The sequence below is a fragment of the Nakamurella flava genome (assembly GCF_005298075.1).
Taxonomy (GTDB): domain Bacteria; phylum Actinomycetota; class Actinomycetes; order Mycobacteriales; family Nakamurellaceae; genus Nakamurella; species Nakamurella flava.
In genome coordinates, this window is the sequence record NZ_SZZH01000001.1 from 630743 (window position 1) to 688413 (window position 57671).

Below are 57671 nucleotides of genomic sequence, written 5' to 3' on the forward strand. Positions count from 1 at the left end.
GTCTGGACTACCTGTCCCTCGACCGCGCCGCCGGCACACTGTCCGGCGGGGAGGCCCAGCGCATCCGGCTGGCCACCCAGATCGGGTCCGGGCTGGTCGGCGTGCTCTACGTCCTCGACGAACCGTCCATCGGCCTGCACCAGCGGGACAACCACCGGCTCATCCAGACGCTGACCCGGCTGCGCGACCTGGGCAACACGCTGATCGTCGTCGAGCACGACGAGGACACCATCCGCACCGCCGACTGGGTCGTCGACATCGGGCCCGGCGCCGGCGAGCACGGCGGTCGCGTCGTGGTCTCGGGCACCGTCGCCGATCTGGAGGCCAGCGAGGAGTCGCTGACGGGCGCCTTCGTCTCCGGCCGCCGCGAGATCCCGGTGCCGCTGGTCCGCCGCAAGCCGGATCGCAAGCGGAAGCTGACCGTCGTCGGGGCTCGTGAACACAACCTGCGCGACGTGACCGTCGACTTCCCGCTGGGCACGCTGACCGCGGTGACCGGCGTGTCCGGCTCGGGCAAGTCGACCCTGGTCAACGACATCCTGCACGCGGTGCTGGCCAACCGGATCAACGGCGCCCGCATGGTGCCCGGCCGGCACACCCGGGTCACGGGCCTGGACCTCGTCGACAAGGTCGTCGGGGTGGACCAGTCGCCGATCGGCCGGACCCCTCGGTCCAACCCGGCGACCTACACCGGGGTGTTCGACCACATCCGCAAGCTGTTCGCCTCGACCACCGAGGCCAAGGTGCGCGGCTACCAGCAGGGCCGGTTCTCGTTCAACGTCAAGGGCGGCCGCTGCGAGGCCTGCGCCGGTGACGGCACCCTCAAGATCGAGATGAACTTCCTGCCCGACATCTACGTGCCCTGCGAGGTCTGCAAAGGCGCCCGGTTCAACCGGGAGACCCTCGAGGTCCACTACAAGGGCAAGAACATCGCCGAGGTCCTCGACACCACCATCGAGGAGGCAGCGGACTTCTTCGAGGCCATCGGCCCGATCCACCGGCACCTCAAGACGCTGGTCGAGGTGGGTCTCGGCTACGTACGGCTCGGACAGCCCGCGCCCACGCTGTCCGGCGGCGAGGCGCAGCGCGTCAAGCTGGCGTCCGAACTCCAGAAGCGGTCGACCGGACGGACGGTCTACGTCCTCGACGAGCCGACCACCGGCCTGCACTTCGCCGACATCGAGAAGCTGCTCGGCGTGGTCAATGGCCTCGTCGACAAGGGCAACACCGTCCTGGTCATCGAGCACAACCTCGACGTCATCAAGACCGCCGACCACGTCATCGACATGGGCCCGGAAGGCGGCTCCGGCGGCGGGACCGTCGTGGCCACCGGCACGCCCGAGCAGATCGCCGAGAACCCGGAGTCCTACACCGGCCAGTTCCTGGCCGAGATCCTCTCCGGACGGACCGCTGGACGCGGTGGGGTCACCGGCGACACTGTCGTCAAGGCCCCGGTCAACGGATCGTCCGGCGCGGCGACGGTGAACGGGACCCGGACGCCGGCGGCCCGGAAGACGCGCTCCACCGGCGCTGATCGGGCCGCTGTCACCGCCAACGGGTCGGCAGGCTCGGCCCCGTCGGTCGCGAACGGGTCGGCACCGGCCAAGGCCCGGGGCCGGGCTGCGGTCGCGACGGCCGAGCGGCCGGTCGCGCCGGCCCAGCAGGCCGCGGCAAAGGCCCGCCGCAAGGCCGCCAAGCTGCTGTAGTCGATCCCGGGCCCGAGATCTCGATCCGGCGCCTTCGCCTGTCCCGGGGGTGCCCCGGGACGGGCCGGCTGGGCCGGCCGAACCGCACCGCTCCGGCGACCGGCGCGGGTGCAGGCCCGCCACCGTCAGCTGGTCATCCGGGGTCCCAGGGCGCGGAGGTAACGGCGGGTGATGATCGCCTGCACCGCCCGTGCGGCGGGTCCGCCGAGCCGGGCGTACCAGGTCGCCGGACGGGAGAACGCGATGATGCGCAACCACACGACGCCGGCCCCGTCCTGCTCGATCAGGAAGGCCTCCTCACCGGACTCCGGATGCCCGGGGGCCGTGCCGTAGGCGAAGCCGGCTCGGCGGACGACGCCCGCCCCCGGCGTCCCCGGTTCCGTGTCGGTCGGCCGGGCCGCGGCGCGGTCGGCCGGACCGCCGCCGGCCTCGGTGGTGACGACACCGACCACCACTACCGGGGCCGACAGTCGGGCCGGGCCCGCCCCCACCCGCAACGTGACCCTGCGGCCCGGCCGTGGCGGACCGTCGACGTCGACCCGCACCCCGGCCTCGCGTTGGACCTGCCAGTCGAGGACGGCGGCGACCGCCTGCTCGAACCGTCGGTCACCCCGGCCGATCGCGACCCGCTCGTCGATGCAGTGATGGCCCGGGAGCGGGGTGGGTGGCTCCTGCAGGGTGCCGCCCGTCGGTGCGTAGGTGACCGCGCCGTCGATGTCCCGCCGCTCCGGCCGTTCCGCCGTGTCGCTGTCCATTTCCGTTCCGTACCCCGTCAGGTCCGTTCGCAGCCCGGCTCGAGCCCGTCGGCCGCCGCTCAACCCTTGCGGCCGCCCGTGCGGGTGAACATCGACCGATGGCCCCGGGGATGCGCCAAGACGGGTCGGACCATGATCGCCATGGAGGACGTGGACGCCTGCGCACGACTGGCCGACCTGATCGACGAGATCGCGGCGGCCCGACCGTCACCGCGCCAGCTGCTGGATGCGACCGGTGAACGCGCCGCCGGGATCCGGTCCGGCTTGGCCGGTCTGCTGGATCTCAAGGCCGGCGGCAGGGATCTGGTTCCGGGGGTCGGGTTCCGGGCGGAGTACGACGACGGGACGCGGGGCCAGGTCCGCCACTTCGCTGGCATCGTCGTGTCGACCGTGCGGATGGGTGGCCCGGCGACCCGGCTCGTCTCCGAACGGATCCGGAACGATCCGGCCGATTCACCCGACGGGCGACTGAGCCTGGCCGGGATCCAGTTCGCCCAGGAGGTCCTCAGCGGAGCGATCCCGGTCGCCGGGGCCGGTCAATGGGTGCGCGATCATCTGTCCGCCCGCCCGTCCCCGGCGGTCTGACAGTCACCTTTCGACCCGGGGCACCAGGCCATCGGGACTCGCCCGACGCCTGCCGGCCGCCCGACGGCGTCCGGCCGTTTGGCTCCGGTTCCCTCCGGTCTGCGACAATGCGCCCCGTGAAGACGTTCGATGCGCTGTTCGCTGAACTGACCGAGCGTGCGGCCACCCGTCCGACCGACTCCGGCACCGTCGCGGCTCTCGACGCCGGGGTGCACGCCCAGGGCAAGAAGCTGCTGGAGGAGGCCGGCGAGGTGTGGCTGGCCGCCGAGCACGAGGACGACGACAGCCTGGCGCTGGAGATCTCGCAGCTGCTCTACCGGGCCCAGGTGATCATGCTCGGCCGCGGTCTGACGCTGGAGCAGGTGTACCGACATCTGTAGCGGTGGTTCCGGAGCGCCCGCGGTCGTCGTTCCGTCGTCCGCGGGTCCGTCCCTCCGGTTCCCACACCGCTGCCCACCCCCGCACCTGCCCTCCGGCCGTCCGGCGTCCGCCCGGACCCCGCCGACCACCACGCCATCGCCGGGCCCGCGTGGACCCGGTCGACCGCGCACGCGAAGCGGCCCTGCGGGCCGCCGCCTGCCGCCACCGAGGAGAACCACTGATGCTGAAAGTCGCCGTCCCCAACAAGGGCACCCTGAGCGAGCCCGCCGCCCACATGCTGCGCGAGGCCGGCTACCGGCAGCGCTCGGAATCGCGGGACCTCACCGTCATCGACACCGTCAACGACGTCGAGTTTTTCTTCCTCCGGCCCAAGGACGTCGCCGTCTACGTGGGTTCCGGGGAGCTCGACCTCGGCATCACCGGACGGGACCTGGCCCGCGAATCCGGCGCCCCGGTGGGGGAGGTCGTCGCGCTCGGTTTCGGGCAGTCGTCCTTCCGCTACGCCGGACCGGCCGATCAGGACTGGCACGTCGCCGACCTGGGCGGCAAGCGCATCGCCACCGCCTACCCCCATCTCGTCCGGCAGGACCTCGCCGCCCACGGCCTGACCGCCGACGTCATCCGACTGGACGGCGCCGTCGAGATCTCGATCCAGCTCGGCGTGGCCGATGCCATCGCCGACGTCGTCGGCTCGGGGCGGACCCTGCGGCAGCACGGCCTGGCCGCTTTCGGGGATGTCATCTGCGCCTCCGAGGCGGTGCTCATCGGCCGTTCCCCCGACGGTGCCGACCCGCAGGTGTCGGCGGCGGCCCGGCAGCTGGCCACCCGGCTGCAGGGTGTGGTCTTCGCCCAGCAGTACCTGATGCTGGACTATGACTGCCCGGCCGAGTTGCTCGAGCGGGCGACCGCCATCACGCCCGGTCTGGAGTCGCCGACCGTGGCTCCGCTGGCCGACCCGAACTGGGTGGCCGTCCGGGCGATGGTGCGGCGCCACCAGGCGAACCCGGTGATGGACGCCCTGGCCGAGTTGGGGGCCAAGGCGGTCCTGGCCTCCGACATCCGGTCCTGCCGCCTCTGACGACGCGGGCCGCCGCCCACCGGGCCGTCGACACAGACCCGTCGGCGGTCAGTGGGGGGCGTCGGCGTCCACCGGCCCGGCCGACGGGGCCCGGGTGAACCCTGGGTAGGGCAGCAGCTGCCCGCCGAACTCCGGGCAGTGGTCCTGCTGGACGCACCACCGACACCCGGCCCCGCGTCGGGCCGGGAAGTCGCCGGTCTCGACGGCGCGGGACACGGTGCGCCACAACGCGCCCAGGCCGCGCTCGTACGCGGCGAGTTCGTCGGCGGTCGGGCTGTAACGCAGGGTCAGGCCGTCGTCGAGGTAGATCAGCCGCAGCTCGCCGGGTACCTCGCCCCGCGATCGCCACACCATCAGCGCGTAGAACTTCAGCTGCGACAATGCGCCCAGCTCGTGCTCGGGGCCCGGCGCCCGGCCGGTCTTGTAGTCGACCACCCGCAGACGCCCGTCGGGGCCCCGGTCGAGCCGATCGAGGATGCCCCGCACGGGCACCGTCGTCGGGCCATCGGCCGGGCCGCCGCCGACCAGCTCGGTGTCCACCATCCACTCGCACGCCTCCGGCTCCAGACGCCGCGGGTCCTCCAGCTCGTAGTAGCGGCGCAGCAGCCGTTGGGCGTCGGCGATCCAGGCCGCCAGGGCCGTCGGCGGGACCAGCTCGTTCAGCGCCGGGTCCTGCTCGACGAGCTGCGTCCAGGCCGGGACGACATCGGCCAGCGTGCCGGGCAGTCCGCGCTGGTCGGCCGGTCGGGCGAACAGGCGCTGCAGCACGAGGTGCACCAGGATGCCGCGGGCCGCGGCCCGCCCGGTCGGTTCGGGCAGGCGGTCGATCGCCCGGTAGCGGTAGAGCAGCGGGCAGTTCTTGAAGTCGCCGGCCCGGGACGGGGACAACGCGAGCCGCCGGCGCGGGCGCTCACCGGACGGTGTGACGTCCGTGGGGGTGACGTCGCTGCTCTGCACACTCATGTCGCGGAACGTAGTCATGGGGACCGACAGCGAGTCCCGATCGGGGGTACGCCCCCCTCGTCGCGTACCGGGGGAGCGAAGGAGGGCCAAGGCCAGCGCCCCGACCAGGAGCACGGCCACCGCGGCCAGGATCGCCAGCCCCCACCCGCCGGGTGAGGTCGCCGTCGGTGCCATGGGCCCAGCGTGCCACCCGGTGCCGACGCCGCAGGTCACGGCGTCCGTTCCGCTCAGGGACCGCACATCCTCAGCCGATACCCTGCACGGATGCCCCTGCCGCCGTCCCCCGAGCCGACCGCGTGGTCGCAGCTCGCCCGACGGTTGCCGGCCGGCTTCCAGGTGGCCCGGATCGCCGGGGTGCCGATCTTCGTCGCACCGTCCTGGGTGGCCTCGGTGGCCGTCATCGCGGTCCTCGGCGTCCCGGTCGTGCAGCAGGCGGTGCCCGGTACCTCCACGACGTCGGCCGTCACCGTCGCAATCCTGCTGGGGGTCCTCCTCGGGGTCAGCGTGCTGGCGCACGAACTGGGTCACTGCGTCGCCGCCCGCCTCGTCGGCAGCCGGGTGCTGGGTGTGCGGCTCTACCTGCTGGGCGGGGCGTCCGAGCTGGTGGGCGTGCCCCGCACCCCGCGCGACGAGGCCGTCATCGCCGGTGCCGGTCCCGTGGTCAGCGCCGCCGTCGCCGGTCTGTGCGCGATCCCCGCGGCGGCGGTGGATGCCGGTTCGGTGCAGTGGCTGCTGTGGTATCTGCTGGCGCTGGCCAACGCGGTGCTGGCCGTCTTCAACGTGCTCCCGGCGCTGCCGCTGGACGGCGGTCGCGTGGTGCGGGCGGCGGTCTGGCGGCTGTCCGGTCGGCGACCCGCCGGCACCGCGGTGGCCGTGGCCGGCGGGTTCGTCGTCGCTGGGGCCCTGGCCGCCGCGTCGGTCGTCCTGCTGCTCACCGCCGACGGTTCGGCGTTGCTCGGCGCCATCGGGCTGGGCACGGCCGCCTTCGTCGCCGTGGGGGCTGCCGGGGAGTTCCCGCGGCGGATCCGTCCGGTCGACCTGCCCGCCACCGGCGACGCGGCCGCCGCCGCCGGCATTCCGCAGCTCACCACGACCGATCGTCGGGTCGGGTCGTCGCGGTCCCCGCGGCCCGGTCGGGTTCCGGACGACTGGCTCAGCCTGGCTCGCCCCGTGGTGACCATGCCCGCCGAGTCGCCGATGCACCTGGCGGCGGGAGCCGGGACATCCGTTCTGCTGACCGGAACGGGGGGCACGTCCAGCGGGTTGCTCGACCACCGGGTCGCGGCGGAACTGGCCCGCGAACAACCCACCGCGCCGGCCGCTGCGGGCGCCGAGGCGCTCGAGCCCGATAGCGTGCTGCTCGCCGCCGATGCCGCCGGCGACGTGGCCGGCCGGATGGGCCGGTCCCGTGCGTCGATGTTCCTCGTCGTCGACGACGACGGCCGGGCCAGCGGGGTCCTGCACCGCGCCGACCTGCTGCTCCGGTCGGCGCGGGACCCGCGCTGACCGACCGGGTCCGCCCGCCCCTGTCCGACCACCCGCTCGACCACGCTCGCGTGTCACCCACCGAAACGGATTCCATGCTCAACCCCGAGTCGCCCGCCCCCGAAGCAGCCCCGCTCGACGCAGTGATGCCGACGTCACCGCCGCCCACCAACGCCGACGAGCCGGACGCGGACGCCGCCGCCCCGGTCATCGCCGGGGGCCGCACGGGCCCCTTCGTGGTGGGGGACCGGGTCCAGCTGACTGACTCGAAGGGCCGGAAGTACACGATGCACCTCGAGACGGGGGCGACGTTCCACACCCATCGCGGCGCCCTGCAGCACGATGCGCTCATCGGGCAGCCGGAGGGCTCGGTCATCACCTCCGCGGGCGGGTCGTCGTATCTCGCGTTGCGTCCGCTGCTGACCGATTACGTGTTGTCGATGCCGCGCGGTGCGGCCGTCATCTACCCGAAGGACGCCGCGCAGATCGTGCACTGGGGCGACGTGTTCCCGGGTGCCACGGTCATCGAGGCGGGCGCCGGTTCCGGAGCCCTGACCTGCTCGTTGCTCCGCGCGGTGGGTCCGACCGGTCGGGTCATCTCCTACGAGATCCGGGACGACCACGCCGAGCACGCGGTCCGCAACGTCGAACGGTTCTTCGGTGGCCGGCCGGCCAACTGGGACCTGCGGGTCGGCGATCTGGCCGATCACGCGGCGTCGGGTGACGCCGAGGTCGCTGACCGGATCGTGCTGGACATGCTCGAGCCGTGGACGATGATCCCGACGGTGCTGGAGTGCCTCCGGCCGGGTGGGGTGCTGATCGTCTACGTGGCGACCACCACCCAGCTCTCCCGGGTCGCGGAGGATCTGCGCGCCAGCACGGGCTTCACCGAGCCCGACGCCTGGGAGTCGTTGCACCGGCCGTGGCATCTCGTCGGTCTCTCCGTCCGGCCCGAGCACCGGATGATCGGCCACACCGCGTTCCTGCTGACGGCCCGTCGTCTGGCTCCGGGCGTGACCGCCCCCCGCCCCCAGCGACGACCCACCGCCTCCGGCCGCTGAGCGTCGGCCACCGTCCCGCGCGCGTCGCCCCGGGCATGACGCGCCGGTAACGATCTCGGGTCGTCCGGCGGGCGACGGGATACCTCCATCACGGGTACCGGTTCTCGACCCGACCGGCGGGTGACTGCGTCGGTGCAGGTCACGATGGGTGGCCGAACCGGTCGGCGGGTGATCGGCCGCCGCCGGCGTCGGTGGGTCCCGGCCAGCGGACCGAGACCATCGTCACGGCTCGCCGGTGGACCGGGCGTCCGGGAATGTCGGTGGCCGTAGGTACCGTGAGACTTTGCAGCACTCCGGAACGGGGAGGGCAGTCGTGGTCGACAGTCAGGGAACAGGTACGGGCGGCGGTTTCGGCGGCCCGGATGACGGCCGGCAGACGCCGGCCCAGCTGACGGCGCAGGTCCGGTCGTTGAACGACGAGATCGCGCAGTTGCGGCGGCGGTTGGCCACCATGCCGGCCGACACCCGGCCGCTGGAACGGCAGCTCACGGAGTCGGCCAATCGGATCGCGGCGTTGACCGAGCGGAACGAGAAGCTCGTGGTCACCCTGCGCGATGCGCGGGGACAGCTCCTGCAGCTCAAGGAGGAGGTCGACCGCCTGGCGCAGCCGCCGAGCGGTTACGGCGTCTTCCTCGGCGCCGGCCCGGAGGGCACCGTGGAGGTGCACACCGGTGGGCGCAAGATGCGGCTCACGGTGTCGCCGACCATCGAGGTCGACGAGCTCCGGCCCGGCCAGCAGCTGCGGCTCAACGAGGCGCTGACCGTCGTGGAGGCCGGCGAGTACGAGCTGGTCGGTGAGGTCTGCGCGCTGCGCGACGTCCTCGGCACCGATCGGGCGCTGGTCGTCGGGCACGCCGACGAGGAACGCGTCGTGCATCTGGCCGAGCCGCTGCGCCAGGCCACCCTCAAGCCGGGGGACTCCCTGCTGGTCGACAGCAAGGCCGGGTACGCCTACGAGAAGGTGCCCAAGGCCGAGGTCGAGGACCTGGTCCTGGAGGAGGTGCCGGATGTCGAGTACGGCGACATCGGCGGCCTGACCCGGCAGATCGAGCAGATCCGGGACGCGGTCGAGTTGCCGTTCCTGCACGCCGATCTGTTCCGCACCTATCAGCTGCGGCCGCCGAAGGGCGTCCTGCTGTACGGGCCGCCCGGTTGCGGCAAGACGCTGATCGCCAAGGCGGTGGCGAATTCGCTGGCCAAGAAGGTCGCGCTGTCCCGCGGGCAGGAGCACGTGACCAGTTACTTCCTCAACATCAAGGGCCCGGAGCTGCTCAACAAGTACGTCGGCGAGACCGAGCGGACCATCCGGCTGATTTTTCAGCGGGCTCGCGAGAAGGCGGCCGACGGCACCCCGGTCATCGTCTTCTTCGACGAGATGGACTCGGTCTTCCGCACGCGTGGCACCGGTGTCTCCTCGGACGTGGAGACGACGATCGTCCCCCAGCTGCTCAGCGAGATCGACGGTGTGGAGGGGCTGGAGAACGTCATCGTCATCGGTGCCTCCAACCGCGAGGACATGATCGACCCGGCCATCCTGCGGCCCGGCCGACTGGACGTGAAGATCAAGATCGAGCGTCCGGACGCCGAGTCGGCCCGGGACATCTTCACCAAGTACCTGGTGCCAGAGCTGCCCATCCACCCGGAGGATCTGGCCGAGTTCGGCGGTGATCGGTCAGGGACCGTGGCGGCGATGATCCAGCACACGGTCGAGCGGATGTACGCCGAGACCGACGACAACCGCTTCCTGGAGGTCACCTACGCCAATGGTGACAAGGAGGTCCTCTACTTCAAGGACTTCAACTCCGGCGCGATGATCCAGAACATCGTGGACCGGGCCAAGAAGTACGCGATCAAGGACCAGATCGTCACCGGCGGCACCGGCGGTGGTCTGCGGGTGTCGCAGCTGCTGGACGCGATCACCGATGAATTCGCCGAGAACGAGGACCTGCCGAACACCACGAACCCGGACGACTGGGCCCGCATCTCGGGGAAGAAGGGCGAGCGGATCGTCTACATCCGCACCCTGGTCTCCGGCAAGCAGTCCGAGGGCTCGCGGGCGATCGACACCGCGTCGAACACCGGCCAGTACCTCTAGGCCCCGGCGCTTCCCGGCGCGGGCGGTGGCGGCATCGTCGTCGCCCGCGCTGGGTACCGTCGGGCCATGCGCTCCGACTCTTCCTCCCCCCGTGCCGGTCGACCCGGCCACGCGGCCTGGGCCATCGGCACCGCCGTCCTCGGCCGTCCCGCGTACATCACCACCGGTGCGGCCGACGCCCTCCCCGGCGACCGGTCGGTCGACGCCATGCGGCAGGCGACGTTCGACGTCCTGGACGCCGCGCTGACCGCCGGGGTCGACTGGGTGGACACCGCCCGCTCGTACGGCCGGGCCGAGGAGTTCGTGGGGGACTGGTGGCGGGAACGGGCGGCCGCCGACCCGGACTGGGTGCGGTCGGCGCCCACCGTGTCCAGCAAGTGGGGTTACGCCTACGTCGGTGACTGGGATCGCGACGCGGCCGTCCACGAGGTCAAGGAACACAGTGCCGCGCAGTTCCGGCGCCAGTGGACGCTGACCGAGCGGACCCTGCCCCGGTTGGCGCTGTACCAGGTGCACTCGTTGACGACCGATTCCCCGTTGTTCGACGACGCCGAGCTGCTGGACGCCCTGGCCGGGCTGCGGGACTCCGGGGTGGCCATCGGTTTCACCACCACCGGCACCGGCCAGGCCGACACCATCCGCAAGGCCCTGGACGTCGAACGTCAGGGCGCCCGGTTGTTCTCCGCCGTGCAGTCGACGTGGAATCTGCTGGAGACCAGCGTCGGTGACGCCCTGGCGCTGGCCTCGCGGAACGAGCTCACGGTCCTGATCAAGGAGTCGCTGGCCAACGGTCGGCTGCTCAGCCGGCCGCCGCGGGCGCTGCGCGAGATCGCCGGCGATCGGGGCGTCACGCTGGACGCCGTCGCGTTGGCCGTCGTCGCCCGGCAGCCGTGGGTCGACCGGGTCCTGCTCGGATCGGCCGGGGTCGACCAGCTCACGTCCAACGTGGCGGCGGACACCGTCGAACTGGACGACTCCGACATGGACCGGCTGCTCGCCGCCCCGCAGGACCCGGCCGAGTACTGGGCCGACCGGTCGGCCCTGGCCTGGACCTGACGCGCGAACTCTCACCCTCGGGTTGAGGGTTCATCCTCGGAAGTCTCACCGTCCGCTGGATGCTGAGCCGCCCGGGCGCCGGCGGCGTCCAGCCCGGTCTCCAGTTCGTCGAGGATCCGTTCGGTCTCGACGATCAGCGCCCCGAGCAGCACCCCGCGTTCGAGATTGGCGGCCAGCAGCGCGCTGAGGTCCGCGTTGATGGCGGCGATGGTCTCCCGGGCCAGCACGATGCCGCGACGGGCGGGACCGGCCTCGACCGGCGGCAATGCCGATCGCTGCGGCCGGGTGCTTCCGGCGAGCAGGGCGTAGGCGAACGCCTCGATCGCCCCCGCGGTGGTCGCCAGCAGCGCCGAGGCCATCGGGTAGGGCGGTTGCCGACCGTCGGTGCCGGACAACCGGTCGGCGGTGTCACGCAGCGTGCGGGCCAGTACCCGCACCTGGACGTCGACGACGATCAGGGTGTCGGCCGCCTGACGCACCCGGTCCAGGGCACCGGTCCAGGCGGCCCGGTTGGGATGCAGACGCAGGGACTGGTCGGCGTCGGCCACGTCGTTCTCGGCCCGTCCGGCGGCCCGTCGCTGCTGCCGGGCGGTGGCCAGCCACCCCGACGCCTCCTCGTGCGTCCACGGGCGGGCGATGCCCGTCGACATCCGCCCCAGGACGGCGACGACGCCGTCCGCGACATCGGCCGTCGACCGTCGCGCCGGATCGACAAGGTTCGGCGGGACGATGAGCAGGTTGACGGCGACGGCGACGGCCGCACCGACCACGGTGTCCAGATACCGCTGGCCCGGATCGGCCCCGCCCCCGAGCACCAGCACGAACAGCCCGTTGATGGGGATCTGCGCCGCCGCCCCGGGGGAGAGCCGCAGGATCCGGCCGGCGAGGAATCCGACGGTGACGATGACGCCGATCGACCAGACGTGCAGGCCGACCAGACCGCCCAGCCAGATGGCCACCAGGATGCCGATCAGCACCGCGACCAGACGCTGCAGGGCGTCGCCGACGGAGGCGCGCACGGTCAGCAGGGCGATCAGGGACGCGGTGATCGGCGCCCAGATGGGGCTGGGGGAGTTGAGCCACCACAGGGCGAGCGCCCAGGCCAGCGACGCCGAGAGTCCGATCTTGAACGCCTGCACCAGTACGGTGCCGTCCAGACTCAGCAGGTCGGCCAGACCGCGGACCCCGCCTCGGCCGGTCCCGGCGACGCGGCGACGCACCGGTCCGAGGACCCGTTGCCATCCGCGGCGGGACCACCGGGTCGGGCGGGCTGCGCGGGAGTCGGGGTCGGGCACGTCTCTGATCCTGTCGTACCACCGTGCTCGGCGGCGGTTCCGGACCACGCGATCGTCGTCACCCCGGGCCACGGCCCGGCGAACCCGGCGGACCCCCGCGCCCACCACCGAACGGCCGGGACCCGTAGATTTCCCGGTATGACTGTGCGTCGCATCATGGGGACCGAAGTCGAGTACGGCATCTCGGTGCCGGGCGAACCCGGGGTGAACCCGGTGATCTCCTCCACCCAGGTCGTCCTGGCCTACGCCGCGTCCGTCGCCGCGCCGCGGGCCCGCCGCCCCCGTTGGGACTACGAGGTGGAGTCGCCCCTGCGGGACGCCCGCGGGTACGACCTGTCGGCGCTGTTCGGCGCGTCCGAGCCGGACATCGACGACATCGGCGCGGCCAATGTCATCCTCTCCAACGGCGCTCGGCTCTACGTCGACCACGCCCATCCGGAGTTCTCCTCACCCGAGGTCACCAACCCGCTGGACGGCGTGCTCTTCGACAAGGCCGGTGAGCGGGTGATGGAGGCGGCGGCCCAGCTGGCGGCGGCCGTGCCCGGGGCCAAGCCCATCCACATGTACAAGAACAACGTCGACGGCAAGGGCGCCTCCTACGGCACCCACGAGAACTACCTGTGCAAGCGGGACACCCCGTTCCCGGCCCTGATCGCCGGGCTGACGCCGTTCTTCGCGTCCCGCCAGGTGATCACCGGTGCCGGGCGGGTCGGCATCGGTCCGTCCGGCCAGACCGAGGGCTACCAGCTGGGGCAGCGGTCGGACTACATCGAGGTCGAGGTCGGGCTGGAGACCACGCTCAAGCGGGGCATCATCAACACCCGCGACGAGCCGCACGCCGACGCCGACAAGCACCGCCGGCTGCACGTCATCATCGGGGACGCCAACCTGGCCGAGACGTCCACCTACCTCAAGCTGGGCACGTCGGCGCTCGTCCTGGCGATGATCGAGGCCGGCTGGCCCATGCCGGACGTCGAGCTGGCCCAGCCCGTGGCCGCCGTGCACCACATCTCCCACGACCCGTCCCTGAAGACGGTCGTCACGCTGCACGACGGGCGCAAGTACACCGGTCTGGACATTCAGCGGGCCTACGCCGAGGCGGCCGCCGCGTTCGTCGCCGACGGTGGCGGGGCGGCTGTCGGGGCCACGCCCGGCGGCGGGGAGCCCGACGAGCGCGTCGAGGCCCAGACCCAGGACGTCGTCGACCGCTGGCTCGACGTGCTCGACCGGCTCGAGCGCGACCCGATGCTGCTGGCCGACGAGCTCGACTGGCCGGCCAAGCTGCGGTTGCTGGAGGGGTACCGCGCGCGGGACGGACTGTCCTGGGGGGCGCCGCGGCTGGCGCTCATCGACCTGCAGTACTCCGACGTCCGGATGGACAAGGGCCTGTACAACCGGCTGGTCAGCCGCGGGTCGATGAAGCGGCTGGTGGACGAGGACGCGGTGCAGCGGGCGATGACGGCTCCGCCGGAGGACACCCGGGCCTACTTCCGGGGTCGGTGCGTCGGCCAGTTCGCCGACCGGCTCGCGGCGGCCTCCTGGGACTCGGTGATCTTCGACGTCGGCCGCGAGTCGCTGGTCCGGATCCCCACCCTGGAGCCGACCCGCGGGACCCGGCACCACGTCGGCGCCCTGCTGGACGCGGCCGCGGACGCCACCGAACTGGTGGACGCGCTGACCCGCAGATAGACGGCCGGGGGACGGCACGGACCAGTGCCGTCGGAGTGTCGGACCGCCTGGGTAGGCTTCGCAGGACGATCGACGATCGGAGAGAGCATGGCGCAGGAACAGACCAAGCGTTCGGGTGGCGGGGACGGCGACGAGGACGTCGCCGGCGCGGACGGCGGTGGTCAGGAACGCCGCGAGAAGTTGGCTGCGGAGACCGACGACATCCTGGACGAGATCGACGACGTGCTCGAGTCCAACGCCGAGGACTTCGTCCGCTCGTACGTCCAGAAGGGCGGCCAGTGATCGGCGACCGTTCGGGTTTCGCCCCGTCGCAGCCCGCCGCGCCCTGGCCGGTCGCCGCGGTCCCTGCGGCCTACCTGCGCCCGGGGACCGGTTCGTTCACCGAGTTCCTGGCCGCGGCCGAGCCGCATCTGCTGCCGCAGCGGCCGATCGACCCGTACAGCGGGCCGGCGGGTTCGGGCCCGGACGTCCCCCATGCGACCACCATCGTGGCGGTGACCTGCGCCGACGGCGTGGTGATGGCCGGTGACCGGCGGGCGACGATGGGCAACATCATCGCCCAGCGGGACATCGAGAAGGTGTTCCTGGCCGACTCGCACTCGGCGATCGGCATCGCCGGTACCGCGGGTCTGGCCGTCGAGATGGTCCGGCTGTTCAAGCTGGAGCTGGAGCACTACGAGAAGATCGAGGGCGTCCGGCTGTCGCTGGACGGCAAGGCCAACCGACTGGCCACGATGATCCGCAACAACCTCGGCGCCGCCCTGCAGGGTCTGGCGGTCGTCCCGTTGTTCGCCGGGGTCGAGGACAGCTTCGGATCCCGGGGGACCGCGCCGATGCCGGCGACCGGGCCGGGCCGGATCTTCTCGTACGACGTCGCAGGCGGGAAGTACGAGGAACACGACTACTTCGCGGTCGGCTCCGGGTCGGTGTTCGCCCGCTCCGCCCTGAAGAAGCGCTACCGGCCGGGTGCCGATCTGGCCACCGCGGTGCGGTACACGGTCGAGGCGCTCTACGACGCGGCCGACGACGACAGCGCCACCGGCGGCCCGGATCTGACGCGTCGGATCTTCCCCGTCGTGGTGGCGGTGACGACCACCGGCGCGGTCCGGTGGTCCGACGAAGCCGTCGGTGCGGTGGCCGATGCCGTCGTCACCGGACGGATGCAGAACCCGGGGGGCTGAGTCCGGGGCCGCCGTCGATCCACCCGATCGCCGGCGGCCGCTCCCGCCCCCGCCCCCGCGTCGCCCGACCCCACGGCCCGCCGGATCCGACTTCCGCGACCGTGAACGCCCGAAGGAGCCCGTCCGCCGTGACGATGCCGATCTACGCCTCGCCCGAACAGTTCATGCGGGACCGGTCCGAGTACGCCCGCAAGGGCATCTCCCGGGGTCGCAGCGTCGTCGTCATGACCTACGCCGACGGCGTGCTGTTCGTCGCCGAGAACCATCAGCCGTCCCTGCACAAGGTCGGCGAGATCTACGACCGGATCGGGTTCGCGGGGGTCGGCCGGTACAACGAGTTCGAGAACCTGCGGACGGCCGGGATCCGGCTGGCCGACGTCCGCGGCTTCTCCTACGACCGGCGGGACGTGACGGGTCGCTGGTTGGCCAACGCCTACGCCCAGACCATCGGCTCGATCTTCTCCGAGCACCAGAAGCCGTTCGAGGTCGAACTGTGCGTCGCCGAGGTCGGTCCCGCACCGGCTCCCGGCGTGCCGCTGATGACCGACGACGACGGCCCCACCGGCGGGCACGACCAGCTGTACCGCATCTCCTACGACGGGTCGATCGTCGACGAACGGCGGTTCGTGGTGATGGGCGGGGCGACCGAGCCGGTCGTCTCGGCCCTGCAGTCCAGCTATGCGCCGGGTCTGCCCCTGCGCGCCGCTCTTCGGGCGGCGGTCTCCGCGCTGGGCGCGGCGGGGGAGAACGCCCCTCGGCAGCTGACCCCGGCCCAGTTGGAGGTCGCCGTCCTCGACCGGACCCTGGCCGGCCGGACCTTCCGCCGCCTCGAAGGCGGGGCGTTGTCCGCCCTGCTGACCGAGCCGGAGGTCGTGGTGACCCTGCCCGAGGGCCCTGACCCCACCGAGTCCGATCCCACCGACGCGGACGCCGCCACGGGGGATGAGACGGCCTGAGCGGACTGTCCGCCTGCCCGCGACGTTCGACCGCCATTCCCAGAAATCTGGGATCAACCGGTATCACGCGCACTCGAGCTGCCTCCTGACCCCGGGTTCGGGCAGTCCTGACGAGGGGTTCGGGAGTTCCTGAACGCCGTGCGCCACCCCACTAAGCTGCCCGGCGAAGGTCGTTCGGCATCCAGCGGCGGGTCCACGAACGGGAGGTCGACGTGTCGCAGTCGCGCCTGTCGGTCGTCGTCCTCGCCGTTGGCGGCGGGACGGCCGCTGACGCTCCGACGGTGGAGCGGAACGAGTGGGAAGGCGTGAAGCCGATGACGAGCGCTGAGGACGGCGTGACAGACCCCGCGGGAACGCTGACCGAGCTGTCTCCCGCACCGTCGCCGCGGATCGCCGGTGACGGGTCCGCTCCCGGGACGGTGGAGACACCGTCACCGCCGGAACCGGTTGTCCAGGACGACGCCGCGGCCGGTCAGACCCGCCGTCGCGACGCCGGGGACCTGGTGGTGCGGGCCGGTGCGGCCTTCCAGAGCTACCGGGAGGGCACCCCGGGCGCCATCGACGAACTGGTCCGCCTGGTCAGCCCGCTGCTGTGGCACACCGCCCGCCAGTGCGGGCTGACCGGAGCGGAGTCCGAGGACGTCGTGCAGCAGACGTTCATGCTGCTCGTGCGGCACAAGGACAGCATCAGCGATCCGCTCGCGGTCGTGCGCTGGATGACCGTCAGCCTGCGCCGGATGGCCTGGCGGGAGAAAGCCGCCGGGGCCAAACGCACCGGCGAGGAGCCCACCGATCAGGACCTGCCCCGGTCGCCGTCGGCCGAGCATGCCGCGTTGCTGACCGATCAGCAGCGCCGGTTGTGGGCACTGGTGTCGGAACTGCCCGAACGGTGTCGACGGCTGCTCGCAGTCATCGCGTTCGCCCCCAAACCCGACTACGCCCGCATCGCCACCGACCTGGGCATCCCGATCGGTTCCATCGGCCCGACCCGTGGTCGCTGCCTGGCCAAGCTGCGCGCCCGACTCGACAAAGGAGAGTGGTCATGATCGCTCCTGGTGACCGCCCTGCCGGGCCCGGCGCCCCCGTGGCGTTACCCGCCCAGTCGCACCTGGGGACGGCCGGGGATTTCGTGGCCGAACTGGAGCTCGCCGACGCCGACGAGGTCGGTGGCCTGGAACCGTTGGATCGCACCGACCTGCGTCTGCTCGGTGATCTCGCCGCCATCTACGACGCCTTCGACCCGATGCCCGAGCTGCTGCCCGACCTGATCCTCTTCGGACTGGACGGTCTCGGGGCCATGGACTCCGACATCGGCCGTGGCCCGGCATCGGACGGCCCCGACGGGCGGCTGGACGCCGAGCTCGCCCGGCTGGTCGAGTCGGAGCTCGCCGGGGTCGGACCGTCGGGAACGCGGTCGGTCGAACATGCCCGTCGGGTCACCTTCGCCAGCGACAACCTGACGGTCATGCTCGTTCTGCACCCGCACCGGGACGGCTCCGTCCGCCTGGACGGTTGGGCCGCACCGGGTGCGGGACTGCGCGCCGAGCTCCGTTCCGGCGATGCCGTGCTGTGCACCCAGTGCGACGACGCTGGACGGTTCGTCTTCGAGGCCGTTCCCGGGGGTCCCGCCCAGCTGGTCCTGCATCCCACGGAGCTGTCGGATCCGGTGCTGACCCTCCCGGTGGTCACCCCGGCCGTCCATCTCTGACGCGCGCACGCCGGCCCCGACTTCCGAGGGAGGGCGGCGGCGTTGCCCTGCCCGCGGATTGACCCGACTATCGCTCCGCGATAGAACCGACGTCGGTGGTCGAACCGGGCGGAACCCCCTGCCGTTGCGTGAGGCCGCGCCTGCCGGACGGTGGGTGGCTGAAGCCTGGAGGGTGGCGCGACCGGTGATCTGTCGACAGAACGACACGTCGACGGATCGCGGGGTGCTGCCGGACGGGTCTGCGGGAGCAAACGCTGGATCTCTCCCGACCGCCGCCCGTCGGGTGCTCGATGCGTCGGCCGGCCTGCCGGCTCGGCCACCGCGGACACGCGGCCCGTTCGCGGCCCGGCCAGCACCTGTCTCTGCGGCTCAGCGGGCCGTCGTCACCGGTTGGACCTCGGCCCGCGAGCTCATCGACATCGGACGACCGGCGACGGGACTGCGACAGGCGGAACGCACCGTCGCCCGCCTGGACCGCCTGGTGTCGGCCTCCGGCGCCGATCCCGGGTGGACGTCGGCGATGCGGGCCCGGCTGCTACTGGTGCAGGCCGACGCCCAGGTGGAGCTGGGGGAGATCGACGACGCCGAGCGACTGCTCGACGAGGCCGCCGAGCTGGCCGCCACGACGGCTCCGACCGCGTCCCCGCACGTCCGGGCGTCCCGGGCCGTACTGCTCGCCCGGACCGGCCGCACTGCACAGGCCTGGCGCGAACTGGACGCGGCCATCGCGACGAACGGGCGACCAGGAGCCGCCCTGGTGCGGATGCTGCACTGGCGGGCCCTGCTGCACCTCGGCGACGGCCGGCCGGAGGAGGCGCAGGCCGACTGCGCGCAGGCCCACCGGCTGGCCGAGGAGCTGGGCCTGATCGCTGGGGTCGCGCTGGCCGTCCACCAGCGCGGACTCGTGCACTTCGTCACCGGTGACCTGCCCCGGGCCCTGGCCGACATGAACCGGGCCGAGGAGATCGATCCCGTGGTGCGCGTGGGGTACCGCGCCCTGGATCGGGCCCGGGTCCTGGCTGCGGCCGGATTGGTGCTCGAGGCCACCGACGCGGCGGTCCGGGCCGAGCAGGCGTTCGCCGCCGAACGCGCCCGGGTCGACCTGGCCGAGGCGCTGCTGGTGCTGGCCGATCTGGATCTGCTGCGTGGGGACCCGGCCAGTGCGGTCCGTCGTTCCCAGCAGGCGGTGCGCAGCTACGCCGCCGCCCGGCATCCGCGCGGCGAGCTTTCGGCCCGGGTCAGCGAGCTGCGGGCCGAGTCCCGCCAGATCGATCTCCCCGGACCGGGCCGTACGGAGCCCGCGGCGCCGGGCGACCCGTCGGGGTCCGATCGCCGGCGTCGCGCCCGCCGGGTCGCCGCCCACGCCGACCGACTGGCCTCCGAACTGCTCGCCGCCGGTCTGACCGAGGACCATCGGACCGTCCGGCTGCTGCAGGCCGATGCCCTGCTGCACGACGACCGGCTGGACGCCGCGGCCGCCGCGATCGAGGCTGCAGGCGTGCTCGAGGGGGGTCGGCTCCGCGGGACCAACCAGACCGCCACCATCGCCACCGAGCTGCAGGCCCGGGTCGTGCGCGCCCGTCTGGACTTCGCGCGGGGACGGGTGGCGGCCGGACTGGCCGAGATCCGCCGGGGTCTGGACGATCTCGCCCGCTATCAGGCACGCTTCGGATCCCAGGACCTGCAGTCGGCCGCCGCGATGCACGGCCGGGAGCTGACCGGGCTGGGCCTGCGCGCGGCCCTGGAGACCGGGTCGCCGGCGGTGGTGCTGCAGTGGCTGGAGCGTTCGCGCGGGGCGGGGACCCGGTTGCCCGCGGTCCGGCCGAGCGCCGACCCGTTGCTCGGCCGGGAACTCGGTCAGCTGCGGACCGCGATGTACCTGGCCCACCTCGCGACCGTGCGCGGGGTGCCTGACCCGGTGCTCGACCGCCGGGTCGACGACCTGCGCCGACGGGTCCGGGCCCGGTCCTGGTCGCTCGCCGGTCCGGGTACGGTCGATCGCCCGCTGTCGCTGGCTGCCGTCCGACGGCGCCTGGCCCGGACCGATCCGCGGATCAGCATCGTCGCGCCGTTCCGGGGGCGCGGCCGGTTCCATGCCCTGGTCATCACCGCCGACTCCGCCCGCTACCTGCCGACGACGGCCGGGTTCCCCCTCGACCGGCTCCTGGCCCGCATCGTCGGTGACCTGGACGTCCTGGCCGACCGCCGGGTGCCCGAACGGCTCCGCGACGTCGCCCGGGCCTCGCTGCGGGCGGCGCTGGCGTCGGTGGCGGGAGAGATCGTCGAGCCCATCCTGCCGTTCGTGGACGACGGCCCGGTCATCGTCGCGGCCACCGGGGCCGCCGCCGTCGTGCCCTGGGCCCTACTGCCCGGACTGACCGGCCGACCGGTCAGCGTGGTGTCGTCCGTCACCGGGGCGCTGGCCGCGCTGGACCGCCGCGCGGACGATCACCGGCACGGGGTGCTGGCGGTGGCCGGACCCGACCTGCCCCACGGGCGCGCGGAGGTCGCCGCCGTCGCCGCCGCGCATCCCGGGGCCGTCGTGCTCACCGACGACCGGGCGACCGGCGCGGAGGTGCTGCGGGCCATTCCGGCCGGCGGCCTGTTGCACATCGCCGCCCACGGCCACCACGAACCCGCCAGCCCGCTCTTCTCCGGGGTGCTGCTGCACGACGGCCTGCTGTACGGGTACGACGTGGCCCCGAATCCGACCCTGCCGGCCCAGGTCGTGCTGTCCAGCTGTGACGTCGGACGGGCCGACGACCGCCCCGGCGGGGAACCGCTGGGCCTGGTGGCGGCGTTGCTGCGCAGCGGGGTGTCCACCGTGGTCGCGGGGACCGCGCGGATCTCCGATCAGGCGGCGGCGGCGACCATGGCCGCCTATCACCGACGGCTGGCCGCCGGCGACCGGCCCGCCGCGGCGCTGGCCCAGGCCGTCGCCCACGTCGCCGACACCATCGACGACCCGGCGCCGTTCACCTGCTTCGGGGCCGGTCTGTAGGACCACGACCGCGGGTGCCGGCCGGACAGGCCCGAGGGTGCCGTCGGTGAGTGGTCCGGCCGGGCGCGGGTACTGGACCGGTGGGTGACACACCGTCGGCGATCCTCGCGTGGTCCGCGGTGGAACCCGTTGTCGGAGGGGTGCACTACCGTCGTGCGCACACCGTCCACCGCCGCCGGCACCGGATCGGTGTGGGCGTGAATGCGAAGGGGTTGGCCCGCAGTGACGAAGGCAGTGTCCGGGGCGTGAGGTGCCCGGTGGGTGAGAGGGCCATCGCTCGGCGGGTGGCCGCGCCGTGATCGTCGAATGGCTGCTGCTGCTGGTCGGGCTGCTCCTGGTCGCCGGGACCGCGCTCTACGTCTCGGCCGAGTTCAGTTTCGTGACCGTGGACCGGGCCACCGTGGCCCGGGAGGCGGCCGGTGGCGACTCCGGTGCCGCCTCCCTGCAGGCCGCGCTGCGTCAGCTGTCCACGCATCTGTCCGGGGCACAGGTCGGGATCACCGTGACCACCCTGGCCCTGGGTTTCGTGATGGAACCGTCGCTGGCCCGGCTGCTGTCGGTCCCGCTGGGCTGGGTCGGCATCGGCGAGGCGGCGGCATCGTCGGTGTCCGTGGTGCTGGCGCTGGTCGTCGCCACGGTGCTGTCGATGGTGTTCGGCGAGCTGGTGCCGAAGAACATCGCCATCGCCGAACCCTTGGAGACGGCCAAGACGATCGTCCGGCCGATGCGCGTGTCGACGATGATCTTCCGGCCGCTCATCTGGTTCCTCAACGGCACGGCCAACGGGGTGCTGCGCCTCATCGGCGTCGAGCCCCAGGAGGAGCTGCGGTCGGCCCGCTCGCCGCAGGAACTGGGCTCCCTGGTCCGCCGATCGGCCGCCCAGGGCACGCTCGAGGCGCCCACCGCCGGGCTGCTGGCCCGGTCCATCGCCTTCTCCGACAAGACGGCCGACGACGTGCTGACCCCGCGGACGCAGGTGCGGTTCGTCAAGGCCGACGACGACGCCGACGCGGTGCTGCAGGCGGCGATCGACACCGGACACTCCCGGTTCCCGGTCTCGGGGCAGGACACCGATGACGTCGTCGGGTTGGTCCATCTCAAGCGGGCGGTCGCGGTGCCACCCGACGAACGGCCGGCGGTGCGGGTGTCGCAGCTGATGGTCGACGTCCCCGTCGTGCCCGGGTCCATGCCATTGGACGACCTGCTCGAACTGCTGCGCGACCAGGGCCTGCAGTTGGCCGTCGTCGCCGACGAGTACGGCGGCACGGCCGGCATCCTCACCCTGGAGGACGTGGTCGAGGAGCTGGTCGGTGAGATCACCGACGAGCACGACCGGGCCGCCGTCCGGGGGGAACGCCGCTCCGACGGCGTGTGGCTGTTGCCGGGCACCCTGCGCCCGGACGAGATCACCGAGCTGACCGGCGTCAGCCTGCCCGAGTCCGGGGCGTACGAGACCGTGGCCGGGTTGGTGCTGGCGCGGCTCGGCCGCATGCCGGTCATCAACGACTCGGTGGAGGTGGAGGCCACCATGTCGGCGTCCGCGTCGCTGGGGGTGGCCGCGGACAAGGGCGGGGTCGGCACCGAGGACGTCCCCATCCCCCCGGTCGCCGAGGAGTCCGACGACCTGCCCCGGGCCGTGACGGTCCGGCTGCTGGTCTTCCGGCTGGCCCGCCGGCGCATCGAGACGGTCCTGTTGTCCGCCGTCCGGCTGGACGATCCGGAGGCCGAGGACGCGAACAACGCCCGCGGCGCCGACGACCGGTCGGCGGCCCGTACGGCCGGCGACCCGGCGTCCGGGATCCGGCGCGGTACCGCCGCCGACCTCCCGTCCGCCGGCGGCAGCCGGAGCAGCCGATGACCACCCAATGGCTGTTGCTGCTGCTCGTGGTGTTCCTGCTGGCCGCGAGCGCCTTCTTCGTGGCCGCCGAGTTCTCCCTGATCGCCGCGCGCCGGACGGTCGTCGAGCCGATGGCCGTCACCAGCAGCCGGGCCCGGTCGGCCCTGCGGGCCATGGAACAGGTGTCGCTGATGATGGCGTGCGCCCAGTTGGGCATCACGCTCTGCGGGGTGCTGCTCGGTGCCTTGGGTGAGCCGGCCGTCGCCGCCCTGCTGGAGCCGGTGTTCCACGGCCTGGGCGTGCCGGAGGCCTGGTTGCATCCGGTGTCGCTGGTGCTGGCCCTGTTCCTGGTGGTGTCGGCGCACGTGGCCCTGGGCGAGATGGTGCCCAAGAACATCGCCATCGCCGGCCCGGAGAAGACAGCGATCGCGCTGGCCCCGGCCATGCTCGCGATCTCCACGGCCATCGGGCCGATCATCCGGGCGCTCAACGCCTTCGCCAACGCGATGGTCCGGCTCACCGGTCGGGAACCCCGGGACGAGGTGGCGTCCGCGTTCACCCGTGAGGAGGTCGCCGACCTGGTCCGGGAGTCGAGCGCGGAGGGTCTGCTCGACCCGGAGGACCGGGAGTTGATCACCTCGGCCCTGGACTTCGACGTCTCGGTCGTGGAATCGGTGATGGTCCCGGACGCGGACGTGGTGTCGGTACCCGCCGGGGCGACGGCCGCCGACATCGAGCGCGCCTGCGCCCGCACCGGGTTCTCCCGGTTCCCGGTGCAGCAACCCGACGGCTCGTTCTCCGGCTACCTGCACATCCGCGACGTCGTGGACATCCCGGCCGCCCGACGGGACGAGCCGGTCCCGACGGACCGCATCCGGGCCCTGCCGGCGGTGGCCCCGGACACCGATCTGCGGACCGCACTGGATCGCATGCGCCGGCTCGGCGCGCACATGGCCGAGGTGGCGCTGCAGGTTCCGGCCGGTTCCGGTGCGCCCGGTACCCCGGTGGCCCGACTCACGGCCGGCGGGCGGCCGGAACGCGTCGAGGGCGACGGCCAGGCGGATCGGGACGTGGACCCGGGGGGCGGCATCGGCCTGCTGATGCTGGAGGACGTCCTGGAGACCCTGGTGGGCGAGATCCGCGACGCGACTCGACGACGCCCGGATCGTGGCCGGGTGGCGGAGACCGGCTGACGCCGCCGCGGGCGCGGACCGGATGCGGTCCGACCCCGTTCCGGGGTCCGGGGTTTCGTTCGGCCCCGTCGGCCGCACCGCTGGTGACCGCTCGGCATAGGCTCGGAGACATGCAGCGTCGGATCATGGGTATCGAGACCGAGTTCGGGATCACCTGCACCTTCCACGGGCAGCGTCGCCTGAGCCCCGACGAGGTCGCCCGGTACCTGTTCCGGCGGGTGGTGTCGTGGGGGCGCTCGTCGAACGTCTTCCTGCGCAACGGGTCCCGGCTGTACCTGGACGTGGGCTCGCATCCGGAGTACGCCACGGCCGAGTGCGACGACCTGCCGACGCTGATCGCGCACGACAAGGCCGGCGAGCACATCCTGCAGGAGCTGGTCGTCGACGCCGAGGCGCGGCTCGCCGAGGAGGGCATCGGCGGTGACATCTACCTGTTCAAGAACAACACCGACTCGGCCGGTAACTCCTACGGCTGCCACGAGAACTTCCTCATCACCCGGGGTGGTGAGTTCGCGAAGATCGCCGACGGGCTGATCCCGTTCCTGGTGACCCGGCAGTTGATCGCCGGCGCCGGCAAGGTCCTGCAGTCGCCGCGGGGGGCCGCCTACTGCCTGTCCCAGCGGGCCGACCACATCTGGGAGGGGGTCTCGAGCGCGACCACCCGGTCGCGGCCGATCATCAACACCCGCGACGAGCCACACGCAGATGCCGAGCGGTACCGCCGCCTGCACGTCATCGTGGGCGACTCGAACATGAGCGAGACCACCACGTTGCTGAAGGTGGGCAGCGCCGCCCTGGTGCTGGAGATGATCGAGGCCGGCGTACCGCTGCGGGACTTCACCTTCGAGAACCCGATCCGGGCCATCCGTGAGATCTCCCACGACACCACGGGCCGGCGGCCGGTCCGGCTGGCCACCGGCGGCGACATCTGCGCCCTGGACGCGCAGCTCGACTACTTCGAGCGGGCCACCGCGTTCGTCGAGAAGCGGGGCAGTGATCCGGTGACCGACCGGGTCCTGGACCTGTGGGGACGCACCCTGACCGCGGTGCAGACCCAGGACCTGTCCGGGGTCGACACCGAGATCGACTGGGTCATCAAGAAGAAGCTGATCGACGGGTACGCGACCAAGCACGGGCTGGATCTCACCCACCCGCGGATCGCCCAGATCGACCTGACCTACCACGATGTCCGACCGGGTCGCGGTCTGTACTCGCTGCTGGTGGCCAAGGGGCGGGCGGCCCAGGTGGTCACCGAGGACAAGATCATCGAGGCGACCACGGTGCCGCCGCAGACCACCCGCGCCCGGCTGCGGGGCGAGTTCGTCGCCGCCGCGCAGGACGCGAGCCGCGACTACACCGTGGACTGGGTGCACCTCAAGCTCAACGACCAGGCCCAGCGGACGGTGCTGCTCAAGGACCCGTTCAAGTCCGAGGACGAACGGGTCACCCGCCTCATCGAGTCGATGTAGCCGGCGGCTCGTCGATCGAGCCGTCGATCACCGACCCGTCGATGACGGATCCGCCGGCTGCGGCAGGCCGCCCGGCCGGACGGGCCGGGAGTATGCGGGTGGCCGATCCGTTCGCCGCCCCTCCCGGGGTGGGAGCGCTCGACGGGTCGACCACCGATCCGTCGACGACGGTGGCCGCGCCGACCGTGCCGTCCGGGCGCAGCACGAACATCCGCAGTCCGGGCACCCGGCTGCCGGCGCCGCGGAGCATCCGGTTGCGGACCGCCCGGCGGGTGGGCGGGAGCAGCAGGATCAGGCCGAGCAGGTCGCTGAGGAACCCGGGGATGACGAAGAGCAATCCGCCCAGTCCGATGAGCAGGCCGTCCGTCAGTTCCGGGGCTCCGCCACCCCGCCCCCGCAGCGCGCCCAGCGCCCGCAGGCCCTCGCGGCGGGCGATGAGCACGCCGATGACCGTGCTGGCGACGAGGGCCAGCAACGTCCAGCCGACCCCGATCCAGGACCCGACCAGTAGGACGACGGCGATCTCGAGAATGAGGTACACGAGCAGCGGCATACCCGGACAACGCACGGAACCGCCGCAAAGGTCCCGCCGGGGCCGGGAAGTCGCTGTGTTCTCCCCGAACGTTCTCCCTGAGCGTGACCGGAGTGTCACCGGCCCCCGCTCCGCGTCCCTGCCGGGACCGTCGCGGCCGGTGTGACAGGCTGGTCCGGTGGCGACGGCGAAGGCGGAACGGCTGCTGAACCTGGTGATCGCCCTGGTGAACTCGCCGCGCTACCGCACCGCCGCCTGGATCCGGGAGAAGGTCGCCGGGTACGGCGACGCCCCCACCGAGGAGGCGTTCTTCCGCACCTTCGAGCGGGACAAACAGGAGCTGCGCGAGTCGGGTATCCCGGTGCAGACCGACGGCGCCGACGGCTACCGGATCGTGGCCGGCGAACTGACCCTGCCCGAGTTGAGCTTCACCCCCGACGAGACCGCTGCCCTGGCCCTGGCCGGCCGGTTGTGGTCGACGACGGCGCTGGACCGGGCCGGGGCCGGCGCGCTGCGTAAGATCCGGGACGCCGGGCCGGGCCAGCAGGCGGACGAGCCGGACGAGTTCGCGGCCGCTGACCTCTTGCAACCGCGCGTCCGCACCGGCGACCCGGCCTTCGAGCCGCTGTTCGCGGCGGTGCGTGCCCGCCGCGCGGTGCAGTTCGGGTACCGCCGGGACCCCGGCCGCCCTCCGGTGACCCGGACCGTCGAGCCCTACGGGTTGGTCTCGTACCACGGCCGGTGGTACGTCATCGGGCACGATCGGGACCGCGGTGAGCAGCGGACGTTCCGCCTGTCGCGCATCACCGAGCCGGTGTCGGCGATCGGCCGGGCCGGCGCCGTCCGGGTTCCCCCCGGCATCGACCTGATGGCCCAGGTGCGGGCCTCGGTCCGGCAGGCGCCGGACCGGTCGGCCACCGTGCTGGTCCGGCCCGGGCGTGCTGTCGGGCTCCGGCGTTCGGCGGTCGCGGTGCATTCCGAGCCGGGGATCACCGACACCGCGGAACCCGGTCCCGAGGTCGGTCGGCTCCCGGGGGACTGGGACCGGTTGAGCATTCCGATGAGCGGGCTGTGGTCCACGGCCCAACGGATCGCCGGTCACGGCCCCGACGTGGTCGTCCTGGAACCGGAGGACCTGCGCACCGCGGTCGTCCGCCTGCTGCGCGGGGCCCGGGCCGCCGGTCGGCCGGCCGGAACGGAGAGAACATGACCCGCCCGCCCGGCCGTCGCCCCCGCCGGCCGGCCGCACAGCCGGCCCCCGGTCCGTCGGCGGCCAACGACGACCCGGCCGGCGACGGCACCGGGGACGCCGACGGCACCCGCCCGCGGGACGGCCGGGCCGGTCGGACGGTGGTCCGGGAGACGGCCAGCGACCGGCTTACCCGCATGCTCGCCCTGGTGCCGTACGTGTCCCGGCGCCCCGGGGTGCGGGTGGAGGAACTGGCGGCCGAGTTCGGGGTGAGCACCCGACAGATCGCCAGCGATCTCGACCTGCTGATGGTGTGCGGCCTGCCCGGCTACTACCCGGACGATCTGATCGACGTCGTCCTGGACGACGATGGCGGGACGGTGTCGATCGCCTTCGACGCCGGGATCGAGCGCCCGGTCCGCCTCACCGGTGACGAGGCGATCGCGCTGACGGTCGCGCTCCGGGCGTTGGCCGATCTGCCCGGCCTGGTCGACGACGACGCGGTGCGCTCGGCGCTGGCCAAACTCGAACAGCACACCGGGCGCGAGGCGGTCGCGGCGCAGGACACCCCGGTGGTGCAGGTGGCCGCGGCCGATCCGGCCCCGGCGCTCGGGGTCGTCCGGGACGCCCTGCGGCTGGGGCGGCGGCTGTGGATGCGCTACTACACCGCCTCCCGGGACGAGATGACCGAACGGACCGTCGATCCGCTGCGCGTGCTGGTCACCGACGGGCATTCGTACCTGGAGGCCTACTGCCACCTGGTCGGTTCCATCCGGCACTTCCGGGTCGACCGGATCGAGGACGCGCGGGTGTTGCTCGACGAGCCGGCCCAGCCGACCCTGTGGGCCGATTCCGACGTCCCGGACAAGGTCTTCCACCCGGGCCCACAGTCCGCGACCGTCACCCTCCGGTTGGGCCACGCCGCCCGGTGGGTGCCGGAGTACTACCCCGTCGAGGCGGTCGAGGAGTTGTCCGACGACGCCGCCGACGGGGCGATCAGGGTCCGCCTGCAGGCCACCGGCGAGGCGTGGCTGACCCGGCTGGTGCTGTCGCTGGGCGGTGACGCCGTCATCGAGGCGCCCGCCGATCTGGCCGCGGTGGTCGACGAGCGCGCGAGCGCCGCACTGGCTCTGTACGGCGAGCAGGTCGACTGACTCCGGGTCCACGACTCGAGGTATCCATCAGGTGAGTCCAGGCTTCGCGCTGCGCGAAGAATGCCCGACTTTTTCTAGGCTGATCGGGGCCGCACCGTCGGTCATGCACCGTCATCGGACGCTGTCGGACCGCGGACAAGGTGGGATGTCGAGTGCAGGTCGTGAGTCGTCGGACCCCGCCCCGGTCGCCGTCATGATCGGACCCGAGGGCTGGCGTCGTCAGCGCGGATCCGACCTGCGGGACCGACCGCTTCCCCCGGTCGCGCCGCTGGCCAGCGACGGTCTCATCGCCATCGGTCGGATCGCGATCATCTTCACCATCCTGGCCTGGCTGGCCTACGTCTTCGGGTACTTCATCACCGGCATCATCAACAGCTCGTACCAGAACAACATCGGGTTCCTGGTCGAGACCATCGTCTACGTCGGCATCACCTCGGTGCTGGCCCTGTCCGCGCTGCTCTACCTGGTCGCCCGGCAGGGGGCCCTGTACCGCAGCCGGGCCCACCGCCGGGTGCCGCGGGCGGTCATCGACGGGTTCTTCGACACGACGCTGCCGACGATGACCGTGCTGGTGCCCTCCTACCGCGAGGAGATCGCGGTGGTGCGCAAGACACTGCTCTCGGCCCTGCTGCAGGAGTACCCGTTCCTGCGGGTGGTGCTGCTGCTGGACGATCCGCCGCACCCGAAGTCGGTCGCGGACCGGGGACTGCTGGAAGGGGCCCGGGCACTGCCGGGGGAGTTGGAGCAGTGGCTGGGTGAACCCCGGGAGCGGTTCGCCGGCACGCTGGAGCGGTTCGAGATGACCAGCGTGGACCCGACACCCGAGCAGGCGCTGACCGCCATGCGGGAGTTGGCCGCGGAGTTCGACTGGGCCGTGCGGTGGCTGCGCGCCCGGCAGGCCGAGGAGCCGATCACCGACCACGTCGACGTGTTCTTCGCCGAGCAGGTGCTGGGCGGCCTGGCCGACGACTTCGCCGCGGTGCGGGCCGCGCTGCTCGCGGGGGCCGACGATCGGAGCCCGCTACCGCACGCCCGCATGCTCCAGTTGCACCGCCGGCTGGCCTGGACGTTCCGCGGGGAGGTGACCTCGTTCGAGCGCAAGCTCTACAGCTCCCTCTCGCAGGAGGCGAACAAGGCGATGAACCTCAACAGCTACATCGGGTTGATGGGGCACAGCTACGAGGTCCGGGAGACCCCGCAGGGCACGGTGCTGGCCACCGCCGGCGCGTCCGGTTCGGTGATGATCCCGGACGCCGACTTCATCCTGACCCTGGACGCCGACAGCATCGTGCTGCCCGAGTACTGCCTGCGCCTGGTGTACGTGATGTGCCAGCCGGAGAACGCGAAGCTCGCCGTCGTGCAGACGCCGTATTCGGCGTTCCCCGGGTCGCCGACCCGAATGGAGCGACTGTCCGGGGCGACCACGGACCTGCAGCACATCGTGCACCAGGGGATGAGCTACTACGGTGCGACGTTCTGGGTGGGGGCCAATGCGGTGATCCGCAAACGAGCCCTGGACGACATCGTCGAGATCGAACACCAGGGCGGTTTCGAGATCCGCCGCTACGTGATGGACCGCACCGTCATCGAGGACACCGAATCCAGTGTCGACATGGCGATCCACGGCTGGTGGTTGCTGAATTATCCGGAGCGGCTGAGCTATTCGGCGACGCCGCCGGACTTCGGGTCGCTCTGCATCCAACGCCGCCGCTGGGCCAACGGTGGTCTGATCATCCTGCCCAAGTTGTGGACACTGCGGCAGGCCCGGAGCAAGCGGGCGCAGAACGACCGGACGATCGAGACCCTGCTCCGGGTCAACTATCTCGCCTCGACTTGCTGGAGCAGTTTCGCCCTGGTGCTGCTGCTGGTCTACCCGTTCAACAATCGGCTGCTCAGCCCGCTGGTGCTGCTGGCCGCGCTCCCGTACTTCGCCGCGATGTCGTCGGATCTCCATCGCTGCGGGTACAAGCGGATGGACATCTTCCGGGTCTACGGCTTCAACCTCATCCTGCTGCCGGTCAACCTCGCCGGGGTGTTCAAGTCGATCCAGCAGGCCATCACCGGCCGCCGGATCCCGTTCGCCCGCACCCCCAAGGTCGCCAACCGCACGGCCACACCGCTGCTGTTCGCCTTCACGCCGTTCGTCATCATCGGCTGGTCGGTGTGGACGGCCTGGCGGGGCTGGGTGAACGGCTTCTGGGGCAACGTCGTCTTCGGCGCGTTCAACGCCTCGACGGCCACGTACGCGCTCGTGGCCCTGGTCGGCGTGCGGTTCGCGCTGGTCGACGTCTGGCTGGGCTTCGTCGAGCGGCTGTACGTCGACGACAAGCCGCGGGAGGTCGTGCGGGTCCGACGGCGCCGGGCCGCCCCCGAACCGGCTCCCCCCGGGTGGCACGAGGTGCTCTACCAGGGTGCGGCGGGCACCGCGACCGGTGAGTACGTCTCCGAGAGTGCCGGCGCCTTCAAAATTCTCGCCGATGTCCCGGAGGCCCCGGTCCTGTACGGGCGGCGCGCGGGGGACCGGGTACCGCAGGGTTACGGACGGCGTGCGACCGACCGGCCGGACGGGCGGGGTGGCGGTACGGCGGCCGACCGCCGGGATGGTGATCCGGCCGTACCGCACCGGCGCGCGGGTGATCGGCGTAATCCGGCGGAACGCGACGGGAGCCGGCGCACGCCCGATCGGCGTGTGGACGGACACGGGGAACGGACGGTCGAACAATCGTGAACGAGGGCGACGCCATCGACGCCGGGGCGACGCAGGCCCCGCCGGACGGGTCGGGTCGGCACCTGTCCTGGTTCCGGGTGGGCCTGGTGATCGCGGTCGTGGCGGCGGCGATCGGCGGAGGGTGGTACTGGATGCGGGAACAGCAGGCCGCGGCCACGGCCGCGGTGGGACCGCCGACGCTGTTCGCGCCCTACGTCGACGTGACCTCGACCCCGCGGTACGCCTTCGAGGACGCGACGACGTCCTCGGCGGTGCTGGCTTTCATCGTCAGCGGCCGGGAGACCCCCTGCCAGCCGAGTTGGGGCGGGGCGTACTCACTGGACGAGGCCGCCGCGCAACTCGACCTGGACCGGCGGGTGGCCCGGCTCCGGCAACTCGGCGGCACGGTGTCGGTGTCGTTCGGCGGCGCGGCCAATTCCGAGCTGGCCATCGGTTGCACGGACACGGCCGCGCTGACGGCCGCCTATGCCTCCGTCGTGGAGCGGTACGACCTGACCCAGATCGATCTCGACATCGAGGGGCAGCCGTCGATGACACCCGAGGTGAACCAGCGGCGCGCACAGGCGATCGCCGCCCTGGTGGCGCAGCGGCAGGCCACGGGCAAGGCCCTCGACGTCTGGCTGACCCTGCCGGTGATCTCCACCGGAGTGACCGATCAGGGCCGGGCGGTGCTGTCCGCGATGCTGGCCGGCGGGGTCCGACCGGCCGGTGTCAACGCCATGACGATGGACTACGGCGAGCCGTTCCCGCCGGGTCGCACCATGGCTGAGCAGGGTGAGCTCGCGCTGACCGCGCTGCACGGGCAGATCCGATCGGTGTGGGCGGACGCGGGACTGGACCTCAGTGACACCCAGGCCTGGAACCTCGTCGGTTCGACCCCGATGATCGGTCAGAACGACATCCCGAGCGAGATCTTCACCCTCGACGACGCGACCCGGATGCTGGTCTTCGCCCAGCAGCAGAAGCTCGGTCGACTGTCGATGTGGTCGGCGAACCGGGACAAGGCCTGCGGGCCCAACTATCCCGACGTCACGGTGGTCTCGGACGTCTGCAGCGGGGTCGATCAGCAGCCCGGCGCCTTCGGCGCGGTCCTCGGCCAGTTCGGCGGGGCGACGGCCGCGACCCCCACCGCCGGCGCCGACCCGACCGGGACCACCGAAGCCTCGGCCGCGCCGACCTCCGGGGCCGGGCAACCGGGACGCGGGACGACCACCGAGGTCGTCGACGACCCGGCGACCTCGCCGTACCAGATCTGGAACACGAACCAGGGGTACGCCAAGGACACCAAGGTGGTGTGGCGCAAGAACGTCTATCAGGCGAAGTGGTACACCCAGGGCGACCAGCCGGACCTGCCGGTGGCCACGGCGGCCCAGTCCCCGTGGACGCTGATCGGGCCCGTCCTGCCCGGCGACACCCCGGTGCCCACGCCGACCCTGCCGGCCGGGACCTACCCCGACTGGAACGCCGACGAGGTGTACAACGCCGGCAGTCGGGTCCTGCACGACGGCATCGGCTGGCAGGCCCGGTTCTGGACCAAGGGTGACGTCCCCGGCACCCCGCCGACCAATCCGGACACACCGTCGCCCTGGGAGTTGCTCACCCAGCCGAACTGAGCCTGCGATCCTGCGTCCAGGCGTCGACCTGGTCGGCCAGCAACTCGAGAATGCGCACCGCGGCGAGGTTGTCGACCATGGATTCCGCGACCTGGACGGAGATCGACCGCCGTGGTGTCGGGTTCACGATCGGCACGGCCACGACGCCCGGCGGGAGATCCAGCAGCGCGAGCCGGGGAACGACGGTGACGCCCACCCCGGCGGCGACGAAGCGGATCGCGGTCGGATAGTCCTGGGTCTCGATGTGGAACGTCGGACTGAACCCGGCGGTGGTGCAGGCGTCCAGGAGCGCCTGTCGGCAGGGCCCCCGGGCCACGTCGTTGTCGACCCACGGTTCGCTCCGCAGCTCGACCAGGTCGACGTCGGCGCGGCCCGCGAGGGGGCTGCCGGCCCGGACGACGGCGAAGTAGGGCTCGGTGACCAGGGGTCGGCAGCGGTATCCCGGGCGGCCCCCGCCGGACCCGTCGTCGACGGCGATCTCGATGTCCGGTGCCCCGGCGTCCGGCCCGGTGAGTTCGAGGAGTCGCAGGTCGAGCCGCAACCGGGGGAAGTCGCGGGTGACGGCCGCGACCACCCCGGGGATCCAGGCGCTCCCGGCGGAGGCGAAGTAGCTGACCGACAGGGCGCCGTCCCGACCGGAGCGCAGGTCGGCGACCAGCGCGTCCAGCTCGGCGAGTTCATGGAAGAGTCCGGCTGCGGCGTCGGCGACCGCGCGGCCGGCCGCCGTGGGTTCGATACCCCGGCCGGCGCGCTGCACCAGAGGCAGCCCGGTCTCCCGCTGCAGCGCCGTCAGGTGCTGGGAGATCGCGGAGGCGGTGTACCCGAGGGTGGTGGCGGCGCCGTGGACCGAACCGGCGGCGACGACGGCGCGCAGCACGCGGAGGCGGTGGACATCCATGCGGACCAGGCTAGCTAACAGTTGAGCCGAGCTGAATGGTCCGCCAGAAATCGTCGCTTGTGCTGATGTCCGGGGCGGGGGAGGGTCGTCGTCATGACCTCTCGCATTCCGCCCGTTCGTTCGCTGGCCGGCCCGGCCGCTGCCGTGACGGTCCTGCTGTGGGCGAGTGCGTTCGTCGTCATCCGCGACGTCGGCGCCGAGCTGTCGCCCGGGGTGCTGGCCGTCAGTCGCCTGTGCGTCGGCCTCGTCGTGCTGTCCGTCGTCGCCCTGCGGTACCGGCGCCCGCTGCCCCGGGGCCGCGCCCTGGCCCTCGTCGTCGGCTACGGCGTGCTGTGGTTCGCCGGCTACACGGTGATGCTCAACTGGGCCGAACTCCATCTGGACGCCGGCACCGCGGCGCTGGTGGTCAACGTCGCGCCGATCCTGGTCGCCGTCGTCGCCGGCGTGGTCTTCGGCGAGGGTTTCCCGCGGCCGCTCGTCGTCGGCCTGCTGGTCGCCTTCGTGGGCGTCGTGATCATCGCGGTCGGTGGTGAGTCCGGTGGGGTGGCCGACACTCTCGGGGTCGTCCTGGCGTTGGCCGCGGCCGTGCTCTACTCCGCGGGGGTGCTGTTGCAGAAGGTCGCGCTTCGCTCGGTCGACGCCCTGACGGCGACCTGGGTGGGGTGTGCCGCCGGCCTGCTGGCCACCCTGCCCTTCGCCCCGCAGGCGGTGGGTGAGCTGTCCGCCGCCTCGCCCGGGGCGGTCGCCGGGGTGGTCTTCCTCGGCGTGGGTCCCACTGCCGTCGCGTTCCTCACCTGGGCCTACGCCCTGGCCCGGACCGATGCCGGGCGGATGGCCGCGACGACGCTCGCCGTGCCCGCCATCGCCGTGCTGCTGTCGTGGCTGACCCTGGGGGAGGTGCCGACGGTGTGGCGCATGGTGGGCGGCGTGCTGGCCCTGACCGGGGTGGCGATCAGTCGGGTACGAGTGCGTCAGGGTCGCCGCCCGATCAGCGCTCCGGTGGTCGACGCCGTGCGCGGCGCCGGGACGGTGCGCTGACCGCCCCGGCGCGCCGGGGTCAACCCAGCTTGCCCGACCGGGCGTCGGCCCACAGGTCGACGTCCAGCAGGCCCACGGAGTGCTCGTCGATGGCCTTCACATCGTCGTCGGTGAACCCGAGGGTGTCCAGGGCGGCGACGTTCTGTTCCAGCTGCGACACCCGGGAGGCCCCGATGACGAGCGAGGTGACCCGCTCGTCGCGCAGGGCCCACGCCAGGGCCAGCTGCGACAGGGACTGGCCGCGCTGCTCGGCGATCCGGTTCAGGGCCCGCAGGTGTTCGACGACGTCCGGGGTGATGGAGTCCGGGTTCAGGGATTTGCCGGCCGCCGCCCGGGAGTCCTCCGGGATGCCGTCCAGGTAGCGGCCGGTGAGCAGACCCTGGGCCAGGGCGGTGAAACCGATGACGCCGCAACCGATCTCGCCGGCGGCGTCGAGCAGTCCGTCGGTCTCGATCCAGCGGTTGATCATCGAGTACGACGGCTGGTGGATGAGCAGGGGGGTGCCGAGGTCGCGCAGGATGGCGGCGGCCTGGCGGGTGCGGTCGGCGTCGTAGGAGGAGATGCCGACGTACAGCGCCTTGCCCTGCTGCACCGCGGTGTGCAGCGCGCCCATCGTCTCCTCGAGGGGCGTCGTCGCGTCCAGCCGGTGCGAGTAGAAGATGTCGACGTAGTCCAGGTCGAGCCGGCGCAGCGACTGGTCGAGGGAGGCCAGGACGTACTTCCGGCTGCCGCCGCCCTGACCGTACGGGCCGGGCCACATGTCCCAGCCGGCCTTGGTGGAGACGATCATCTCGTCCCGGTACGGGCGGAAGTCCTCCCGCATCAGCCGGCCGAAGTTGATCTCCGACGAGCCGTAGGGCGGGCCGTAGTTGTTGGCCAGATCGTGGTGGGTGATGCCCAGGTCGAAGGCCCGCCGGCTGATCGCCCGCTGCGTCTCGAAAGGTACGTCGTCGCCGAAGTTGTGCCAGTAGCCCAGGGACAGCAGCGGCAGGTCCAGACCCGAGCGGCCGGTCCGGCGGTACTGCATCGTCTCGTAACGGTCCTCGGCGGCCAGGTACGTCATGGGAGTCCTCCACATCGATCGGCGGCCGACGTGCACGGCCGCGCGTCCATCCTGCTTCGTCCCAGTGCCCGGTCCGCGCGGGGTCCACGCCGATGCCGACCCGACCGGCCCGGACGAGCGCCGCCGACGGTCAGTTCAGGATGATCTCCGACCGGTTGCACTGGCTGCCGTCCGAGTTGCAGGACGTATGGGCGATGGTCGTCGGCGCGCCCCCGGTGTTGACGGAGTCGTTGACCTGATCCCCCGGTCGGCCCGTCGGCGTGGGCATTCCGCTCATGTCCATCCGCATCTCGGGCATGGACATGTCGGGCATGGACATCTCCGGCATGGACATGCCGGGGACGTCGCCGGACCCGGTGGTGACGGTCCCGGTCCCGGTGATGCTGATGACGGACCCGTCGGGCCGGACGGTGATGGTGCCCATCTTGGCGCCGTTGCTGTCGACCAGCGTGGTGACCACATCGGTCCCATTGGGATCGTCGGGGACGTCTTCGTTCTTGGTCAGGTCGTCGTTGCTCAGACTGCCGTCCGGTCCGACGGTCACCGTGCCGACCTTCGTGCCGTTGGACGTCACCAGCGGAACGACGACGGATTCGGCGCCCACCGTCACCACTCCACCGGTCGGCGCGGCGGCCGCGGTGCTCGGCGCCGAGGTCGACGCGCCTGAGCTGACCGTGGTCACGGTGGTGGTCCCGCCGCAGGCGCTGAGTCCGAAGGTCAGTACCCCCGCCCCCAGCACCACTGCGGCGGTGCGACCCCATCGCCGTCCGCCGGCCCCGTTCACGCGCTGATCGTTGGTCATCGTGGTGTGCACAGTCCGGCTCCCCTGGGTCGGCGGACCGGGTGTCGGCCGCCCGGTTCCGTTGGCCCGGTGACGACGGGGCCGCTTCCGACGGTACGAAACGCTCCGTTCGGAACGCCCCGGTGCGGACTCGACACATACGAACGGGTGCTGGAGCCGGCGGGGCATGGACCCGCCGCTCACCACCGTCAGGAGAGCAGGCCGCCCCAGCGCACCTCGCCGCTGGCCAGCACCAGGACCTGCCCGTCGTCGGTGTGCCAGGCACTGAGCCGACCCGCGGCGTGCGGCACCTTCCGGCTCGCCGGGACGAACACCGGCGGGCCGCTGCGCACCAGGACCGCAGTGTCGTCCGCATCGAACCATTCGATGCCGCAGTACCCCCGGCAGCCGCACGAGTCCCACGCCACCGACGCCCCGCCGGCGACCAGGTCCACGGCGGCGTCCGGGATGAGGTCCGGGTCGATCTCGACGAAGACTCGGCCGTCCGGGGCCCGGAGCCGGGCTCGCCGGTCGCGCTCCGGAGCGGGTGGACGCCGTCGCAGACCGTCGACGACCGCGGCAAAGGGAGGCCGGGACCGGGCCTGTCGTCGGTGGTCGCTCATCTTTCCAGTGTGCGGAGAGCGGCCTCGACCGGACCGGACATTCCCGGTCGGCCACCCGAGTGGGTCACCGCCCGCGCGGCGACGATCGGTGCCGATGGCGAGGCAGTGGTTCGCCGAGCCGGGCCGGAACGGTCGCGACGATCGTGGTGCCGCCGGTGGAGGGTGAATCGACCGTGAGCGTGCCGCCGGCGGCGACCACCCGGTCCCGCAGGAGTTGCAACCCCAGGTGGCCCTGCGCCCGCCGGTCGAGATCACCCGCGGGCAGGCCGGTCCCGTCGTCGGCGATCGTGAGGCGGGCGGCGGACGTCGTCCCCGTCCCGAGGCTGGACAGCTCCACCGACACATGGTCGGCCCCGGCGTGGGCGCCGACGTTCTGCAGGGCCTCCCGGGCCACCCGGTACAGCACGGTGACCGTCTCCGGATCCACATCGGGCAGACCATGATCGACCACGTCGACCGTCACGCCGGCCGCCCGGAGCGGGCCCGCGGGGCCGTCGACGATCTCGGTCAGGGTCGCCCGGGTGAGGTCGGGCGGGTAGATGTCGACCATCATCCGCCGTAGGGAGTCCACCGCTTCGTGCACGGTGACCAACACGCGTTCGGCCAGGGCCCGCTGGGTCTCCGGCAGTGCCGGGGCGAAAGAACCCATGGCGTAACCGATCCCGGCCAGGTCCTGGATGGGTCCGTCGTGCAGGTCGGCGGCGATGCGCACCCGTTCCTTCTCCGACGACGAGAGGGCCTGTTCGAGCAGGCGACTGCGCTCGGCCTCCTGGCGGCGTACCCGGCGGGCCAGGGACCCGGCGATCGGCACCTGGATGAGCTGCAACAGCACCAGCGGGACCAGGACCAGCGGCAGCAGGCGCAGCAGTAGTCCGGTGGCCAGGTCGCTCACCCGGTCGTAGTCGTAGTAGGCCTCGAACGCATAGGTCCGCCCGTCGACGGTCATGGGGACGTAGACCTCGACGAAGCCGTTGCTGTCTGCCTCGTCCGGGCTCGCCTCCGGATGGTCCTCGAAGGCGGAGTAGACGGCACCGGCGTCGATGGCGGCCAGTGCCTCGACCGGCAGGTCGACCCGGGTGCCGGTCACGGCGGGCTCGTCGGAGAACAGGATCGTCCCGTCCGGCCCCCACACGGTCACCTCGGTCAGGTACCCCTCGTCGGTGCGCAGGGCGACGGACCGCTGCAGTTCGTCGAGGCGGCCGCGGACACCGGACAGGCCCTGTTCGAGCAGCGGGGCGACCGTGACGTCCCGCAGCCGCTCGGTCGCCCGTTGCGCGTCGGCCAGGGCCTGGTCGCGGGCGACCGCGCGGGTCGCCAGGACGGCGCCGGCGGCCAGCACGGCGGCGGTGAGCGCCGCGACGGTGTAGAAGACCGCGATCTGGCGCCCCACCCCGAATCGTGGACGGCCCCCCGCCCGGCCCGGAGTCATGGCCGCGACGGAGCCCCGATGAGGCCGAGATGCTGGGCCCGGACGACGGCTTCGAGCTGAGTGGTGACCCCGAGCTTGGAGTGGAGGGTCTTGATGTATCCCCGGCTGGTGTTGAGGCTGATCCCGAGCACGCGGCCGATGCCGGCGGCGGTCAGCCCCGTGCCGAGGAGCCGCAGCACCTCCAGTTCCCGTTCGGTGAGTCGGGGTCCGTCGTGTCGGGCGTCGGTGACGACGGTCGTCCGCGCGAAGGTGGACGGGGCCACGACCATCTGACCCGGGGTGAGGCTGCGGAGCACGCCGATCATCTCGGTGAGCGAGCCGTCCTTCGGGATGAAGCCGGAGGCCCCGGCCTGGGCGGCCCGGGACACCCACTGGGGATCCCGGTGCGCGGTCATCACGGCGACCGCGGTGCCGGGGGTCGCGGCCAGGATCCGCCGGGTCGCGGTGAGGCCGTCCTGGCCGGGCATCTCGATGTCCATGACCACGACGTCCGGGCGCAATCGGGCGGCCAGGTCCACCCCTTCGGCCGCCGTGGTGGCCGTCCCGAGGCATCGCATGGCCGGCACCGTGGACAACGCGGCGGCCAGCAGATCCCCGAACGAACGGTGGTCGTCGACGACGAGCACGGTGACGTCGTCCACCGCGCCGTCCAGGCGGGGTGGCTTCGACGGACCGACCGTCGATCGGCGCGCGGTCAGCAGCGGATCTCCGCCGTCTCGATCCATGCACGACCCCCAGTGGTCACTACTCTCGGTGACCAATCCTGGCGCAGAATAGCCCCGATCGAGCGGTTTGGCCGGAAGGCTAGCAGCTTTCGGCGCCGCTGCAATATACGGAACGTCAACACCCCTCGATTGGGGATCGTCACTCCACCTCACGTGCGCCACGCTGGGTAGAGCCCGCGATCGGGTCGCCGTCCGGCGGTGCCGGCCGGTGCACGACTCCACCGCGATCGCCGCTCCCGCCCGCGAGGGCGCGACAGCGGATCGGCCGAGTGCGGCCCGCGCGAGAACGGGTGCCCCGGGCGGCCGCCCGATCGCCGCCACGACCCCCACGAGCAGGAGGATGTCGGTGATCCGAGTGCTGCTCGTCGACGACCACGACTTCCTGCGGATCAGCGTGTCGAGCCTGCTGGCCCGGGCCGGTGGGATCGAGGTCGTGGGGGAATGCGCCGACGGCGCGAGAGTGCTCGAGCTCGCGCTGACCCGGCGGCCGCACGTCGTCCTGATGGACATCCAGCTGCCGGGCCGGTCGGGTATCGACGTCGCCCGTGAACTCATCGCCCGTCACCCGATGGCCCGGGTCCTCATGCTCACGGGATCGTCGGATCAGCACTGGCTCCTGGACAGCAGGGCGGTGGGCGCCGCCGGCTTCCTGGTGAAGTCCGGCGATCCTGCCGTCCTGGTCGCTGCCGTGCGAGCGGTGGCGAGCGGCGGTTCCGTCTGGCCCGATCATCGGCCGACGCTGTCGCTGTCCTGACCCGCGACCCGGTCGACAGCCGGCCGGTGGGGAATTCGCTGGGTACCGCGCTCGGACCCGGATGGATTCAGGAACAGGCCGACCCGAGCACCGCCAGGAGGCGGGCGTCGAGCCGCCCGGTCGCGATCGGCCCGAAAGTCCGGGAGTCGATGGACACCTCGCGGTGATCGCCGAGCAGGAAGACGCTGTCCGGCGGAACGGTGACGGGCCCGAAGTAGAGGCCGTCGATGGTGCGGCGATCGACCCAGGGTTCCGGGACCGCCACGCCGTCGACCGTCAGGACGGCGTCCTGGATGGCGACCCGCTGGCCACCGACCGCCGCGACCCGTTTGATGACCTCGTCACCGGTGTCCGCGTCGTGGAAGGTGACCACATCGCCGGGACCGACCCCGGTGCCGTGCAGGCGGAGCAGCAGCACCATGTCCCCCACACAGACGGTCGGGGACATGCTGTCGGACGCCACCGTCAGGACGTCGAGTACGGCCACCCGCACGACGACCACCGCCACGACGATCGCGCCGAAAGCCACCAGCGGCCAACGGGTTCCCCGGCGGGGGTGTCGGACGGCGGTGGCCCGGTGGCGGCTCACGCGGTGCCGGACAGCACGACCGCCAGGCCGACGGCGGCGGCCATCAAGGCCAGCTCGACCGCCCCGGCACGGAGCAACGGCCCCACCCGACCCTGCGCCAGCGGGCCGACGGCACGCCTGCGGTGCTAGGCGCCGACGCCGACGAGGGCGGCCAGGGCCGCCACTTTCGCCAGCGTGATCGCTCCCCGGTCGGTGGCGAACAGTTCGGTCCAGCCGTCCAGCATGGCCACCGAGGCCACGACCCCGGACAGCCCGACCGCGGCCACACAACCCAGGGCGAGGGCACTGAACCGGGGCACCGCCACTGTGAGCGCGACGGGCTGCCGGCGCAGGTGCACCACCATCACGAGCAGGCCGCCCACCCAGAGGGCGGCCGCGGCGACGTGCCCGGCCAGCGCGATGGTGGCGAGTGTGATGTTCGCGTCGTGGTGGGCGACGTGACCGGTCAGCGCCAGGGGCAGCAACCCGCCCACCGCAATGGCCAGCAGCACCGACAGCCCGAGCCGGCCGTCGAAGCGGCGACCGAACAGCGTCAGCAGCACGGCGACCCACAGTGTCGCAGTGATCGACAGCATGCGGTCGGTGCCGAACAGCAGGGGGATCACGTCGGCGTGGGCCGGCAGTCCGGTGACCGGGACGCCGGCCAGGTCGGACAGGGACAGCACCCAGGTGGCGACGCTGGCCGCCGTCCAGACGCCGGCCCAGACCACGGTCACCGAGCCCAGCCGGTGGTCCAGCGCCCACCGGCCCGGCCAGACGCCCGTGCCGAGCAGCAACCGGACGAGCAGGGCACCGGTGACGGCGATACCGGCCATCTCCTGGACGAGGCGAACCACCGGCAGGGCACCGGCGGTCAACGGCCCGGCATCGGGCAGACCGATCGGCGACGGCTGGTACCCCGCGCCGATGAGCGAGCGGGCCGCCAGGATCGTCGCCACTCCGGTGAGGGCCGCGACGACCAGCACCAGGGCCGCCGCCCTTCCGTCCCCGGCCGGTCTGCCGCCGGCGTCTGTCGACGGCCGGTCGAACCGGTCACGGCGACCGGGGAGCAGCGCGGTCATCGTCAGTACCGCTGCTGGTCGACGAACGACTCGTCGTCACCGCAGGGCTTGTCGGCGTTGATCGGGTCGTTGACCGCAGCATCCGGCGTGCCCTGGCCGACGCTGAACTGGTGCATCATGTCGTGGTCCTCGTGGGCCAGGTTGTGGCAGTGCACCATGTATTTCCCGGTGCGCGGGGCCAGGTGGTCGGGCCGGGTGATGTCGCCGAACTTCATGATGAGGCGCACCTTCTCGCCCTCGCCGACGTAGACGACGTCCTTCGGGCCCTTCTCGTAGGCGAAGGGGTCCTTGCCGTTGCGGGACAGGATCCGGAAGTCGATGAGGTGGATGTGCACCGGGTGGAACCACCCGCCGGACTTGTTCTCGATCTCCCAGATCTCGGTGTCACCGACGTTGGGGTTGGCCAGGACCGAGGTGTACCCGGACTTGATGACGTCGTCCCAGGTCTGCCCGTTGAGCATCCACTGCTGGCTGCTGTCGCTGCGCTCCACCCGGATGTTGCGCACCTTCATCGAGCTGGCGGGGGTCAGTCGCATGATGTCGTTGCCGGGGTTGAGCGACTGTGGGATGGTCCGCGCGGTCGGGTCGTTCGGGTCGAAGCCGTCGTCGACGACGTCGAAAGCCATGACCTTGCCGGTGTTGTCGTAGTCACGATTATTCGGGTTGCTGGCGTTGCGCAGCTCGATGCGGGTGCCGGCCTTGAACCCGGAGAAGTCGATGAGCACCTCGTACCGCTCGGCACTGCCGTGCCGCCAGGAGCTGACGTTCTGCGACACCGGCATCAATCCACCGTCGGTGGCCACCATGTACATCGGCGCGGCCGGCGACGTGGAAAAATTGTACGACCGGGAGATCGAGGCGTTGAGGACGCGGAACCGGTACACCCGCCGCTTGACCTTCATCACCGGCCACGGCGCCCCGTTGACCAGGATGACGTCACCCCACAACCCGGAATGGCTGCGGTCGTCCCACAACTGGGACCCGTCGGCCTGGAACATCATGTCGCTGACGGTCAGTCCGACGTCGAACTCGTTCTGCGGCAACAGGGCTCGCTCCATCGGATCATGCAGGTGGTACTGGGCGGCCAGGCCGGAGTAGGCGTTCTGGGACGTGAAGTGCACGCCGTGGTCGTGGTACCAGAGCGTCCGAGCGGATTGGAAGTTCGGGTAGTGGTAGAGCTTCTTCTGACCGACCTCGGTGACGTCACTGGCGTACCCGTCGTACTGCGGCAGTGAGGCGGATCCGTGCAGGTGGGTCGAGATGCGGGTGGGGGTGCCGAATGTCGGATGCACCTCGGGGAGCTGGTTACGCATCGCCATCTGGACGCGGGTGCCCTGCTCGACGCTGATCATGCGCCCGGGAACCTTGCCCTCGTAGCCGAGCACGGGCGTGTCCATGTTCGGGACGATGCGCGCCTTGCCGAGTTTGGCCTCGTTGCGGTAGACGTCGATCTGACCGAACTGGTCGGTCAGGACTTCGTTTTTCGGCAAAGCCTCCAGGCGGGCGAACGGGACCTGATACGGCTTGGGCATTTTCGACGACGGCAGCAGGCTGGCCGACGAGGCGTCCACCGCTCCCCAGGGGATGGCCAGACCGGCTGCGCCCAGCGCGGCCAGGCCGCCCAGCTTGAAGGCATCTCGACGGGAGAGTGAAGGCATGGCGTGCTCCTGGAAAAGGGTGGCGTGCTGCGGCATCCGCGAGTCCCCGTCCTGCGCGGTGGGCCGTTCCAGGCTGCGACGCGGCGGCCGCCGGCAGTACCCCAGGGCTTGGGGGACCCATCCCCCCAAAGCTGGGGATCACGGGCCGTCACCAGCATCGGACGCCCCCGTCTCCCCATATTTGGGTGGATGGCGGCCCCCCGCGTGGGGGTGTCCGGATGCCGCGGCAACGTCGAGAGTTGCTGCACCGCCGCCGCATCCGATGCGCGTCACGGCGCAGTGAACGCCCCGGGGACCGCCACTGCCTCGCCGCCCGGTGGCTGCCGCACCCGCCCCAGGAGGTCCACCATGCCGCAGCGTTCCTCTCTGCCCGACCGTCCGTCGGCGGTCCATCGGGCCCCGGTCCCCACCCGGCACCGGGCCCGGCCGGTCAATCGGACCAGTCGCGCCCAGCGGACGGCAATTGTGATCACCGCACTGGTGGCGCCGTTCGTGCTGGCCACCCCGTCCTCGGCGGTCACCCAGATCACGGTCAAGAACCCGGGTGGGCTGACCGCGGCCGGCCCGGTGAACTCCGACTACGGTTTCCCGGCCTGGTACCAGGACAGTGCCGGTACCCGCATCGAGCCGTGTCTGGACCAGGACAACAACCTGTGCGGCTTCCTGCCCGGCGACGTGCCCGACCCCAGCCGGCCGATCTCCTTCCCCGACAACTTCCCGGAGGAGTTCTTCTACCAGCTCGCGGGCAGCGACCTGACCCTGCCGGGCGGCGGGAAGGCCACCCTCACTCTGGGACTGGAGGCCGCCTTCGCCAACGGTGTGGAACCGGGGGAGCAGGTCGTCTTCGCCCGCACCCGGGTGGTCGTCAAGGGGGGCCCGGCCAACACCACCCTGACGTTCAAGCACCCCTTCGGTGAGCTCACCATCGACACCGACGGCACCGGCGCCGGCCGGATCGTCCAGGACATCTCGCCCGCCGTCGGCAACTTCACCGCCGCCCTCAAGGGCAACTTCGGTCCGTTCCTGCGCTGGGACCCCGCCGTCGCGCCGGCCGCGCCGGAGGGGTTCGTCGGCGACCCTGGGCAGGCCCACGCGGTCACGGGTGGCCGGGGCGGCTACAACAAGTTCTCCGTCACCTCGCCCGGTGGCCTGGCGGTGGAGAACACCCAGTTCACCATCTCCGGCAAGATCGCCACCAACACCGGGGTCACCGGTGACGCCGCCCGGGCGAACCAGGGATACCTCGACGTCTTCGCCACCAGCGGCGGCACCTCCCTGCAGGTCGACGGCATCTCCGGGTCGTTCGCGACGACGCCGATGACCAACGACCCCGGCTCGCCCCGCCACTACGCGCGGATCGCCTTCACCGGGGCCAAGCCATCGAAGGTGACGGTGCGCAACCTGGGTGACAAGCCCGCCAGCACCGCGGTCATCAGCCTGCCGGACACCACGGTCACCGCCGCGGCCTACGACGGCACCGCGCTGACGGTCGCCGCCGACAGCGATCACTTCCCGGTCACCGTGGCCGGGATCGGCAGTCTGCCCGACAACCGACCGATCTCTTTCCCGATGCTGGCCCCGCCGGCCACGGTGACCCTGACGTCGTCCTCCGGGGCCAGTGTGACCTCGCCCGTGGCCATCACCGGTGGGTCCGCCACCGATCCCGGGTTGCCCCCGGTTCCCCCGGCCCCGGACCCCGGGCCGGTCATCGACAAGACACCGGACAACTCCACTGTCGTTCCCGCTCCGGCCCCGACGGCCAGCGTCGCCACCCCCGCCGCCGCGCCGGCCGGGGCCACGGTCACACTGGATGCCAGCGCGTCCACCGGCAACGGAGCGACGTTCGCCTGGTCGCAGACCAGTGGGACCCCGGTGACGCTGACCAACCCGCAGTCGGCCAGGCCGACGTTCACCATGCCGTTCGCCACGGACACCAACGCCACCGCGCCGGCGACCACCACGCCGCTGTCGTTCAAGGTCGTCGTCACCGAGACGGCGCCCGCGGACGGATCGGCGACCCGGACGGCCGAGGCCACCGTCACCGCGCCGGTCAAGACCGACACCGTCGCGATCGCCGCCGGGACGCGGCACCGCCTCGGCACCGAGTTCCGCATCGACGGCACCTCGCTCATCGACGGCGCCCCGTTCAGCGGCGCCCCGGCCACCAGCGTCGTCGTCTGGGACATGTCGCGGGCGGCCGCACCGGTCAAGCTCGGGGTCTCCCCGGTCGACACCCTCGGCAACTGGACCCTGCGCCTCAAGCCCGGACCGTCGGCTCAGATCACCCAGGTCCTCGTGCAGTCGACCCGGGGTGGTAGCGCCACCGCCACCCCGACCACCCGCTGATCGGATTCCCCCCGCCCCCCGGCAGGCGCGACTGACGACCTGGATCGCGACCAGGTCGTCAGTCGCGTTCGATCGCGCTCCGGACCATCGCCCGCACGATCATCGGATGCACCAGACGGACCGGCAGCAGGTAGACCCGGCCGCGCCAGCCGTGCAGGCGCACCCGGGTGTCGACCCGGACCTGCACGCCACCCGGGGCGGACACCCCGGCGCAGAAGTCCAAGTGCTGGTCCGGCGCGGCGATCAGTGCTTCTCCTCCGCTGACCTGGGACACCCGGAAGATGTCCGGCGGAGCGGGCGGGATCCCCAGCAGCCGCACCAGCCGCTGGCGCAGGGTGAACAGCGCACGGACGGCGCGGGGGAGGGCGCGGACGTCGAACACTCGGGCCTCCAGCTCGGCCGGGTCGGCCGGGATCACGGCCCGCCGGTCCACCGGGACACCAAGGGGCCGTTCTACTGGCACTTCACCAACAGGGACGACCTGCTCGCCGCCGTCCTCGACCGGTGGACCGCGGACCGCACCGACGACGTCATCGCCGAGACCGGTCGACCGGGGGACGCCGCGGACGACCCGGCCGCCGCGGTGCGGTCCCTCATCACCCGGGTGGCCGCCAGTGGGGTCGGCGAGCTGCGGCTCTACGCCCCGGTCGGCGAACAGCACCCCCTGGTCGCCGCGGCCGTCCAAGCGGTGACGGCCACCCGGCTCGACCATCTGTCGGCCCTGCTGCGGCGCCTGGGGTACCCGGCGCCGGATGCCGCCGCCCGGGCCCGGGCGGCCCTGGCCCTCGCCCTCGGTCAGCAGGTCCTCGCCGGAGCGGTCCCCGATCTGCCGTCCGGAACGGAGGAACGCGACCGGGCCCGCGCGCTCGCGCTGGAACTGCTGCTGCCGGCCGCCACCGACCGGTAGGCGCGTCGCGCGGTCGACCGACCCGGCCGGCCCCCGGAACCGGGCCCGGGATCGTCAGGCGCGCTCGCGGTCGGTCGACCCGGTCCGACCGGAACGTACGATCACCCCAGCAGGCCGACCGACCGGGGGCGGCCCGCGGGTCGAAGGAGAGACGGGTGCCGCTGCGACTCCCGCGCCTGCGTCGCCGCCGCGAGCCGAAACCGGCCGACGGCACGATGACGCTGATGGAGCACCTCTACGAGCTCCGTCGTCGCCTGTTCTTCGCGGTACTGGGCCTGTTCATCGGCACGGTCATCGGGTTCATCTGGTACACGGTGACGATCCCGCCCATCCCCACCCTGGGCGACATCATGATCCACCCGTACTGCGCGGTCCCGGCCCAGAACCGGGCGCAGTTCGTGGGCGGGGACGCCGACGCCTGCCAGCTGCTGGCCACCACTCCGTTCAGCATCCTGCAGGTCCGCCTGAAGTCGGCGTTGCTGGCCGGTGCCGTGCTGTCCGCGCCGATCTGGCTGGCCCAGCTCTGGGGGTTCGTCACCCCGGCCCTCTACAGCCGGGAACGCAAGTTCGCCGTCGTCTTCGTGGCCGCCGGGTCGATCCTGTTCGCCGCCGGCGCCGTCCTGGCCTACGTGGTGGTCTCCGAAGGGCTGACCGTGCTGCTGGGTCTGGGCGGTGACACCACCACCTCCGCGCTCGACCCGGACGCCTACTTCAGCTTTCTCATCGCCATGCTGCTCATCTTCGGGGTGAGCTTCGAGCTTCCGCTGCTGCTGGTCATGCTGAACCAGGTGGGGGTGCTGTCCCACGCCGCGCTGGCCAAGGCGCGCCGGTACGCATTCTTCGGCCTCGTCGTCTTCGCCGGGCTGGTGGTGCCGGGCAACGACCCCATCACGATGCTCGCCCTGGCCGTCTCGCTCTGCATCTTCTACGAGGTCTCGGTGCAGATCGCCCGCGTCCACGACCGGCGCAAGGCCAAGCGGCTGGCCGCCGCCGGTCTCGGTGAACTGTCCGACGACGAGGCCTCCGCGCTCCCGGCCGACCCGGCCCCGGTGGGGACGGCCGACGTGACCTCCGACGACTACGCCGCGCCGATCGCCGACCCGACGCCCATCCCACGGGCCGACCCGCCGCCCCCGCCGACCCGACCGGCACCGCCGCGGACCACCGACCCGACGCCCCCGCCGGCCCGCCCGGACGATCTCGGCGACGCCACCTGATCCACCGCCCCCGAGGCTGAACGACCGGTCCCACGGCGTTTCGGCACGCCCGACGCCGGGCAGGGAACCGGCATGCCCAGCCCGTCCGTCCCCGGACCCGCCCCGTCCGCCCCGCCGTCGTCCGGGTCCCGGCCCGGTCCCCGGTTCGGCTTCCACGCCTCCCACGAGCAGGTCCACCCGGCCGTCCTGCGCGACTCGGCGGTGCAGGCCGAGCAGGCCGGGTTCGACGCCGTCATGTGCTCGGACCACCTGGCCCCCTGGACGTCCGCCCAGGGCCACTCCGGGTTCACCTGGTCCTGGCTCGGGGCCGCGCTGCAGGCCACCGACCACATCCCGATGGGCTCGTTCCACGCCCCCGGACAGCGATACCACCCGGTGATCTCGGCCCACGCCATGGCCACCCTGGCGGCGATGTTCCCCGGCCGGCTGCCCTGGGTCGCCGTCGGCAGCGGGGAGGCGCTCAACGAACACGTCACTGGTGACCGCTGGCCCAGCAAACCCGAACGCATGCAGCGGCTCCGTGAGTGCGTGGACGTCATGCGGGCGCTGTGGCGGGGGGAGGAGGTCAGCCACCGCGGCCTCGTCACCGTCGATCGGGCGCGGCTGTGGTCGTTGCCCGAGGTGCCGCCGGAGCTGGTGGCCGGGGCGGTCAGCGCCGAGACGGCCGCCTGGGCGGCCGACTGGGCCGACGGCCTCATCACCGTCAACCAGCCGGCCGAGGACCTGACCCGGGTGCTGGCCGCCTACCGCGACCACGGCGGCCGGGGTCCCGCCCGTCTGCAGGTGCACCTGAGCTACGACCCTGACCCCGACCGGGCCCTGGCCATCGCGGTCGACCAGTGGAAGGGCAACTGCGTGCCGACCGACCTGGCCTGGAACCTCGAGCATCCCGAGCAGTTCGAGGCCGCGACCGCCCACGTCCCCGACCACGTGGTGGCCGAGAACGTCCTGGTGTCGGCCGATCTCGGCCAGCACACCGCCTGGCTGCAGGACTACCTCGACCTCGGCTTCGACGAGCTGTACCTGCACTTCGTCGGCCAGGACGACGACGTGTTCCTGGCCGCGTTCGGCGACCAGGTGCTACCCCAGCTGCGCGGCGAGGCCCCCGTGGTGCCGCCGATCCCGCCGACCGACGCCCTGGCCGCCCGCAGCGACGACCCGGCCGACGTCCACCCCGGTGGCGGGCGATGAGCGCGGCCAGCACCGGCGACCTGTGGTGGAAGAACGCCGTCGTCTACTGCCTCGACGTGCAGACCTTCTTCGACGGCAACGGCGACGGCGTCGGCGACTTCCGTGGGCTCACCGAGCGGCTGGATCACCTCGTCGACCTCGGGGTCGACGTGCTGTGGTTGATGCCGTTCTATCCGAGCGCGGACGCCGACGACGGCTACGACATCACCGACTACTACTCGGTCGACCCCCGGCTGGGCACGCTGGGCGACTTCGTCGAGTTCCTGCGCACCGCCCATGAGAAGGGCTTCCGGGTCATTGCCGATCTGGTCGTCAACCACACCAGCAACCAGCACCCGTGGTTCCAGGCCGCCCGGTCCGACCCGGACTCGCCCTACCGCGACTGGTACGTCTGGCGGGACGAGCCCGGCCCCACCCGCCCCGGTGACGTGGTCTTCCCCGACCGGGAGACCAGCCTGTGGACGAAGGACCGCAAGGCCGGCCAGTACTACCTGCACCGCTTCTACCGGACCCAGCCCGACCTCAACGTCGCCAACCCCGCGGTGCGCGACGAGATCGCCCGCATCATGGGCTTCTGGATGGCGCTGGGCCTGTCCGGGTTCCGGGTCGACGCCGTCCCGTTCCTGCTCGAGACGCACGGCCCGGGTGGCAGCCCGGGCGTGGACCCCGACCTGCCCGACCCGCACGGGTATCTGCGCGATCTGCGGGCCTACCTCAACCGCCGGCACGGCGGCGCGATCCTGCTCGGCGAGGTCAACCTGCCGCACGCGCAGGCCCGCGAGTTCTTCGGCGACGAGGACGGCGACGAGCTGACGATGCTCTTCGACTTCCCGACCATGCAGGCGATGTACCTCTCGCTCGCCCGGGGCGAGGCCGGTCCGCTGCGCACCGCGTTGAGCGGCCGGCTGCAGACCCCGGACGACTGCCAGTGGGCGGTGTTCGCCCGCAACCACGACGAGCTGACGCTCGACAAACTCAGCGGCGCCGAACGGCAGGAGGTGTTCGCCGCCTTCGGACCCGATGAGGACCTGCAGCTGTATGGCCGGGGGCTGCGTCGCCGGCTGCCGCCGATGCTCGACGGCGACCCGGCCCGGGTCCGCCTCGTGTACAGCCTGACCCTGTCCCTGCCCGGTACGCCGACCCTGTTCTACGGCGAGGAGATCGGCATGGGGGAGTGTCTGGCCCTGGAGGGCCGGATGGCCGTCCGGTCGCCGATGCAGTGGTCGGCCGGCGACCTCGGCGGCTTCAGCGCCGACGCGGACCTGGCGCCCGACCGGCTGACCCGGCCGTTCCCGGCTCCGCCGTACGCCCCCGACCAGGTCAACGTGGCCGACCAGCGGCACGACCCCGAGTCGCTCCTGTCGTTCCTGCGGCAACGGATCCGCTGCTACCGGGAGAACCCCGAGTTCGGGTGGGGCACCCCCACCGTCCTGGACCACGAGATCCCGTCCGTCTTCGCCCACCGCAGCGACTGGTCGGGCGGCACGGTGCTGGCCGTCCACCAACTCGGGCCGGATCCCGTTGCCGTGCCGCTGACCCTGCCCGGTGAGCCGACCGGTAGCGCCCTGGTCGAGCTGGCCGCATCGACCCCCGGTGGGCGGCCCGGAACCCGGCTGCCGGTCGACGGGGAGACGGTGACGGTCGACCTGGCCGGGTACGGCGCGCGGTGGTTCCGACTCGTGCGACCCGGGGACGTCCGCCTGCTGTGACACGCTGGTGAGGTGAGGACGACGGGCGTGGGAGGTTTCGGCCGGGGCGGCGGGGCGGACGAGGAGTCGGAGGACCGGCCGTTGTCGCCGGCGGAACGGTTCGCCCGGTCCGCCGAACGTCGTCGGTACAGCGAGCTGGAACAGTTCGCCGACAGTCGCCCGTTCCGGCTGGACGATTTCCAGACGCAGGCCTGCCGGGCGCTGGAGGACGGCCGCAGCGCCCTGGTCTGCGCCCCGACCGGAGCCGGCAAGACGATCGTCGGGGAGTTCGCCGTCCACCGGGCGCTGGCCACCGACGGCAAGTGCTTCTACACGACTCCGATCAAGGCCCTGTCGAACCAGAAGTACACCGACCTGGTCGCCGAATATGGGCCGGAGCGGGTCGGGTTGCTGACCGGTGACACCTCGATCAACGCCCACGCACCGGTCGTGGTGATGACCACCGAGGTGCTGCGAAACATGCTGTACGCGGAGTCGTCCGCGCTGCGGGGACTGACCGCGGTGGTGCTGGACGAGATCCACTACCTGGCGGACAAGTTCCGCGGCGCGGTGTGGGAGGAGGTCATCCTGCACCTGCCGGACAGCGTGCAACTGGTGGGCCTGTCGGCGACCGTCAGCAACGCCGAGGAGTTCGGCGCCTGGCTCACCGAGGTCCGCGGGGAGGTCACCGTCGTCGTCGACGAGGTCCGGCCGGTGCCGCTGTGGCAGCACATGCTGGTCGGCAAGAGGATGTTCGACCTGTTCACGACCTCCTCGGCGGCCGAACTGGCCAGCGCGGCGGCCGCCGGGTCCGGGCCGGTCGCGGCGGTGCGCATCGACCCGTCCCTGGCCCGGGCGGTGTCCGACGCCCAGTCGATGGCCGATCGGTTCGGCACCGCCGGTTACGACCGTGCCGGTAAGGACGGTGGCCGGGGCCGGGCCGGGCGTCCGCGCTCCGGCGGGTTCGGCGGCCCCCGGTGGCGGCCGCCGGCCCGGGTCGATGTCATCGAGAAACTCGACGCCAACGGACTGCTGCCCGCCATCACCTTCATCTTCTCCCGGGCCGGGTGCGACGCCGCCGTCGCCCAGTGCGTGCGGTCCGGGCTGCGCCTGACCACCGAGGCCGAACGGGCCGAGATCCGCGCCGTCGTCGACCGCCGCACCGTCGACCTGGCCGAGGGTGACCTCGGGGTGCTGGGCTACTGGGACTGGCGGGACGCCCTGGAACGCGGGTTGGCCGCGCACCACGCCGGGCTGCTGCCGGTGTTCAAGGAGACCGTCGAGGAGCTGTTCGTCGCCGGCCTGGTCAAGGCGGTGTTCGCCACCGAGACGCTCGCCCTCGGCATCAACATGCCCGCCCGCACCGTCGTGCTCGAGAAGCTGGTCAAGTACAACGGCGAGGGCCACGTCGACCTGACGCCCGGCGAGTTCACCCAGCTCACCGGGCGGGCCGGCCGGCGCGGGATCGACGTGGAGGGGCACGCCGTCGTCGTCTGGGCACCGGGGATGGATCCCCGTCAGGTCGCCGGCCTCGCCTCCCGACGCACCTACCCGCTGCGCTCGTCGTTCCGGCCCAGCTACAACATGGCCGTCAACCTCGTCGACCGGCTCGGCCGAGCGCAGGCGCGCACTCTGCTCGAGCAGTCGTTCGCGCAGTACCAGGCCGACCAGTCGGTGGTCGGCCTCGCCCGGCAGGTGGCCCGCAACACCGACGCGATCCGCGCGCACGAGAAGTCGATGCAGTGCGACCAGGGGGACATCGTCGAGTACCTGGAACTGGCCGGTCAGCTCAGCCGGGCCGAGAAGGAACTGGCCCGGGCCGGTGCGTCCCGTCGCCGTCGGGAGACCGAGAACGACCTCGGTGCCCTCAAGCGGGGCGACATCATCGCCGTGCCCACCGGTCGGCGGGCCGGCCTGGCCGTCGTCCTCGACCCGGGGGTGAACACCGACGGGACCGTCCGACCCCTGGTGGTCACCGCCGGCCGCTGGGCCGGGCGGCTGTCCGACGCCGACTTCCGCGGCCCCGTCCCCGCCCTCGGCACCCTGCGGCTGGGCAAGTTCACCGACCACCGTTCCCCCAAGGTGCGCCGCGATCTGGCCTCGGCGCTGGCGTCGTCCGGGACGGTGGTGCCGGGCCGGAGCCCCCGCCGGGGCGGGGACCACGACGCCGGCGAGGCCGAGTTCGCGGTGCTGCGCCGGGCCGTCAAGGCGCATCCGGTACACGGCTGCGCCGACCGGGAGAACCATCTGCAGTGGGCCCGCCGCTGGCAACGGCTCACCGCGGAGAACGCCGCCCTCACCGCGAAGGTCGATTCCGCCCGCGGCTCCCTCGGCCAGGAACTCGACCGCATCCTGACCCTGCTGACCGATCGCGGCTACCTGCGCGGGGATCGGCTCACCGAGACCGGCCGGATGCTCAGCCGCATCTGGTCCGAGAGCGACCTGGTGGTCGCCGAGTGCCTGCGCCGCGGCGCGTGGACCGGGCTCGACCCGGCCCAGCTCGCGGCCGTCGTCTCCACCCTCGTCTACGAGTCCCGCCGGGAGACCGGGCCGCAGCGGATGCCGTCGGGGCCGGCGGCCGCCGCCGTCACCGAGACGACGCGGATCTGGGCCGAGGTCACCGCCCAGGAACGGGAGCTGCGGCTGCGGGTCACCCGTGATCTCGACCTGGGCTTCGGGGCGGCCGTGTCGACGTGGGTCCGCGGCGGTTCGCTGGCCGAGGCGCTCTCGGTGGCCGCGTCCACCGGGACCGAGCTCACCGCCGGCGATTTCGTGCGCTGGTGCCGCCAGGTCGTCGACCTCCTCGACCAGATCGCCGGGCTCGCCGGGTCGGGTCGCTCGGGGACGACGGAGTCCCCGGCCGCCGCGGCGCTCGCCCCGGTCGCGGCCACTGCGGTGGCCGCGATCACGGCACTGCGCCGAGGTGTCGTGTCGATGGCGGCAGCCTGACCGTCGCGCGGTATCAGGCCGGGCCGCCGTAGCCTCCGGGGACCGGACCAGCCCCGCGCAGCGCCCGAACGGGCGAGTCGCGCTCCGTCCCGGTGCGGGCCGGTCATGATGACTGTCACCGTCGGGGTCGAACCCGGTCGAGGAGGAACCAGATGAGCACGCCGCAGGGTCCGGGCCAGGGGTCCGACGAGCAGCCGGCCGGACGCGACGCGGCCCACGCCGCCGGGGGGGCCTCCGACAACGAGGCCACCACGGTGTACCGCCCGCAGGACCACCTCGGCGCGGGGTCCGCCGCGCCCGGTCAGTCCGGTGATCGGGGCTCCTCCGCCCCGCCGACGACCGCGGAACCGGCCTACGGTCAGCAGTCCTGGTCACAGCCGGCCCAGCAGTCCTGGGCCCCCGGTCAGCAGACCCCGCCCCAGCAGTCCTGGCAACCCGACCAGCAGTCGCCGGCCCAGCAGCCGTGGTCGGGGGCGCCCGACGGCGGGGCGTCGGCCTGGGCGCCGGGCGGCTCCGACCGGTCGGGTGGGGCCTGGAGTCAGCCGGGCGAGCAGTACGGCGGTCCGGGTGGCTACGGGCATCCCAGCGGTGGGTGGGACCGCGGCTCGGCCGGCGCCGGCCAGCAGTACGGTCAGGGCGGCTATCCCTCCGGTCCGGACCACCAGGGCGGATACGGCTCAGGCGCCCAGGGGCAGCCCGGCGCCTACGCGCAGCCCAACGGCTACGGGCAGTCCGGGGGCTATGGGCAGTCCGGGGGGTACGGCGGCGGGTACGAGCAGTCGTCCGGCTACGGCCAGCAGCCGTCCTGGGGTGCCCCCGGCGGAGCCCCGTCCGCGCCGCCGAAGAAGAGCAACGGGCTGCTGATCGGCATCGTCGCGCTGGTCGTCGTCCTGGCCCTGGCCGCGGTCGCGTTGTTCGTCTGGCCCCGCCCGCTCAAGGGCGTCGGCCCGTTCAAGAATGACGTCTTCGACGCGCAGCAGATGAACCGGGACGTGGCCCAGGTGCTGAGCAACGCCGCACCGGCCGGCTACGGCCTGTCCGGCGTGAGCAACGTCAACTGTCCGTCCGGCCAGGAGGTCGTCGTCGATCGGACGTTCACCTGCAGCCTGCAGCTGGACGGCCGGCAGACCGAGCTGACGATCAAGGTGCTCAGCGGCTCGGGTGAGTACCAGGTCAATCCGCCGAACTGACCGTCCGGTCGGGCCGGCCGCCGGTGGGGCGGTCCGGCTCGGAATCGGCGCCGTCCTTGGTCGGCAGCAGGCCCTGCCGCCGGAGCAACCACCAGACGACGGCGACGCCGACGGCCGCGACCACCACGGCCTGCACGATGACGAACACCGCGATCGTCGCGCCGTTGGGCATGATCGTCACCGAGAACAACACGGTCAGCCAGACGGTGACCCGGCGGTAGCGGGCGTCGGCGGTCGCACAGGCCAGCGGCAGCGCCGCCCACAGCAGGTACCAGGGCTGGATCACGGGGCTCAGCAGGACGAACGCGCCCATGGCGATGCCCAGCCCGAGGATCGGATTGAGCCGCCGCTGCCAGCACTGCCACATCACGACCAGCGCGATCACCGCGCCGATCAGCGTGCCGACCGGCTGCATGACGTCCAGGACGGCCTGCGTGTGATCGCCCAGGCCGAGCAGCAGCCCGATCTGGCCGGACCCGACGCCGAGGGACGTGGAGAGGGACAGGAACGACCGCACCATGCCGGGGGTGCCGAGCGCGTTGATCCACCCGAATCCGGCACCGGACGCCCAGGTGACCACTAGGAAGGTCAGGGCGGCGACCATCCCGACGACCGCGCCGACCCGGAACAGATCCCGCCACCGTCCGCCGGCGCGGAGGGCGACCATGATCACCAGGAAGGCCAGGGCCATCGCCGCGGTCGCCTTGATGCCGACCCCGCAGCTGATCAGCACCGTGCCGGTGACCACCGCCAGCGGTGATCGCCGGTAGCCGATGACCAACCCGGCCAGCATGAAGCCGAGCATCAGGGCCTCGTTGTGGCCCCCGCCGATGAGGTGGAACAGCACCAGGGGGTTGAGCGCGCCCAGCCACAACGCGGCGACCGGATCGAACCCGCAGATGCGGGCCAGGCGGGGCAGCGCCCACACGATCATCGCCACGCCCAGCAGTTCGACCAGCCGCTGCACGAGGATCCCGATGACGACGTGGTCGCCGACGATCCCGACGAGGGCCCGGGCGATGATCAGGTAGACGGGGCCGTAGGGGCTGGGGGTGTGCTGCCAGCGGACGTCGACCTGATGGGCGAACGGGTCGCCGTCGCCCAGGGAGTCGTACGGTCCGCTGTCGTAGGGGTTGAACCCGTGACGCAGCATCGACCCGATGGCCAGGTAGGAGTAGACGTCGCGGGAGAACAACGGCGGCGTCACGAGCAGCGGGACGGCCCACATGGCCAGGGTGTGGCTGAGCTGGCTGCGGGACAGCCGGCGGGGCCGGCCGGGCGCGGCCAACCGCCCGATCAGGAACCAGCACAGAACGACCAGGCCGATCCCGGTGTAGGAGCAGGCCAGCGCGGCGGGGCCGATCCGGGAGAGCAGTCCGGCGATGCGGATGCCGTCGATCGGGTTGGGGATGGGGGAGGCCGACCCGTACGACGACCCGGCTCCGAGCATCAGTAGCAGGGAGCCGACCGTGCCCCAGCGGCGCAGGCGGGACAACTGGGCGCGTTCGGTCCCGTTCAGCGGGGCCGCGTCCCCGTCCGATCGGCCGGCGGGGATGCGACGCAACGATCCGGCACCGACCACTCCGGCAGTCTAGGAGGGCGACGGGTCCGTGACCGGCCGACCGGGCGGTGGGGGTTGCGCCGCCGTGAAGTGTCTCGCAGTCCGCCCTGGTCACTCGCTGTCACCGATCGTCCTCGGTACCGTGGAACGGGTGACCGCCGCGACCCTGACCGCCGCCCATCTGCCCGGGGCCGGAGCCGCCCTCGGAGGCGATTCGCTGCTCGCCCGCCTGGACACCTCCGCCGCCACGCAGACCGCCGGCGAGCTGGGCGGTATCGCCGGCTGGGCCGTCGGGGTCATGGAGACCCTCGGCATCCTGGGGGCGGCACTGCTGATCTTCGCCGAGAACCTCTTCCCGCCGCTGCCCAGCGAGGTCATCCTGCCGCTGGCCGGATTCACCGCGTCCCTCGGCACGTTCTCGCTGCTGTGGGTGATCGTCGGTACGACCGTCGGGTCGGTGCTCGGTGCCGTGCTGCTCTACTGGCTCGGCCGGACCATCGGCGCGGACCGGCTGCGGTCGATGGCCGACCGGCTGCCGCTGATGCACGGCGGCGACATCGACCGGGCCATCGACTTCTTCGCCCGGCACGGCGGGAAGGCCGTGTTCTTCGGTCGGATGGTGCCGCTGTTCCGCAGCCTCATCTCCATCCCGGCCGGGGTGCAACGGATGCCGCTGCCGAAGTTCCTGCTGCTCAGCACGGCCGGCAGTCTGATCTGGAACACCGTCTTCGTCCTCGCCGGCTACCTGCTGGGTCAGAACTGGGCGCTGGTCGAGCAGTCGGCCGGGGTGTTGCAGTGGGTCGTGATCGCCGCGGTGGTGATCGCGGTGACCGTTTTCGTCGCCCGACGGGTGCGAGCGCAGCGGGCACGGACGGCCGACGGACGGTGACCCGGCCCGGCGGGCGCGGCCCGACCGGCTGGACACCTGACCGCTGAGGGCAGCCTGACCTGCGTGTCCCGCCCCACACGGAGTAAGGGTCGCTTTCTTTGATCTTCCCGCCGAAAAAGGTCACACTGGTGTTGTGAAAACCGCGACGAGCGCCTCGCGGACCCGCCGCGGCGGGTCCGTCGCCGTGGCGCACGCCCCGGAATCCCCGCCCGTCGGTCCTGACGCGGTCGAAGGTGGCGCGCTCGCGCCCGAGCGTTCGGCCGACGGTCGCACCCGCTCGGCCGTCGTGAACCTGCTGCTCTCCGACGGTCCCATCACCGCCGCCGCGCTGGCCGAGCGGCTGGGCATCTCCGCCGCCGCGGTCCGCCGGCACCTCGACCAGCTGGCCGCCGAGGGAGCGTTGA

The 57671-nt window shown here is 72.3% G+C and carries 47 protein-coding genes and 1 pseudogene (2 of these 48 running past the window's edge); 33 read left to right on the forward strand and 15 right to left on the reverse strand.

Going from position 1 to position 57671, the window contains the following annotated elements:
* Positions 1-1430, forward strand: a pseudogene (uvrA, locus tag FDO65_RS02860) (excinuclease ABC subunit UvrA) (its annotated part extends 1459 nt beyond the left edge of the window); the annotation flags it as partial.
* A 401-nt stretch (positions 1431-1831) separates the two neighbouring features.
* On the opposite strand, the gene FDO65_RS02865 reads toward uvrA, so the two are convergent.
* Positions 1832-2461 carry a DUF1990 family protein gene (locus tag FDO65_RS02865; RefSeq protein WP_137447957.1) on the reverse strand — a complete coding sequence of 210 codons (630 nt, stop codon included), beginning with the start codon at positions 2459-2461 and terminating at the stop codon, positions 1832-1834.
* A gap of 132 nt (positions 2462-2593) precedes the next feature.
* Between FDO65_RS02865 and FDO65_RS02870 the strand changes: the two genes are divergently transcribed.
* From FDO65_RS02870 to hisG, 3 genes are all read left to right on the forward strand, one after another.
* Positions 2594-3046, forward strand: coding sequence for a hypothetical protein (locus FDO65_RS02870; protein ID WP_137447958.1), 453 nt, complete (start codon positions 2594-2596; stop codon positions 3044-3046).
* A 116-nt stretch (positions 3047-3162) separates the two neighbouring features.
* Positions 3163-3426, forward strand: coding sequence for a phosphoribosyl-ATP diphosphatase (locus tag FDO65_RS02875; RefSeq protein ID WP_137447959.1), 264 nt, complete (start codon positions 3163-3165; stop codon positions 3424-3426).
* A 221-nt stretch (positions 3427-3647) separates the two neighbouring features.
* On the forward strand, positions 3648-4505 hold the full coding sequence (gene hisG, locus FDO65_RS02880) for an ATP phosphoribosyltransferase (RefSeq protein ID WP_137447960.1): 858 nt from the start codon (positions 3648-3650) through the stop codon (positions 4503-4505).
* A gap of 48 nt (positions 4506-4553) precedes the next feature.
* Here the strand turns inward: hisG and FDO65_RS02885 are convergent, their stop codons facing one another.
* Positions 4554-5468, reverse strand: a complete 915-nt coding sequence (locus tag FDO65_RS02885) for a RecB family exonuclease (RefSeq protein ID WP_137447961.1) — start codon at positions 5466-5468, stop codon at positions 4554-4556.
* A 264-nt stretch (positions 5469-5732) separates the two neighbouring features.
* Here FDO65_RS02885 and FDO65_RS02890 point away from each other — a divergent pair, with 264 nt between their 5' ends.
* The 4 genes from FDO65_RS02890 (at position 5733) to FDO65_RS02905 (ending at position 11165) form a co-directional block, all read left to right on the forward strand.
* Entirely contained in the window at positions 5733-6974 is a 1242-nt protein-coding gene (locus FDO65_RS02890) for a site-2 protease family protein (protein ID WP_137447962.1), read from the forward strand.
* Positions 6975-7162: 188 nt separating this feature from the next.
* Positions 7163-8014 carry a tRNA (adenine-N1)-methyltransferase gene (locus FDO65_RS02895; RefSeq protein WP_420847510.1) on the forward strand — a complete coding sequence of 284 codons (852 nt, stop codon included), beginning with the start codon at positions 7163-7165 and terminating at the stop codon, positions 8012-8014.
* A gap of 388 nt (positions 8015-8402) precedes the next feature.
* The gene (gene arc, locus FDO65_RS02900) at positions 8403-10109 is read left to right on the forward strand and encodes a proteasome ATPase (RefSeq protein ID WP_420847511.1); all 1707 of its coding nucleotides are present in this window, start codon (positions 8403-8405) and stop codon (positions 10107-10109) included.
* Positions 10110-10175: 66 nt separating this feature from the next.
* Positions 10176-11165, forward strand: a complete 990-nt coding sequence (locus tag FDO65_RS02905) for an aldo/keto reductase (protein WP_137447963.1) — start codon at positions 10176-10178, stop codon at positions 11163-11165.
* Positions 11166-11176: 11 nt separating this feature from the next.
* On the opposite strand, the gene FDO65_RS02910 is transcribed toward FDO65_RS02905, so the two are convergent.
* Positions 11177-12460, reverse strand: a complete 1284-nt coding sequence (locus FDO65_RS02910) for an FUSC family protein (RefSeq protein WP_166442012.1) — start codon at positions 12458-12460, stop codon at positions 11177-11179.
* Between the two features lie 144 nt (positions 12461-12604).
* On the opposite strand from FDO65_RS02910, the gene dop reads away from it, so the two are divergent.
* From dop to pafA, 10 genes are all read left to right on the forward strand, one after another.
* Complete coding sequence (gene dop, locus FDO65_RS02915) at positions 12605-14149, forward strand: depupylase/deamidase Dop (RefSeq protein WP_205849931.1); 1545 nt, start codon at positions 12605-12607, stop codon at positions 14147-14149.
* 87 nt (positions 14150-14236) lie between these two features.
* Positions 14237-14431: a ubiquitin-like protein Pup gene (locus tag FDO65_RS02920; RefSeq protein WP_137447966.1), complete on the forward strand. Its 195-nt coding sequence runs from the start codon at positions 14237-14239 to the stop codon at positions 14429-14431.
* Positions 14431-15330, forward strand: coding sequence for a proteasome subunit beta (gene prcB, locus FDO65_RS02925; RefSeq protein WP_205849932.1), 900 nt, complete (start codon positions 14431-14433; stop codon positions 15328-15330). Before FDO65_RS02920 ends, prcB begins: the two co-directional genes overlap by 1 nt.
* Before the next feature lie 128 nt (positions 15331-15458).
* Positions 15459-16286 carry a proteasome subunit alpha gene (prcA, locus tag FDO65_RS02930; RefSeq protein ID WP_137447967.1) on the forward strand — a complete coding sequence of 276 codons (828 nt, stop codon included), beginning with the start codon at positions 15459-15461 and terminating at the stop codon, positions 16284-16286.
* Positions 16287-16498: 212 nt separating this feature from the next.
* On the forward strand, positions 16499-17332 hold the full coding sequence (locus FDO65_RS02935) for an RNA polymerase sigma factor (RefSeq protein ID WP_205849741.1): 834 nt from the start codon (positions 16499-16501) through the stop codon (positions 17330-17332).
* Positions 17329-17994, forward strand: a complete 666-nt coding sequence (locus FDO65_RS02940) for a hypothetical protein (RefSeq protein WP_137447968.1) — start codon at positions 17329-17331, stop codon at positions 17992-17994. Before FDO65_RS02935 ends, FDO65_RS02940 begins: the two co-directional genes overlap by 4 nt.
* 481 nt (positions 17995-18475) lie before the next feature.
* Positions 18476-20995 (forward strand): CHAT domain-containing protein, encoded by a 2520-nt coding sequence (locus FDO65_RS02945; protein WP_137447969.1) that lies wholly within the window; start codon positions 18476-18478, stop codon positions 20993-20995.
* A gap of 295 nt (positions 20996-21290) precedes the next feature.
* Positions 21291-22853, forward strand: coding sequence for a hemolysin family protein (locus FDO65_RS02950; protein WP_137447970.1), 1563 nt, complete (start codon positions 21291-21293; stop codon positions 22851-22853).
* Positions 22850-24025, forward strand: coding sequence for a hemolysin family protein (locus FDO65_RS02955; protein WP_137447971.1), 1176 nt, complete (start codon positions 22850-22852; stop codon positions 24023-24025). The genes FDO65_RS02950 and FDO65_RS02955 overlap by 4 nt, the downstream gene beginning before the upstream one ends.
* 110 nt (positions 24026-24135) lie before the next feature.
* Complete coding sequence (gene pafA, locus FDO65_RS02960; protein ID WP_137447972.1) at positions 24136-25494, forward strand: Pup--protein ligase; 1359 nt, start codon at positions 24136-24138, stop codon at positions 25492-25494.
* Here pafA and FDO65_RS02965 read toward each other — a convergent pair.
* Entirely contained in the window at positions 25478-26047 is a 570-nt protein-coding gene (locus tag FDO65_RS02965; RefSeq protein ID WP_137447973.1) for an FxsA family protein, read from the reverse strand. The two genes, pafA and FDO65_RS02965, sit on opposite strands and share 17 nt — an antisense overlap.
* A gap of 157 nt (positions 26048-26204) precedes the next feature.
* On the opposite strand from FDO65_RS02965, the gene FDO65_RS02970 reads away from it, so the two are divergent.
* The 4 genes from FDO65_RS02970 to FDO65_RS02985 all read left to right on the forward strand — a co-directional run bounded on the left by FDO65_RS02970 (position 26205) and on the right by FDO65_RS02985 (position 32710).
* Positions 26205-27236, forward strand: coding sequence for a helix-turn-helix transcriptional regulator (locus FDO65_RS02970; RefSeq protein WP_137447974.1), 1032 nt, complete (start codon positions 26205-26207; stop codon positions 27234-27236).
* Positions 27233-28369, forward strand: coding sequence for a helix-turn-helix transcriptional regulator (locus FDO65_RS02975; RefSeq protein ID WP_205849742.1), 1137 nt, complete (start codon positions 27233-27235; stop codon positions 28367-28369). Before FDO65_RS02970 ends, FDO65_RS02975 begins: the two co-directional genes overlap by 4 nt.
* A 145-nt stretch (positions 28370-28514) precedes the next feature.
* Entirely contained in the window at positions 28515-31097 is a 2583-nt protein-coding gene (locus tag FDO65_RS02980) for a glycosyltransferase family 2 protein (RefSeq protein WP_240757389.1), read from the forward strand.
* A complete protein-coding gene (locus FDO65_RS02985) occupies positions 31094-32710 on the forward strand; it encodes a hypothetical protein (RefSeq protein ID WP_205849743.1) in 1617 nt (538 codons plus the stop codon). Before FDO65_RS02980 ends, FDO65_RS02985 begins: the two co-directional genes overlap by 4 nt.
* Here the strand turns inward: FDO65_RS02985 and FDO65_RS02990 are convergent.
* The gene (locus FDO65_RS02990) at positions 32694-33608 is read right to left on the reverse strand and encodes a LysR family transcriptional regulator (protein WP_137447976.1); all 915 of its coding nucleotides are present in this window, start codon (positions 33606-33608) and stop codon (positions 32694-32696) included. The two genes, FDO65_RS02985 and FDO65_RS02990, sit on opposite strands and share 17 nt — an antisense overlap.
* Before the next feature lie 93 nt (positions 33609-33701).
* Between FDO65_RS02990 and FDO65_RS02995 the strand changes: the two genes are divergently transcribed.
* Positions 33702-34646, forward strand: coding sequence for a DMT family transporter (locus FDO65_RS02995; RefSeq protein ID WP_137447977.1), 945 nt, complete (start codon positions 33702-33704; stop codon positions 34644-34646).
* Between the two features lie 19 nt (positions 34647-34665).
* Here FDO65_RS02995 and mgrA read toward each other — a convergent pair whose 3' ends face one another.
* The 5 genes from mgrA to FDO65_RS03020 form a co-directional block, all read right to left on the reverse strand.
* Positions 34666-35709 (reverse strand): L-glyceraldehyde 3-phosphate reductase, encoded by a 1044-nt coding sequence (gene mgrA, locus FDO65_RS03000; RefSeq protein ID WP_137447978.1) that lies wholly within the window; start codon positions 35707-35709, stop codon positions 34666-34668.
* A 130-nt stretch (positions 35710-35839) separates the two neighbouring features.
* Complete coding sequence (locus tag FDO65_RS03005) at positions 35840-36493, reverse strand: hypothetical protein (protein WP_137447979.1); 654 nt, start codon at positions 36491-36493, stop codon at positions 35840-35842.
* 206 nt (positions 36494-36699) lie between these two features.
* Positions 36700-37113 (reverse strand): hypothetical protein, encoded by a 414-nt coding sequence (locus FDO65_RS03010; protein WP_137447980.1) that lies wholly within the window; start codon positions 37111-37113, stop codon positions 36700-36702.
* 64 nt (positions 37114-37177) lie between these two features.
* Positions 37178-38503: a sensor histidine kinase gene (locus FDO65_RS03015; RefSeq protein WP_137447981.1), complete on the reverse strand. Its 1326-nt coding sequence runs from the start codon at positions 38501-38503 to the stop codon at positions 37178-37180.
* Between the two features lie 35 nt (positions 38504-38538).
* Positions 38539-39267 carry a response regulator gene (locus tag FDO65_RS03020; protein ID WP_137447982.1) on the reverse strand — a complete coding sequence of 243 codons (729 nt, stop codon included), beginning with the start codon at positions 39265-39267 and terminating at the stop codon, positions 38539-38541.
* A gap of 340 nt (positions 39268-39607) precedes the next feature.
* On the opposite strand from FDO65_RS03020, the gene FDO65_RS03025 reads away from it, so the two are divergent.
* A complete protein-coding gene (locus tag FDO65_RS03025; protein WP_137447983.1) occupies positions 39608-40021 on the forward strand; it encodes a response regulator in 414 nt (137 codons plus the stop codon).
* A 67-nt stretch (positions 40022-40088) separates the two neighbouring features.
* Here the strand turns inward: FDO65_RS03025 and lepB are convergent, their stop codons facing one another.
* The 3 genes from lepB to FDO65_RS03040 all read right to left on the reverse strand — a co-directional run bounded on the left by lepB (position 40089) and on the right by FDO65_RS03040 (position 43329).
* Positions 40089-40550: a signal peptidase I gene (gene lepB / locus FDO65_RS22005; RefSeq protein WP_166442013.1), complete on the reverse strand. Its 462-nt coding sequence runs from the start codon at positions 40548-40550 to the stop codon at positions 40089-40091.
* A 185-nt stretch (positions 40551-40735) separates the two neighbouring features.
* Positions 40736-41671 (reverse strand): CopD family protein, encoded by a 936-nt coding sequence (locus tag FDO65_RS03035; protein ID WP_137447985.1) that lies wholly within the window; start codon positions 41669-41671, stop codon positions 40736-40738.
* Between the two features lie 2 nt (positions 41672-41673).
* Positions 41674-43329 carry a multicopper oxidase family protein gene (locus tag FDO65_RS03040; protein ID WP_137447986.1) on the reverse strand — a complete coding sequence of 552 codons (1656 nt, stop codon included), beginning with the start codon at positions 43327-43329 and terminating at the stop codon, positions 41674-41676.
* 465 nt (positions 43330-43794) lie between these two features.
* Between FDO65_RS03040 and FDO65_RS03045 the strand changes: the two genes are divergently transcribed.
* A complete protein-coding gene (locus FDO65_RS03045; protein WP_137447987.1) occupies positions 43795-45675 on the forward strand; it encodes a hypothetical protein in 1881 nt (626 codons plus the stop codon).
* 58 nt (positions 45676-45733) lie between these two features.
* Here the strand turns inward: FDO65_RS03045 and FDO65_RS23255 are convergent, their stop codons facing one another.
* Positions 45734-46387, reverse strand: a complete 654-nt coding sequence (locus FDO65_RS23255; RefSeq protein ID WP_137447988.1) for a DUF2867 domain-containing protein — start codon at positions 46385-46387, stop codon at positions 45734-45736.
* On the opposite strand from FDO65_RS23255, the gene FDO65_RS23260 reads away from it, so the two are divergent.
* The 6 genes from FDO65_RS23260 to FDO65_RS03080 all read left to right on the forward strand — a co-directional run bounded on the left by FDO65_RS23260 (position 46364) and on the right by FDO65_RS03080 (position 54817).
* A complete protein-coding gene (locus tag FDO65_RS23260; RefSeq protein ID WP_137447989.1) occupies positions 46364-46582 on the forward strand; it encodes a hypothetical protein in 219 nt (72 codons plus the stop codon). The two genes, FDO65_RS23255 and FDO65_RS23260, sit on opposite strands and share 24 nt — an antisense overlap.
* Positions 46583-46743: 161 nt before the next feature.
* Entirely contained in the window at positions 46744-47799 is a 1056-nt protein-coding gene (gene tatC / locus FDO65_RS03060; RefSeq protein ID WP_420847512.1) for a twin-arginine translocase subunit TatC, read from the forward strand.
* Positions 47800-47871: 72 nt separating this feature from the next.
* On the forward strand, positions 47872-48990 hold the full coding sequence (locus FDO65_RS03065; protein WP_137447990.1) for a TIGR03885 family FMN-dependent LLM class oxidoreductase: 1119 nt from the start codon (positions 47872-47874) through the stop codon (positions 48988-48990).
* Positions 48987-50699 carry an alpha-amylase family protein gene (locus FDO65_RS03070; protein WP_137447991.1) on the forward strand — a complete coding sequence of 571 codons (1713 nt, stop codon included), beginning with the start codon at positions 48987-48989 and terminating at the stop codon, positions 50697-50699. The genes FDO65_RS03065 and FDO65_RS03070 overlap by 4 nt, the downstream gene beginning before the upstream one ends.
* A 27-nt stretch (positions 50700-50726) precedes the next feature.
* Positions 50727-53627, forward strand: a complete 2901-nt coding sequence (locus tag FDO65_RS03075) for a DEAD/DEAH box helicase (RefSeq protein ID WP_205849933.1) — start codon at positions 50727-50729, stop codon at positions 53625-53627.
* A 152-nt stretch (positions 53628-53779) separates the two neighbouring features.
* Complete coding sequence (locus FDO65_RS03080) at positions 53780-54817, forward strand: DUF4333 domain-containing protein (protein ID WP_137447992.1); 1038 nt, start codon at positions 53780-53782, stop codon at positions 54815-54817.
* Here the strand turns inward: FDO65_RS03080 and mptB are convergent.
* Positions 54801-56399, reverse strand: coding sequence for a polyprenol phosphomannose-dependent alpha 1,6 mannosyltransferase MptB (gene mptB / locus FDO65_RS03085; RefSeq protein WP_137447993.1), 1599 nt, complete (start codon positions 56397-56399; stop codon positions 54801-54803). The two genes, FDO65_RS03080 and mptB, sit on opposite strands and share 17 nt — an antisense overlap.
* Before the next feature lie 130 nt (positions 56400-56529).
* Here mptB and FDO65_RS03090 point away from each other — a divergent pair, with 130 nt between their 5' ends.
* Together FDO65_RS03090 and FDO65_RS03095 are read left to right on the forward strand one after the other, a co-directional pair.
* Complete coding sequence (locus tag FDO65_RS03090) at positions 56530-57267, forward strand: DedA family protein (protein ID WP_240757392.1); 738 nt, start codon at positions 56530-56532, stop codon at positions 57265-57267.
* Positions 57268-57400: 133 nt separating this feature from the next.
* Positions 57401-57671: the 5' portion of a helix-turn-helix transcriptional regulator gene (locus FDO65_RS03095; RefSeq protein ID WP_240757393.1), read on the forward strand. 542 nt of this gene lie beyond the right edge of the window; 271 of the gene's 813 nt are visible here — the first part of the coding sequence; its start codon is at positions 57401-57403; its stop codon lies off the right edge, out of view.

Excerpts from the sequence above, each read along its gene's own strand:
- FDO65_RS02865 (WP_137447957.1), bottom strand. The coding sequence starts at position 2,461 with ATGGACAGCGACACGGCGGAACGGCCGGAGCGGCGGGACATCGACGGC.
- FDO65_RS02870 (WP_137447958.1), top strand. The coding sequence starts at position 2,594 with ATGATCGCCATGGAGGACGTGGACGCCTGCGCACGACTGGCCGACCTG.
- hisG (WP_137447960.1), top strand. The coding sequence starts at position 3,648 with ATGCTGAAAGTCGCCGTCCCCAACAAGGGCACCCTGAGCGAGCCCGCC.
- FDO65_RS02885 (WP_137447961.1), bottom strand. The coding sequence starts at position 5,468 with ATGAGTGTGCAGAGCAGCGACGTCACCCCCACGGACGTCACACCGTCC.
- FDO65_RS02890 (WP_137447962.1), top strand. The coding sequence starts at position 5,733 with ATGCCCCTGCCGCCGTCCCCCGAGCCGACCGCGTGGTCGCAGCTCGCC.
- FDO65_RS02905 (WP_137447963.1), top strand. The coding sequence starts at position 10,176 with ATGCGCTCCGACTCTTCCTCCCCCCGTGCCGGTCGACCCGGCCACGCG.
- FDO65_RS02920 (WP_137447966.1), top strand. The coding sequence starts at position 14,237 with ATGGCGCAGGAACAGACCAAGCGTTCGGGTGGCGGGGACGGCGACGAG.
- FDO65_RS02940 (WP_137447968.1), top strand. The coding sequence starts at position 17,329 with ATGATCGCTCCTGGTGACCGCCCTGCCGGGCCCGGCGCCCCCGTGGCG.
- FDO65_RS02955 (WP_137447971.1), top strand. The coding sequence starts at position 22,850 with ATGACCACCCAATGGCTGTTGCTGCTGCTCGTGGTGTTCCTGCTGGCC.
- pafA (WP_137447972.1), top strand. The coding sequence starts at position 24,136 with ATGCAGCGTCGGATCATGGGTATCGAGACCGAGTTCGGGATCACCTGC.
- FDO65_RS02965 (WP_137447973.1), bottom strand. The coding sequence starts at position 26,047 with ATGCCGCTGCTCGTGTACCTCATTCTCGAGATCGCCGTCGTCCTACTG.
- FDO65_RS02975 (WP_205849742.1), top strand. The coding sequence starts at position 27,233 with ATGACCCGCCCGCCCGGCCGTCGCCCCCGCCGGCCGGCCGCACAGCCG.
- FDO65_RS02980 (WP_240757389.1), top strand. The coding sequence starts at position 28,515 with ATGTCGAGTGCAGGTCGTGAGTCGTCGGACCCCGCCCCGGTCGCCGTC.
- FDO65_RS02990 (WP_137447976.1), bottom strand. The coding sequence starts at position 33,608 with ATGGATGTCCACCGCCTCCGCGTGCTGCGCGCCGTCGTCGCCGCCGGT.
- FDO65_RS02995 (WP_137447977.1), top strand. The coding sequence starts at position 33,702 with ATGACCTCTCGCATTCCGCCCGTTCGTTCGCTGGCCGGCCCGGCCGCT.
- mgrA (WP_137447978.1), bottom strand. The coding sequence starts at position 35,709 with ATGACGTACCTGGCCGCCGAGGACCGTTACGAGACGATGCAGTACCGC.
- FDO65_RS03010 (WP_137447980.1), bottom strand. The coding sequence starts at position 37,113 with ATGAGCGACCACCGACGACAGGCCCGGTCCCGGCCTCCCTTTGCCGCG.
- FDO65_RS03020 (WP_137447982.1), bottom strand. The coding sequence starts at position 39,267 with ATGGATCGAGACGGCGGAGATCCGCTGCTGACCGCGCGCCGATCGACG.
- FDO65_RS03025 (WP_137447983.1), top strand. The coding sequence starts at position 39,608 with ATGTCGGTGATCCGAGTGCTGCTCGTCGACGACCACGACTTCCTGCGG.
- FDO65_RS03035 (WP_137447985.1), bottom strand. The coding sequence starts at position 41,671 with ATGACCGCGCTGCTCCCCGGTCGCCGTGACCGGTTCGACCGGCCGTCG.
- FDO65_RS03040 (WP_137447986.1), bottom strand. The coding sequence starts at position 43,329 with ATGCCTTCACTCTCCCGTCGAGATGCCTTCAAGCTGGGCGGCCTGGCC.
- FDO65_RS23255 (WP_137447988.1), bottom strand. The coding sequence starts at position 46,387 with ATGGTCGAGCCGGGTGGCCGTCACCGCTTGGACGGCCGCGGCGACCAG.
- FDO65_RS03065 (WP_137447990.1), top strand. The coding sequence starts at position 47,872 with ATGCCCAGCCCGTCCGTCCCCGGACCCGCCCCGTCCGCCCCGCCGTCG.
- FDO65_RS03070 (WP_137447991.1), top strand. The coding sequence starts at position 48,987 with ATGAGCGCGGCCAGCACCGGCGACCTGTGGTGGAAGAACGCCGTCGTC.
- FDO65_RS03080 (WP_137447992.1), top strand. The coding sequence starts at position 53,780 with ATGAGCACGCCGCAGGGTCCGGGCCAGGGGTCCGACGAGCAGCCGGCC.